The organism is Aquimarina sp. AD1 (assembly GCF_003443695.1).
In the GTDB taxonomy this organism is placed as follows: Bacteria; Bacteroidota; Bacteroidia; order Flavobacteriales; family Flavobacteriaceae; genus Aquimarina; species Aquimarina latercula.
In genome coordinates this window covers 1,927,844-1,985,514 of the sequence record NZ_CP031966.1, presented here as the reverse complement: position 1 = coordinate 1,985,514, position 57,671 = coordinate 1,927,844, and the positions used below count along the sequence as shown (strand labels likewise).

The following is a 57,671-nucleotide window of genomic DNA, read 5'->3' as shown; positions in this document are numbered from 1 at the left end:
TAGATACTCAGGTAGGAACCTTCATGTCATTATTAGGAGAGTTAAGAGGGTTAATAAATGCTGCGTGGGAAGCAATTCGTCCAGCGAACCTAACGGAAATCGCAACAAATTTAACCGCAATGTCAGGGCGCGTTACTGGTTTTTTAGAAAGAGTATGGGCATTTGCGTTAACAGTGGCAACCGAAGTGCTTAAACTGATTAAGAAAGCATTATTAAGTTGGCTTTCTTCTGTGGCAAACGAAACAAGAGGATTCTCGTTGATTAAAGTAATCATTGGTAAAGATCCTTTTACAGATGAACATGTACCGAGAACCGTTCCCAATCTTATCCGAGGATTTATGAGCCTTATGGATGGAGGAGAAGCACAGTATGCTCAGATGGTTGAGACTGGGGCGATCGCAAGAATAGTAGGAGAAATTGAGGCTGCAGTAGAAACACTGAATATGACTCCGCAATCTATTGTGCAGTTGTTTGTGGATCTCTGGAATTCTTTTTCTATTGATGATCTTCTGAATCCTATAGATGCTTTTGTCAGAATTATAGATCAATTTGGTGAACCGATTGGTAGATTGATTGCTTTTGTAGCTGAAATAGTTCGAATTGTAATCGTAGCTATTTTGGAAATTATGAATTTCCCATTCGAGTTGATCGGAAATATTATTACCCGATCACTTCAGGCTATGGAAGACATCAAGAGAGATCCAATTGGTTTCCTGAAGAATATACTAAGAGCTATCAAGGAAGGCTTTGTGAAATTCTTTGATAACATCGTAACCCATTTAATTAACGGTGTGATGGGTTGGTTAATGCGAGAATTAAGAGATGCCGGTATTCCAGAACTTACAGACTTCTCTCTGCAAGGAGTAATTAGTTGGGTCTTAGAAGTATTAGGGCTTTCTATGGAACGCATCTGGGAAAAACTGGCAGAACATCCACGAATAGGACCAGAAAGAGTTGCCAGAATACGAGGTGCTATTAATACATTAGAAGGTATCTGGACATTTATCAAAGATGTTCAAGAAAGAGGTATTGCAGCCATTTGGGATAAAATACAGGAACAGCTTAGTAACCTTTGGAATATTGTAATTGATGCTGTAAAGAATTTTGTGATGACTAGAATCATTACACAAATAACAACCAGATTATTGAGTATGTTGGATCCAACTGGTATCATGGCGGTAGTCAATGGAGCAATGGCTTTCTTCAGTGCAGTTCAGAGTTTTATCCAATATTTGCGAGAGATGCTAGAAGTGATTAACTCATTTGTGAATGGAGTAGCCGATATAGCACAAGGAAATGTAGCAACTGCAGCAGATTATCTGGAACGAACCATGGGACAATCTATGCCTGTAGTTATTGGATTCCTTGCCAATCAAGTTGGGTTGGGTGGAATAGGAGCTAGAATAGCAGAAATCATAGGTTCTGTAAGGGCATTAATAGATGAAGCCTTAACCTGGTTGGTAAATAAAGCGGTAGATACCGGTATGGCATTGCTGGATAGGGTGATGGGGAGAAATGCTCCGTCATCTGTTGAACAAACTCCTACGGGTCCAGTAGGAGTAGCTATAACAGCAATCAATTCAGAAGGAGTAAGAGAACAGGATGAAGGAGAGGTAACTGCTGAAGAAGCAGAAGGTATCAAAAATAGGGTAAATACGGATCATGCTTCAGTAATTAATATATCCTCCGTAACAGATGGTGGAGATACCTGGAATTATAATTATGTTCAGAGAGAGGTTGAAGAAATTCCAAAATCAGGAACAGCCACAACTGGTTCCATTCGACAAAGGGCTGAACAAGCGGGATTATCCGGAGCAACAGTGAATCATATAGAAACTGCTTTTTCTAATTATGGTAATCGTCTTTTTTCAAGAGAACAATTACAAGGGGTGTTAGGGTTGTCAGAAAGTGCAACCAGAGGACATCTTAACTCTTGGAAAACGAAAGACTTGATTTTTACGTTTTCCTCTGCACCTACGGATACAGAAATGCAGTATACCTTTGATCAAAGCCAGGCGGGAGAAAGAGAAGCAGTTAGAAGAGGAGGAGATACAGATTATGATCAACTTATAGAAAAGTATCGAACTATGTATAGCCGTATTCTTAATTCCAGCACCGTGTTGCAATGGAACCCGACCTGGTCAGATGCAGAAAAACAGCGTAATATTGATACATATAGAGAAAATTTCAGAAATTTAGCAGTCAATAAATATATAAATAGTCTTCATGATCTTGATGAAAATGTAATAAAATCCAGCCATATACCCTCAGAATTAAATGCAGTAAGAGGGGTGATATTTGAATTATGGCTGGAACGTAAAGGAATAATGACAAGATCTCCAAGACCTACATTCGCTAAAGATTACTTTGATAATAAAAAGCTAGAGAGAAATAGAGATGCCGATGGAATTGATGGTTCAAATCTTGTTGAAGCAAAAGCAATAAGTGAAGATAGAAACCCCAGTGGTGAAGAACAGGAGCAAATGCAAGACTATGGAAAAATACTAACACGCCCTAAAATTCCTTGGGTTATAGATAAAGATAATAAACGAACATTTAATAAAGTTGTGTATAATTTCTCCCGTGAATCAATTAGAGTCAAATGGTCACCATTTTTAAGGACATTAGTCGGTGGATCACGATGGGATACAAATGTTGAATCATAAAGAAAATATGGAAGCCATTTTAAGATTACAAGATTTTAGGTTTATAAAAACAAATAAAAACTGGTTTGATGAGACGGCTTATTTAAGTTCAATCATTAAGGTAATTGAAAATACAAATTTTAGAAGCAGATTAAAATGCTTTTATAGGTTTAAGGATGATAGGATAATAACATTAAACACTTTTGATGAATTAAAGAACCATATTATTAGGTGTAAATATGATACATATGTTATTCAGGATTCTGATTCAGAAAATAATTCTCTTAGATTATATTTTGAAATAAATGAATTTGGTTTTAGCATTATTCTATTTGAAAATATCGAGCAAACTAAAGAATTAAAGCAAATTGTTCAATCAATGATTGATTTTACTAACGATATATATTCAGTTGTTTCAGGTGAATTTTTATTTGGATACAGATTAGGGGTAGAACTTTATGAAGTTAAGGGATATATTGCAGATCAAGCTAGAATTAATGATTATTGGGAATGTAATAAGATTGCAGATTTTTTAAGTCTTAATTATCATAAAACTTCTGATGTAGGTATGCCTCAGGATTATCAAATATTTTCTGACTTTAATTTTCCTTCAAATGTAGTAAAATTGGCGAATGAGGATCTATTAATTATTAATTGGGGTAATGCAATCAATAATGAAGAGGAGATTGGCAATTCGATGAAGTATAGAGATGAGTGGATACACAATAATCTAAACTAGATAAGAAAGAACTTGTTATTGAAAACACAGGAAAACACCCCTAAAAAGAAGAGTCTTTTAGCTCATGGAAAACCAGTTAAATTGAGTTAATTTTATGTTTTTAAATAAGATAGGGTTATGAAAAAGACAGCATATCAGAAAGAACTAGTTATCAAAGCCACTCAAAAAAGAAGAGGAACCGATAATAATAAAAAAGATGTGATGAAAATTCAATCTTGGTTAACTTTATTCTCTATTCCGAACCCTAGTAGTGGAACAGCAACAGAAATTGATGGTGATTTTGGCCCTGCTACAGAAAGAGCGGTAAAGAATCTTCAGAGTTTTCATAACCTTGCAACTACGGGAATTGTAGATCAGGGACTATTTGATAAGTTATGTGTTGGACTAAAAGAAGCTTTCGAAAAACCTTTGCTTGGTAATAATCTAAGAGATTTGATGGTAGAAGTAGCTGAAAATCATTTACGTCAACACCCTTTCGAACTTAATATCCGGGGACAATCCAATAGTGGACCTTGGGTACGAAGTTATATGGACGGTCACGATGGATCTCCTTGGTTTTGGTGTATGGGATTTGCACAAGCAATATTAGATCAAGCGGCAAGCGCTTTAGGCAAAAACTTCAAAACACTAATGCCACTTACCTATAGTTGTGATACCGTTGGTAACACAGGTTTAGAAAAAAACTTACTTTCTAGATATCAAAAAATAAGAAGAGATCCGTCTGTAATAAAAAAAGGAGATATTTTCTTGATTCAAAAATCTCGTTTAGATTGGACGCATACTGGTATAATAACATCTATAGATGGTGATGTTATAGAAACTATAGAAGGAAACACCAACCATCAAGGTTCTAGGAATGGAGTAGCGGTTATGAAAAGGACTAGAAGCTTTAGAAGATCCAAAATAGATGTGTTTTCTATTGAACCTTTAGTGTGAAAAGATGAAAAATACCTTAGCTCAGAATACAATTCATTTTGATAGTAAATTATCATTTTTAAGAGAAGTGATTGAGTATCGCTTGAAGGATAATTATACTAGTGAAATACCAGTTTTTCCAAAATTTGATGATATCGTATCTGATGGATCATCGTTTTCAATATTTGTTAGAAAAAAACAATTGTCTTTAGAAGAAGTAATTACTTTATTATTGGCTATTGTTCCTCATATTTCTCCGAATTTTTTTACAACTATTTTATCTGATTTTTTACCAAATGGAGGAGAGTTACCAGAGTTTGGGGGTGTAAAAGGTAAAAACCATCGAGGGGTGATACCCACAGGAGAAACCGTACAGTTTATAATAGGAGGCAGTGATATCCAAAAAAGAATACAACTCACAGAGATGTTCTATGAAGATCATCTTTTTATGAAAGAAGGAATTATTTATTTAGATACAGTTCCAATGGGAGAACCCAAAATGAGTGGGCGTTTATTGCTGGAAGAAGAATATGTATCATTATTTACTACCGGCAAAGTATTAAAACCTACTATGAGCAAAGATTTCCCTGCGGAACGAATAGAAACACAATTGGATTGGGAGGATCTGGTGCTACAACGTAAAACCTTGCATCAAATAAAAGAAATAGAGACTTGGTTGCAGTATAATGATGTGGTATTACATGATTGGAATATGAAATCTAGAATCAAACCTGGGTATCGTATTCTTTTTTCAGGTCCTCCAGGAACTGGAAAAACATTAACTGCAACTTTATTAGGGAAGTTCACAGGAAAAGATGTGTACCGTATTGATTTATCTATGATTGTATCAAAATATATAGGTGAAACTGAAAAAAACTTATCTAAATTATTTGATAAAGCGAAAAATAAGTCTTGGATCTTATTCTTTGATGAAGCTGATGCAATTTTTGGAAAACGAACTAATGTGAGAGATGCTCATGATAAATATGCGAATCAAGAAGTGTCTTATTTGCTGCAACGAATTGAAGCGCATCCGGGATTGGTTATTTTAGCTACAAATTTTAAAAATAATATCGATACAGCATTTACGCGTAGGTTCCAATCAATTATAGAATTCGAAAATCCATCCTTTAAAGAAAGATTATTACTTTGGCAGAAAAACTTACCAGATAAAATAACATTAGGTGAAAGTGTTTCTTTAGAAGAAATCTCAAAAAAATATGCACTTACAGGCGCAAATATTATAAATGTAGTACAATATATATGTCTCAAAACGATAGCTTCTAAGCATAAGTCAATTCTTCTCGAAACTGTATTAGAAGGAATAAAAAAAGAATACCTAAAAGAAGGTAAAATGGCTACGATGTAAGAGTTTATAAACTATTCTTCTATGTTATTAACAATCATATAGATTAACACAAGGAAATCAATATTTTTAAAAAGGAATCATCTGTAAAGATGAGGAAAAATTTAAATGTATTGACACATGAATCGATTATCTATTTTGTTTTTCTCAATGATTATTGCAGCTTGCAATACTTCAGAAACTAATTCTAATAAGATAATAGAACCATCTGTAGACCAAGAAGATGTTTCTAAAGTTGTTATAGAAAAACCACTAAAATTAACCAAAGATCAAGCAAATACTTTGGTGGAATTGCCCTTAGCCTGCATTCATACCGAGTATCCAAATAAATTAGGACAAACCATAGGAAGCAAAGAAGATTTAGGAGAGCCTAAAGTTTTACATCCAGCATTTTATGGTTGTTTTGACTGGCATTCTGCGGTTCATGGACATTGGTCACTAGTAAAGTTAGTAAAGTCCTTTCCAGAAATAGAAAAAGCTACAGAGATAAAAACCAAACTAATAGAAAGTATTTCTAAAGAAAATATAGAGGCAGAGGTACTATATTTTAAAGGAAAACATAATACATCTTATGAGCGCACATATGGATGGGCATGGTTACTTAAACTTGCCGAAGAAATCCATACATGGGATGATCCTGTAGCAAAGAACCTTGAAGAAAATTTGCAACCATTAATAGATGTAATAGTACAACGATATATCGATTTTTTACCAAAACTTAAGTATCCCATCAGAGTAGGTGAACATACCAATACAGCATTCGGATTATCTTTTGCATTGGATTATGCAAATACGTTTGATAATACTAAGCTCAAAAATGTTATCGCTTCTCGTGCAAAAGATTTTTATACTAAAGACGCGAACTGTCCGATAGGTTGGGAACCTAGCGGATATGATTTTTTGTCACCTTGTTTAGAAGAGGTTGATCTTATGAGAAAGGTATTGGATAAACCGTCTTTTGACAAGTGGGTTGACGATTTTATGCCACAACTTAAAAAACCTGATTTTGCAATACCGGTTGGAGAAGTCTCTGATCGTACTGATGGTAAATTAGTACATCTAGATGGGCTTAATTTTAGTAGAGCTTGGGTATTATATGGATTAGCAAATCAATACCCAGAATATGAACATCTTATCAATATTGCTAATCAACACGTAAAGTATTCATTACCCAATCTTGTAGGCGATAGCTATGAAGGAGGACACTGGTTAGGGTCTTTTGCAATTTATTCACTTGATGATCGGTCTTAATAATTAAATCAATCCAACCTTTAAAGGTTCTTACTTAACTAATAACTAAAAATACAAGCGTGTGAAAAAATGGTTTTCTAACATAGGTCCAGGAACCTTAGTAACTGCAGCTTTTATAGGACCAGGAACAGTAACTGTATGTACATTGGCAGGGGTTCAATTTGGGTATTCTCTATTATGGGCTTTGGTATTATCAATAGTTGCCTGTATTGTATTACAAGAGATGTCAGCTCGTTTAGGAATCATTACCCAAAAAGGATTGAGTGAAGTTGTAAAATCACAATTCGATAATAAAATAGTACGATGGATATTGATAGGAGTTATTCTTTCAGCGATTTTTATAGGTAATGCTGCTTATGAAGCTGGTAATATTAGTGGGGGCGTATTAGGATTGTCTACTATTTTAGGATCACCAATAGTTCAATTTGGGACTGTTTCGGTAAACTATATGAGTATTACCATCGGGGTAATTGCTTTTATACTATTGTATATAGGTAATTATAAAGTTCTAGAACGCAGTTTAGTCGTACTCGTATTGTTTATGAGTATTGCTTTTATCATTACTGCAATGGTAACAAAACCTGACCTATCGTTGCTTTTTAAAGGTTTTGTGCCGGACTTATCAGCCGATAAGATACTCACTATTGTGGGATTAATTGGTACAACAGTAGTGCCTTACAATTTGTTCCTTCATGCGGCTATAGTAAGCGAAAAATGGAAAACTAAAGAAGATCTCCCTGCAGCTAGGAAAGATACTATGGTCGCTATTGTATTAGGTGGTTTAGTCTCTATGGCGATTATAATTACGGGTGCAGCTATTCAGCAAACTGAAGTAAATAATGCTGCTGATTTGGCAAAAGGATTGGAACCAGTTTTTGGATCTATGGCAAAATACGTACTGTCATTAGGATTATTTGCTGCTGGAATTACCTCTGCAATCACTGCCCCTTTAGCTGCAGCTTATGTCGTAAAAGGTTGTATGGGATGGCAAGATGGATTAAAAAGTAATTCCTTTAGAGCAGTCTGGATGTTTATACTTTTTTTAGGTGTTTTGTTTTCTTCTTTAGGTATAAAATCAATAGTGATTATTCGATTTGCACAGGTAGCAAATGGATTACTATTACCTATTATAGCAATCTTCTTATTATGGGTTATGAATCAAAAAAATATATTGGGGAATTTTACTAATTCTTTAAAACAAAATATACTTGGCTTTTTAATTGTCTTCATTACTTGTTTTTTAGGCTTTAGAGGTATTTGGAAAGTTATAATCAATATGTAGGAAAAATAGTTTATAAAAGTAGGAATTTTGAAAAAAATAATATTGAATGCTGACGTTGGAGAAGAGGCTGGTTTTGATGAGAAAATCATGCCGTATATCTCTTGGTGTAATATAGCTTGTGGAGTTCATGCAGGTAATGATCAAGTGATTCAAAAAACAATTGAATTAGCATTGCAGCATCAAGTAAAAATTGGAGCACATCCTTCATATCCCGATCGTAAAAATTTTGGAAGAGTAGTTTTAGATATTTCTTATGATGATCTTGTCGATACATTAACGGATCAAATCAGGAAGGTAAAATTTTATACAGAAGTGCAGGGTGGTCGATTGCACCATGTAAAGCCTCATGGTGCTTTGTATAACGAAGCAGTAAAAAATGAAGAGATAGCAGATGCAATTATTCAATCTGTTAAAAATATCGATAAAAGTTTAAATATAGTAACGTCAAAAGATTCTGTAATTTCTTATCTTTGCAGAGATGATGTTAAAGTGAAATATGAAGTTTTTGCAGATAGAAATTACAACGAGGATTTAACGTTGGTTTCCCGTTCTGAAAAAAATGCAGTGTTGGTAAATCCTGAAAATATTTTACCCCATGTGTTGCGAATGATTTCTGACAAAAAAATAAGAACAATAAAAGGAGAGGAGAAGTTAATTTTTTTTGACACGATTTGTGTTCATGGAGATAATCCAAAATCTGTTGAAATTTTGGAGTGTTTATATAAAGAGTTTTTAAAAAGAAATTTTGTTTTAAAATGAAAAAATCAAGCATTAAATTTCGGTATAAACGCTACAGTGAAAATGCAATTTTGGTTCAAGGTCCTCAAGAAGTTGATGAAATTTTGTTAGAATCGTTGATTTTTTATAAAAAATCCATTGAGAAATTTTATGGTAAACTAATTGTTGAAGTAATCTTATCATATAACTCGTTATTAATTTACTATATATTTAGTATAGAGGATGTCTATAGTGAGATTTTAACGTTAAAATCTTTATTTTTACGTGATTTTAAAAATATGTCGTTGAAAAAACGTTTGTGGCAAGTGCCTGTTTGCTATGCTCCAACGCTTGCTCCTGAGTTACCTTTTTATGCATCAAATAAGTTGATGAGTATTGATGATGTAATCGCCTTGCATACTACTCCATTATATACTGTTTACTTTATTGGGTTTTTGCCAGGTTTTTTGTACTTGGGTGGTTTGGATAAAAAGTTAAGTGCTCCAAGAAAATCTATTCCTAGTTTTAAACTAGAAAAAGGATCGGTTGCAATTGGTGGAGATCAAACGGGAGTGTATCCATGTGATAGTCCTGGTGGATGGCATGTGATAGGGCGTACTCCTTTGAATTTTTTTGATATTGATTCTAAGGAATGTTGTTTTGTTTCTCCAGGAGATAAAATTCAATTTATATCGATTAATGAAAATGAATATAACGATATAAGTTCATTTGTTTTTAGTAATAATTATACCCCAAAATTCAAACTTTTATGAAGGGAAAGGTAGAGTTGTTGTCTTCAGGGGTGTATACAACTATTCAGGATGGTGGGCGTTTTGGTTATTCTAAATATGGAGTACCAAAGAGTGGAGCTATGGATTTACGATCTTTCTTTTTGGCAAATGCAATTTTAAATAATGAGGAAAATTCTGCTGTTTTAGAATGGACATTGGTTCCGCCAGTTTTAAAATTTCATCAGAACACTATTGTTTCGATTACTGGTGCGATTTGTGATCCGTACCTAAATGATGTTCCTTGTAAAATGAATTCGCAAATTGAAATTGAAAAAAATGATATTCTGAAGTTTAAAAATGTTCTAAATGGGGTGTATGGATATGTAGGAATTTTTTCGGGTTTTTTGTCAGAATTTGTTTTGAGTAGCAGATCTCAATATAATCAAATAACCAAGTTTTCAAGGTTGTTTAAAAATGACATGATTGCTTATAATAGTGTTAGTCGATTTTCGACGTCAAATTCTTTGATTTCTAGTACTGTTTTTTGGGATGAATTAGATAGTTTAAATGTCTATAAGGGACCAGAGTTTGATATGTTGTCTGAGACGCAAAAGGATATATTGTTAAATCATGATTTTACGATTTCTGATATTAGAAATCGGATGGCTATAAGTTTAGAAGAATCATTAGAAAATGATTTATCATCGATGTTATCATCACCTGTTTTACCAGGTACGGTTCAGTTAACTCCATCGGGTCGGTTGATTGTTTTGATGAGAGATTGTCAAACTACTGGTGGATATCCTAGAATTTTACAATTAACAAAAGAATCTATTAATGCTATAGCACAGAAGCGGACTGGAGATACAATTTGTTTTGATATGATTAATTGAGTCGAAATTCTATTTAATATGTAGTTTTTTAATGTTTTGAAAAGTTAGTGGTGATATTGGTAATAGGTTGGTTTAATTGTTTTTGTAAAAATATGATAGGGGTAAAATCACCTTTTGTTGTAGGGGGAAAAGCCCCTTTTGTGGCTTTTTTTGTTTTTGCGTAATATTTATTAATTTGCTGTAAAACAATTGATTAAGTGTGTGGTTTTGCCGTAAATTAATTCTATAAAAGGGTGTTGGTATTTGTGTAAAACTTAGATTTTTAAATATATTAGCAACGATAACCCATTAAATGATATTATTATGGCAAAAAAAGTACAAAAACCCCAGAAGTGTATTAATGTGGATGAAGCTAGAGAGCTTCATGATAACTGGTGTAAGAAAAGAGGAAAACGTCTACAAAAGAAATTAGGATTTGAAGATGCACGTGAATTTCATTGGTCGGTTGCTGAGTTAGAGGAATATTTAGCTTATGTAAAACAGGAATCAGAAGAACAAGGAATTAAAGATCCGGGAATTAGAGTGTATTTAGGTGCGTATTCGGAGTCCAAATGTAAAATGAAAAAGGGGTATTCTACTTTATTCTTTGCGGCAACGGGATCACGTCCCGGTGCATCTGGTAAAGATGGTGGTGATCCAGAAAATAATTATGATATTCCTGCTTTTAATAGAGGTGGTAGTGGTAACCCTCCCTTTGACTATTAAATCGTTATTTGGATGTACGATCTGGTTGTTACTACACAAATAATTATTAATGTCTTTGAAATATTAGGTGCAGTAATAGGAATTTTTTATTTAACAAAGTATCGTGATGATCAATTATCTCGGTACTTTGTGTATTATTTATGGTTTACTGTTTCCGTGGAATTAGTTTTTGGGTGGCTACCAGCTAGTATTTTTTATTTGGATTTTTTTTCTTTCTTAAGAGGGACATTATTTGAGGATAACATTTGGATTTATAATATATATCAGGTAATAAGTTATGGTTTTTATCTTTTTTACTTTTCATCGTTAATAGAGGATAAGAAGAATGCTAGGTATGCTGGTTTTTTATTTATTATTTATCTTTTCTTAGCTATTTTAAACTTGATTTTTTCAGGAATTTTTTTCGAGGCTATTTCATCTTTTACTGATATTTTGGGTACATTGTTATTATTGTTTTCTGTTATTTACTTTTATTTTCAATTATTAAAGAGTGATAAAATACTTAATTTTTATAAAAACATACCTTTTTATGTCTCCATTGGAGCATTGGTGTTTCATTTAGTAGTTAATCCTATTTTTATCTATGACACGTATTATAGTAATTCTAAAAGTGAGGAATTTGTTGAGATTCAAAGAATAATTTTGACATTAGCTAATATTTTTATGTATACTTGTTATATTCTAGGTTTCATTGTATGCTCGAAAAAGAACAAATCTTATTATTAGTTTATTTTACTGCTATTATCTTATTCTTTGTGATATTCGGTATTATATTTTTTGTTGCTTTTCAGCGAAGAAAGAATAAGCTGCTTCTTGAGAAATTCAAAGCAGAACAACGTTTCGAAGAAGAACTACAAAACTCCAAATTAGAAATCCAAGAACAAACACTAAAAAATGTAAGTTGGGAGTTGCACGATAATATTGGTCAGTTGTTATCTACTGCTGTTATGCAGATCAATATCCTAAGCTCTAACCTAGAGCCTAAAATCAAAGAATCTGTGCAAGATATAAGAGGTTTGGTAGGAGATAGTCTACAAGAAATAAGAAACCTATCAAAAACCTTAAATCATGAGGTTATCCAGAATATAGGGTTAGAAAAATCGATCCAAGTAGAATTGGACAGATTCAAAAAACTGAATTTTTTAACTCCCGAGTTAATTGTAGATGGAGAAGAAGTGCTTATCAATCCTAAAGATGAAATCATTATATATCGTATTGTTCAGGAATTTTTCTCTAACACTATTAAGCATGCAGAAGCATCACATCTTCTTGTAAAATTAAATTATACTCCTCAGGATTTGACCATTGTTATAAAAGATGATGGTGTGGGGTATAATATGGAATCAGTACAAGCCAACTCTGGATTACTAAATATGAAAAGTAGGGCGTCTCTTGTTAATGCAAGTTTAGATTGTTTTTCTGAGCCCGGTAAAGGAGTATTGCTTACCTTGCGATATCCATTTAAAGAAGAGGACAAAGTTTAATAAAACTTAAACGGAAATGAAGAAAAAAACGGTAGTTATTGTAGATGACCATCTTCTATTTGCACAATCACTAGAAAGTCTTATTACTAATCTAGAAGGGTATGAGGTGTTAGCTATTTTAAAAAACGGAAAAGAACTAACACAATATTATCTACATAAAAGAAAGAAACCCGAATTGATATTACTAGATGTAAAAATGCCGGTTATGGATGGTATCCAGACGATGCAATGGTTAAAAGAAAATCAACCGGAGCAGAAGGTGTTGGCATTGACGATGGAAGATGATGAGGAGACTATTATAAAAATGCTAAGAGCAGGAGCGAGAGGGTATTTATTAAAAGATATTCATCCCGAGAACTTCGAGTTTGCTATGAAAATGGTCATAGAGCAAGGGTTTTATTATTCCAGTAAAATAGAAACGGCGTTAAAATACTCTGAAAAAACGGATGCAGATATTGGTCAAAATCTAGCAGATAAGTTAACTGATAGAGAGTGGACTTTTTTAAAGTATGCATGCTCAGAATTAACATATAAAAGCATTGCTGGCGAAATGAATCTTAGTCCTAAAACAATTGAAAATTATAGGGAATCGGTATTTAAAAAACTTCAAGTTAAGACTCGAGTTGGTTTGGTTATATATTGTATGAAAAATAATTTATTTAAGTTGGATTAATATCTTCGTTTATTAAATACAATTTGTTTTTCAAAAATATATTTCGTTATATTTACAGCATAAATGAAAAAGAACAACACTAATATTATTAATATCATTATCAACGTCGTGATTATTTCACTGCGATGAGAAGGGTGTTTGTAATTTACAATATATTAAAAATCCCTTCTTAATTTAGAAGGGATTTTTTTTGAACCATATTTAAAAAGGAAAATGAAAATACAAATACAAAATATCATTATTGTCAATATTATTAGTATCGTGGTGATTATTTCATCAGGATGATAGGGATATTGATCTTACGTATTAAACAAAAATCCCTTTCGTTTCTGGAAGGGATTTTTTTTGCTAGAATCTATAATAAAATAAAAATTTAACAAATAGTGATTGTAAATAAAATGAATATAAACATCTGTATATCAATTGTTAAGACATGTTTAGTGGTAGTTGGATGTTGTAAGCTTATTGAATAAAATTCAACAGTTTAGTCATTACGAAATAATTTTATGCTAAGGTTTATTTGATTAAATATGAATTTGATAAAAAACCAGTTAAAATTTTAGATAATTATCAAAAAATTCACATTCAAAAAGGATGAGTATTAATAAATATAGTAAACAGGTAACACAGGACGATACACAACCAGCAGCGCAAGCAATGCTTCATGCAATTGGTTTGACTGATGAAGATTTTAACAAGCCTCTGGTGGGGATTGCAAGTACAGGTTATGAAGGTAATCCTTGTAATATGCATCTTAATGATTTGGCAAAATTAGTAAAGCAAGGAACAAAAGAAGAAGATGTTGTTGGTCTTATATTCAATACGATTGGTGTTAGTGATGGTATTTCTATGGGAACTCCCGGAATGCGTTTTTCGTTACCTTCTAGAGATGTAATTGCTGATTCTATGGAAACAGTTGTTCAAGCAATGTCTTATGATGGTATGGTCACTGTAGTAGGATGTGATAAAAATATGCCAGGTGCGTTGATGGCTATGATTCGATTAAACCGACCATCAATTTTAGTGTATGGAGGAACTATAGCTTCTGGATGTCACGAAGGAAAGAAACTGGATATTGTTTCGGCGTTTGAAGCTTGGGGAGAGAAGGTAGCTGGAACTATGGAGAATAGTGAATATAAAAGCGTAATTAAAAAAGCCGTTCCCGGAGCAGGTGCCTGTGGAGGAATGTATACAGCAAATACAATGGCTTCTGCAATCGAAGCCTTAGGAATGTCTTTGCCTTATAATTCTTCAAATCCAGCAATTAGTAAAAATAAAGAAGAAGAAAGTATCGCAGCAGGACGTGCGATGCGAACTCTTTTAGAAAAAGATATTAAGCCATTAGATATTGTAACCAAAAAATCCTTAGAAAATGCGATTCGTTTGGTAACTGTACTTGGAGGTTCTACGAATGCGGTATTACATTTTCTGGCAATAGCTAGGGCTGCAGATGTAGAGTTTACGTTAGCGGATTTTCAAAGAATAAGTGATGAAACTCCATTCTTAGCGGATTTAAAACCAAGTGGGAAATATTTGATGGAAGATGTGCATGCAGTAGGAGGTGTTCCTGCAGTACTTAAATATTTATTAAAGAAGGGGTTATTGCATGGAGATTGCCTAACAGTAACAGGAAAAACACTAGCCGAGAATTTATTAGATGTTCCAGATCTTACAGAGGGACAAGATGTAATAAAACCATTAGAAAATCCAATCAAACCAACAGGTCATTTAAGAATTATGTTTGGTAATCTGGCTGAAGATGGTTGTGTTGCTAAAATTACAGGAAAAGAAGGACTTCGTTTTCAAGGGAAAGCAAAAGTCTTTAATAGTGAATATGATGCTAATGATGGTATAAGAGATGGATTAGTAGAAAAAGGTAATGTAGTCGTCATACGGTACGAAGGTCCTAAAGGAGGTCCCGGAATGCCAGAAATGTTAAAACCTACAGCGGCAATTATGGGAGCGGGCCTTGGTAAAGATGTTGCATTAATTACTGACGGAAGATTCTCTGGCGGAACGCATGGATTTGTAGTAGGGCATATCACTCCAGAAGCACAAGAAGGTGGTTTGATTGCATTAGTAGAAGATGAAGATGTTATTACAATCGATGCAGAAACAAATTCTATTACAGTCGCTATAAAAGAGGAAGAAATTAAAAGAAGAAAAGCTTCTTGGGTTCAACCACCATTGAAATTCAAAAAAGGAGTTTTGTATAAATATGCCAATACAGTTTCATCTGCATCACGAGGATGTGTTACAGATGAGTTCTAAAGAACGTTTCAGCTTGACTGAAATATAAAAATATATAGCGTAATGGAAACACAAACGCAGACAATAGAAAAAGAAGCAAAAGAAACCACCGGTCCTATGACAGGTGCAGAAGCAGTAATACATTGTTTACTTGCAGAAGGTGTGGATTTAATTTATGGATATCCTGGAGGAGCAATTATGCCAGTTTATGATGAACTATATAAGTTTCAAGATAAACTTCATCATGTACTTACCAGACATGAACAAGGTGCGACTCATGCCGCTCAAGGATATGCTAGAACAAGTGGAAAAGTTGGAGTGGCGATAGCTACATCTGGTCCAGGAGCAACTAATTTTGTGACTGGTATAGCAGACGCTCAAATAGATTCTACACCGATGGTTTGTATCACTGGACAAGTGGGATCTCATTTATTAGGATCTGATGCCTTTCAGGAAACGGATATTATAGGAATTTCTACGCCAATTACTAAATGGAATCATCAGGTTACTAAAGCTGAAGATATTCCTTCTGTGTTAGCCAAAGCATTTTATATTGCGCGCTCAGGTCGTCCAGGACCTGTTCTGATCGATATAACTAAAGACGCTCAGTTTGGTCAACTTGATTTTAAGTATGAAAAGTGTAAAGGAGTACGAAGCTATAAACCGATTCCTGAAACAGATCCTGAAACATTAAGACAAGCTGCGGATTTAATTAATGAAGCAAAAAAACCGATGATTGTTTTTGGTCAAGGTGTAATTCTTGGTGAAGCAGAAGAGGAACTAAGAAGTTTTGTAGAAAAAGCAGGTATTCCTGCTGCTTGGACAATTTTGGGATTATCAGCATTACCAACTTCTCACGATTTAAATGTAGGTATGGTAGGGATGCATGGTAACTATGGACCTAACAAGCTTACTAATGAATGTGATTTGTTAATAGCTATAGGAATGCGTTTTGATGATCGTGTTACTGGTAATTTAGAAACCTATGCTAAACAGGCAAAGATTATTCATTTTGAAATAGATCCTGCAGAAGTTAATAAAAATGTAGAAGTAGATGTTGCTGTTATGGGTAATGTGAAGAATACGTTGTCGGATATTCTTGATTTAGTAAAGTCTAATACTCATAAAACTTGGTTACAAGAATTTAAAGACTTTGATACTATTGAATATGATAAAGTAATCAAAGAAGAATTATATCCTTCTAAGGATGGTCTTTCTATGGGAGAAGTACTTAGAGGAATTAATGAAGAAACTAAAGGAGATGCCGTGATCGTGTCTGATGTAGGACAGCATCAAATGATTGCTTGTCGATATGCAGAATTTGTAAGAACAAAAAGTAATGTAACTTCTGGAGGTTTAGGAACCATGGGATTTGCCTTGCCAGCAGCGATCGGAGCAAAAATGGGAGCTCCAGAACGAGAAGTTGTAGCCATCATAGGTGATGGTGGGTATCAAATGACCATACAAGAATTGGGAACTATTTTTCAAACAAAGGTTCCTGTAAAGATTGTGGTATTAAATAATGACTTTTTGGGAATGGTGCGTCAATGGCAACAATTGTTTTTTGACAAAAGGTATGCTTCCACGGAAATGGTGAATCCAGATTTTGTAACGATTGCAAAAGGGTATCATATTGATGCGAAAAGAGTTACTAAAAGAGAAGAGTTAGGAGATGCTATTAAAGAGATGATAGCTTCAAAAGAACCTTACTTTTTAGAAGTATGTGTAGAAAAGGAAAATAATGTATTTCCGATGATACCAACAGGAGCATCGGTTTCAGATATAAGATTGAGTTAGTTATGGAGAGAGAATGTTATACCATATCAGTATATACTGAGAATAATATAGGATTGCTAAATAGGATTTCTGCAATCTTTCTAAAGCGTCATATCAATTTAGATAGTATGACTGCTTCAGTCTCAGAAATTAAAGATGTTTTTCGGTTTACCATTGTTGTAAAAATAACAGAAGAACAGGTTAAGAAGTTAGTAGGTCAGATAGAAAAGCAAATAGAAGTTATCAAAGCTTTTTATCATAAAGATGATGAAACAATTTATCAGGAAACTGCGCTATTCAAAGTTGCTTCTAAATTGTTGTTTGAAGAACGACAGATACAGAATGTGATTAAAGAAAGTAATGCCAATATTGTAACTGTTACACCAGAGTTTTTTGTGTTAGAAAAAACAGGAAGACGCAAGGAAGTAGAAGAGTTATATGATAAGCTAGAGCCTTATGGGTTAATGCAATTTGTACGTTCTGGTAGAATTGCCGTGACAAAAGAAAAGATGCATATATCTAAAATAATCGAAAGCTTTGGAATAGAAGTAGCTTGATATTTACAAAAAGAAAAACAACTAGAAATCAAAATTAAATAGATTTCCGCAAAAGCGGAAGTAACCACAAATTAGAAGGAAATGGCAAATTATTTTAATACGCTATCATTAAGAGATCAATTAACACAATTAGGGAAATGTAGATTTATGGACTCTTCTGAATTTACGGATGGAGTCAATGCATTAAAAGGGAAAAAAATAGTAATTGTAGGTTGTGGAGCTCAAGGACTGAATCAAGGTCTTAATATGAGAGATTCTGGATTAGATATTTCATATACGCTTCGCGAAGCTGCAATCAAAGAACAGAGACAATCTTATAAGAATGCTACAGATAATGGTTTTGCTGTAGGAACTTATGAAGAATTAGTTCCTAATGCAGATGTAGTAATTAATCTAACACCAGATAAACAACATACTCAGGTAGTAAATACTGTAATGCCTTTAATGAAAAAAGGAGCGACATTGTCGTATTCTCATGGATTTAATATCGTAGAAGAAGGAATGCAAGTACGTGATGATCTTACGGTTATTATGGTAGCGCCTAAGTGTCCAGGTTCTGAAGTTAGAGAAGAGTATAAAAGAGGATTTGGAGTACCAACATTAATAGCAGTGCATCCTGAAAACGATCCGAAAGGTTTCGGGTTATCACAAGCAAAAGCTTATGCCGTAGGTACTGGTGGTGATAGAGCAGGTGTATTAGAATCTTCATTTGTAGCAGAAGTGAAATCTGATTTAATGGGAGAACAAACAATTCTTTGTGGTCTTTTGCAGACCGGTTCGATCCTTTGTTTTGATAAGATGGTAGAAAAAGGAATAGATGCAGGATATGCTTCAAAACTGATTCAATATGGATGGGAAACTATTACTGAAGGATTAAAGTATGGTGGAATTACGAATATGATGGATAGATTGTCTAATCCTTCTAAGATAAAAGCATTTGAATTGTCTGAAGAATTAAAAGAAATAATGCGTCCATTGTTCCAAAAGCATATGGATGATATTATAGGAGGGCATTTCTCTAAAACTATGATGGAGGATTGGGCAAATGATGATAAGAATCTATTGTCTTGGAGAGCGGCTACAGGAGAAACAGCTTTTGAAAAAACACCGGCAGGAGATGTAGAAATTTCTGAGCAAGAGTTTTATGATAATGGAGTGTTAATGGTAGCTATGGTAAGAGCAGGAGTAGAGCTTGCTTTTGAAGCAATGACTTCTTCTGGTATTATTGAAGAATCTGCTTACTATGAGTCTTTACACGAAACACCACTTATCGCAAATACAATCGCTCGTAAAAAATTATTCGAAATGAATAGAGTGATTTCTGATACAGCAGAATATGGTTGTTATTTATTTGATCATGCGTGTAAGCCTTTATTAGGAAACTTTATGAAGAAAATAGATACCGATGTAATCGGAAAAGCATTTGATCAAGGTAAGAACAATGGAGTAGATAACGCAAAGTTAATTGAAGTAAACGCTGCTTTAAGAAATCATCCAATAGAGGTGGTAGGAGCTAGATTGAGAGCTTCTATGACGGCTATGAAACGAGTAATTTAACAATAGTAGGTTATCCTAAATGATTGTTTACGAGTTCAATCTGTCAACTAAAACAATAGAAATAACAGATTAAACCAATAGTATAATAATTTATTTGTCTAGCTGGGTCTGTCGAAGTTTTTTGAGATGTGTATTGTGTAATCTTTGATGGACTCAGACTGGCAGATAAAATATGAGAATATAGAAAATGAATACAGAAGTGACGACATATTTCCCTCAATTAGAAGACATCAAAAAAGCATCTTCTAATATTAAAGAGGTTGCTATGGTTACACCTCTGATGAATAGCATTCGGTATTCACGTAAATACGATGCTAATATTTTATTAAAAAGAGAGGATTTACAACGTGTTAGATCCTATAAAATAAGAGGCGCTTTTAACAAAATTAGTTCTTTAACAAAAGAACAGTTAACTAAAGGAGTTGTGTGTGCTAGCGCTGGAAACCATGCACAAGGTGTTGCGTTTGCTTGCCATCATCTAGGAATACAAGGGACTATTTATATGCCATCTGTAACTCCTAAACAAAAAGTAGAACAAACTCAAATGTTTGGCGGATCAAAGGTGAAAATTGTTTTGGAAGGTGATACTTTTGATGATGCATCAAAAGCAGCAAAGAATGCTTGTATTGCAGAAGGAAAAACGTTTGTTCATCCATTTGATGATCCTAAGACAATAGAGGGGCAAGGAACTATTGGTTTAGAAATATTTGATCAAGTGGATCACCCTATTGATTATATATTCGTAGCTGTTGGTGGTGGTGGTCTCGCTTCCGGACTAAGTGGTGCTATGAAAGCATTATCTCCTAAAACAAAAATTATTGGTGTGGAGCCGCAAGGGGCGGCTTCTATGTTAACTTCTATAAAGGAAAATAAGAACACCGAAATTTTTGATATTGATAAATTCATTGATGGAGCAGCTGTACAAAAAGTCGGAGATCTTAACTTTGATATTTGTAAATCATATTTATCGGATATGATGACAGTTCCAGAGGGATTGGTATGTCAAACTATTTTAGACTTGTATAACAGAGATGCCATTGTAGTAGAACCTGCGGGAGCATTAACTTTAGCCGCTTTGGAATTCTATAAGGAAAAAATAGTAGGAAAAAATGTAGTTTGTATTGTTAGTGGAAGTAATAACGATATTACTCGGACAGCAGAAATTAAAGAAAGAGCCTTATTGTATGCTGATTTAAAACATTATTTTATCGTTCGTTTTCCTCAAAGAGCTGGAGCCTTAAAACAATTTGTAGGAGAAGTTTTAGGACCAAACGATGATATCACTCACTTTGAATATTCAAAGAAGTCAAGTAGAGAAAATGGTCCAGCCGTTGTCGGTATAGAACTCAAAGATAAAAAAGATCTAGAGCCTTTAATTTCCAGAATGAAGCAATATAGCTTTTTTGGTGATTACCTAAATGATAAACCAGACCTGTTTCAGTTTTTGGTATAATGAATCCAATTTATTTAAATAGGATTATTGTTCTAAAAGACCATCTGCAATCCAATCCTCTACAATATCAATAGTAGCTTGCGGCATTCTTCCTCCATTATCTGAAGGAGGCATTACATTAAAAGCATTGTTTGTAGTGATAAAACTAAATAGATTTCTGTCATTTACTGCATTCACTACTTCCTGAAAAGTTTCTAATGCCATTGGAGCAGAATTTTGTAACGGAGTTCCGTGACATTCTGTGCAGTTACTGTCAATAATTGCTTTTACATGACCAACATAAGTAGAAGTCTGACCCGGAATTGGATCTGGATCTATAGGTACTTCTGGCTCTGTAGTGCCATCATCGCTACTACTGCAACTAAATAATGTAAATACGAGTAATGTAACTAATAGTATTGGGGATTTCATAGGTATTATTTTTTTCTTCAATATAGCAAATATTCCAGGAATTAATAAGATTCCTGATTTTACAAGTATAACGCTAAGATTTTGGATAAATTATAGATCGATCTGAACATTATATTCTTTTAGTAGTTCTAAGTGATCTTCTAGTTGAAATTCTGAAGCTTTAAATCGATCTCTTCGTGATTTTGCATCTTCTTTACGAATAATGCTTCTTACAAAACGTCGCACTGCTGTTTCATTTTCTAAAATTAAACCAGGAACGGGTACACTACTTCCTTGGTCATTTTTAGCAACCATTGTAAAGTAACTAGAGTTACAGTGTTTTACTTTGCCAGTCATAATGTTTTCGGATTCTACTCTTACACCAACAACCATAGAAGTCTTCCCCACATTATTTACAGAGGCTTTCATAGTTACTAATTCCCCAACTTCTATTGGTTTTAAGAAATCAACTTTATCCACACTGGCGGTAACGCAGTATGTTTCGGAATGTTTAGATCCGCAAGCAAAAGCAATTTGATCCATTAGTGATAAGATATAGCCACCATGAATTTTACCACTGAAATTAGAATGGGAGGGAAGCATTAGTTCAGAAATGACAACTCTGGATTCTCTAGCGGTTTTAAATTTTTTCATTTCTGTTTTTTAATAAAGAGTTATTTTCGAGTATTATTTTCTAAAATGAGGCGATTCTTCTTCCTCTACATCAATTACAAAATACTTAGAATCTCCTAGCCAAGAAACGGTAGCAAAACGTTCTTTGTACTTTAGCTTTACATATCTTCCTTGATATTCTTCTAGTTTTTTAATGACTTGATCATTCCTGTCTTCCACAGAAAAACTAAATATTTGAGCTCCCGAAATCCCTTGACTGATCTCACCTTCCCAGGTTTTAAAAACAATACCTTTGTTACTAAATTTTATAAGTTCACCGCTACGTACACCTTCACTATACGTGGCAAAATATACAGAAGTATACCATAAGGTAAACAAAAGTACAATTCCTAAAATTATGAAAAACAGCGTTTTTTTCATCAAAAAATATTTACTAAAATTCTGGTGTTATAATTCTGATACTATCATCTGTTGATATATAAATAATATCATTTTCTCCAACCAACAGACCTCTAGGGTTATTAAATGTAGCTATAGTTGGAACACCATCCATAAAACCAATTTCTCCGGTACCTGCAAGTGTGCTTACGATACCTTCTGGGCTAAGCTGGCGTATTTTTTTATTACCAAAATCTACAACAATAATATTTCCTTCAGAATCAATATCTAAATCAAGTAGACCATCAAATTGAGCGATATCGCTTTCTCCATCAACATCACCATCAACTCCCGTACCTGCGATTGTAGATACCACTCTTTCTGGAGTTACTTGTCGTATCCTATTACCATCACCAAATATGAGATTACCGTCATTATCAAACTCCATTCCTGTAACAAAACCAATTTGAGCTACATCGGCAGGACCATCTATAGAACCTACCTCTCCGGTTCCTATAAAGGTACTAACGACATTGTCCGGCGTAATTTTTCGGATAGTAGCAGCTGAAAAATCACTTACATATAGGTTTCCAGAACTATCAATAGCAAGCCCAATAGGGGAAGAAAATTGAGCGATACTGCCAATTCCATTAACCAATCCGAATTCTCCAGTTCCTGCAATAGTTTCAACCGTTTGATTAGTGAGGTCTATTTTTCTAACATTGTTGTTATTGAAATCAACCAATACAAGATTCCCGTCAGGATCTATGATCATACTTCTCGGATTCGAAAAAGTAGCTTCAGCTAATGTGCCGTCAACTGATCCGGTAACTCCTGTCATTCCGGCAACGGTACTTACAATATTGTTGACATCAATTTTTCTAATTTTATTATTACCATAATCCGTTATATAAATAGCACCTTCATTATCTTCTGCAATGTTCCATAGAGAAGAAAAAGATGCTTCTGCGACAGGTCCATCTACATCACCAGATACTTCACTGCGTATTAGCGTGCTTACTTGTGCTGGTGTGATTATATATGTAAACTCTGGTCCTAAGGTTTCTTCTCCTTGCGTCACTACTTTGACGATTCCAGTTTGTGCGCCTCTTGGAACAATAGCCTTAATTTCTGTAGCTGTAATAGAGTTTATAATAGCTTCTGCATCATTAAAAAAAACAGAAGTAGCATTTTGATCGGTATCAAAGGCAATACCAGTAATTGTAACTTCGGTATCTCCTGGCCCACTTTCTGGAGCGATACCTTCTATAGAAGTAATAGCGGTAAACGTAAGATTGTCTGCATCTTTAGTGCAACTTGTAATTCCCAAAATTATTAAAAAAAGAACGGCGTAAATGCTGTTTTTTTTTGATACAAGTGTGAAACATATCATAAGCTAAGTTTTAAAATTACTACAAATATAGAGGTAAAATTTTTAGAAAGAATCATAAATCTTAGTAACGAATTCATCTATTTTATTGGGTTCTAACCATCTAGTTACAATAACAATATTTTGTTTTTGATCGACTACAATAAAATTACCCCCAAATCCCGCAGCATAAAATAGATGCTCCGGAAGCCCTTCCCAATGACGAGATCCTTTTTGGTTTAACCACCACATAAATCCATAATTCGAATTGGCTTTAGAAGATTTAGTAGCTTCTGTAATCCAATTTTCTGAAATCAATTGTTTGTTATTCCACTTCCCATTATTCATAAATAGTAGTCCGAAACGAGCGTGATCTTTAGTGTTGATAAATAAACCACCGCCAGAATGACCGCCACCACTTACGGATTGCATTTGGATACCATCAATAGTAACCCAAGAATTATCATATCCATACCATCTCCAAGTAGTCGAACCTCCAATAGGGTCCATTATTTTTTCCTTAAGAATTTGTGGTAAAGGCTTTCTCCAAATGTTTAGGAGTGAATAGGATAATACGTTTACTCTAACATCATTATATTCGAAAACACTACCTGGTTCTTGTAGTTTTCTGAACTTCCAATCATCGATGTCACCTGTTTTTGGAGGACGATCTGCCCAATCATAACCACCCCATAATTGTCCGGACCAATCAGATGATTGTGTAAGTAAATGTCTCCAGGTAATTTTTTTATTATGGTTACCATCATATGTGTTATCCCAAATATAGTTGTAGGCAAAATCATCTGCAGAACTAATTAACTTATTATCTAATGCTAAACCTGCGATGGTTGATAGGTAACTTTTAGTAACACTAAAAGTCATATCTACACGATCTATATCACCCCATTTAGCAATAATATATCCGTCTTTTAGAATTAAACCCGCTGGAGCACCTCTTTTTTTGGTAGGTCCCAAAATTTTATGATAGGGTTCTCCTTCAAAACCTTTTAGTATTGCTTGTCGTAGATCACTAGATCCGGAATATTCTTGATCCTTGGCATACTCAACAGCTTCGTTAAGCTTTGCAGAATCGATATTAAATTCCGTAGGACTCTTTTCATTCCAATTTCCTCGTTCTGGGAAATAGAGCTGTTGCGCAATACTTGTTTCGGTAAAAAGCCCAATAAATACTAAAAAAATGAGTGTGTGGATCGTTTTCATGAAGTTAATGATTTTGCTTTGATCACTTTTTTCATTAAAAGAAATACCCCAACAGCAAATAGTATACTTCCAATAACGGATACGATGCTAATAGCTGTTGTTATGTAGGAATAAATAGTACCTTCCCATTTTTGATAAAAAGCAAATTGTATAAATAGTATTCGCCCAATAACGATACATAAGAATATGATCACATTACCTGCTAAAATTAGAATACCGTCAATTTGAGATCCCATTTTTAGTAAATAATAGATGCTTATTATAATAAAGAATAATGTTGGAATTGCATATGCTAATCCAATGAATAATTGTATGATAATCTGAGTAATGTCTGCTTCCATAAGTGAAAATTAAATGTCGTTATCTTCAGAGGCTCGTTTTATAATTGCTTCTGGTAGGGATTTCTTAGCTTTCGCTCCCATTTTTTTAAGTTTCTCTACACTGGTAATCAGATTACCACGGCCTTCTACTAACTTATTCATCGCAGAAGAATAGTCTTTTTTAGCATCATCGATCTTTTTTCCTACCCCAGTCAGATCTTTAACCAACCCTTCGAATTTGTCATAAAGTGCACCTGCTTGTCTCGCAATTTCTATCGCATTACGTTGTTGTTTTTCGTTATTCCACATAGTATCAATGGTGCGTAACGTTGCTAAAAGTGTAGATGGAGTTACAATAACTATATTTTTTTCAAACGCTTGATTGTACAGTTTACTGTCTTCATTAATTGCAATAGCAAAAGCGGGTTCTATAGGTACAAAAAGTAATACGAAATCAGGTGATTCGATATCGTATAAATCCTGATAATTTTTTTCTGAGAGTTGATCGATATGACGTCTTAAGGATGTGATGTGTTCTTTTAGATATGTAGTTCTTAAGTTTTCATCATCTTCATTCACATAACGTTCATAGGCAGTTAGCGTGACTTTAGAATCGATGACCATTTTCTTACTATCAGGTAAGTGAATCACTACATCTGGTAAAACACGTTGGCCATCGGTAGTAGTAAAACTTTGTTGTACAAAATATTCTCGATCTTTTTCTAGTCCAGATTTTTCGAGTACACGTTCTAGAACCAATTCGCCCCAATTACCTTGCATTTTACTATCACCTTTTAAGGCTTTGGTCAAGTTCGTAGCTTCTTTGCTCATCTGTTCATTGAGGTCTTTCAGTCCTACAATCTGTTGTCGCAATGCAGCATGATAATCGATACTTTCTTTATGAGTTTGTTCTACTTTTTTCTCAAAAGTGTTGATTTTTTCTTGCAAAGGATTCAGAATGTTTTTAATATTTTCTTTATTCTGTTCCGTAAATTTATTGGATTTTTCGTCTAAAATTTTATTCGCTAGATTTTCGAATTCTTTTGTAAATTTTTCTTGCAGTTTTCCAACTTCTTCCTTTTGTTCTTGGTTTTTGAGTTGTAAGTTCTCAAACTCGGCATTACGTCGGGTAAGTTCAGTATTGAGAAAATCTTTTTCTCTCCGAATCTCATCTCTTTCCTTAGCGGTGTTAGAAAGTTGTTTTTCTAAAGCTTCTTTTTGTACTTGCTGTTGTTGTTTTGCGAGTTCTAGCTGTTGTTCAGAAGTTTTTTTTGCTTCTTCTAACTGTAATTGTAATTGATTAGAGCGTTCGTTTAACGTACTTTGATCACTTTTGTTTTTAAGTGATGCCACGTATTTACCTATAAAAAAACCTATTATAATTGCAACGACTGCAACGACTAGCAATATGTATTCTGACATGTAATTTTTTGTTTACTCGATAATCGAGATTTTGATTTTCCGAGGCTTGCCTCAAGATAAAAAAATAAGTTTACCACAAATGCTCAAGAGCTTGCCTTAAGAGTAGTTTTTTCAAAGATAAAAATTTAGCCAGTATAAGTCGAAAAGAAGTAAGGGTAAATAATCAAATTATGATTGTTCTTCTAAATCTTTTAATGTTTTTAAAATATTAACAATATGTCTCTCAGAATGATTACGCATAATAAATTCAAAATACCACAAAGCATCTTTATCACTTGTGTTTTCGAATCTCCATTGAACCTCCATTAGATCTTTGATAATATCAGATAAATCATCATTAGCATCGCCAAGTCCGTTATCGGGTTTTGTCATTTCAAAAGGATCTAAAATCATTTGATAAAATCCTAATTTTGGAAAATTAGATCTAATAGTATTAGAGATCTTTTCGAAATTAAATTCTGGAGCTTCTGGATATTCTTGTTCGTCTTCTGGAGTATGTCCTGCAATCGCTAGATATTCTTGATATAAAGATATCATAGTTTGTTTTAAAACAAGTTCTTTATTTTCAATGGTTAGTTTTGGAGTAGTTCCCCATTGTACAATTTGAATGATAATTTCTTTGAGGTTTTTCAAATCAATAGTTTATTACAAAATTAAGTAAGAATCTGGATACAACCATTTCTTTTTAGTTATAAAAATAAATGGCTACCCGAAAAACGAATAGCCATTTAAAATATATATAAGTGTTATGGTTATATCTGAACTTTGATGTCAAGAGTGATCGATCCGTCGTTACCATCAGTTCCGGTAATGTTTGTAACTTTGATCATACCCTTTTTTCCATATTGATCTGTAAATTCTAAAACATCTCCCATTGATAGACCTGTAACTCTTTCTGTCGTTGCCTGAGTTATTACATCTAGATCAGAGGCACTAGTAATAGCATCAAAATCAATAGTCGAAGTAGCAATATAGAATTTATTTAATTCATCTTGCGCTACACCGGTAAGACCAGATACCGCAGCGTCAGCAACATTGTCATTATCAGTGTCAAAAAGCTCAGGATAGTTTGAAGTTGAAGCAAGGGATGCATTTTGGGTAAATCCATAATAATATCCAAAATCCCATAAAGCAGCTGTTTCTTCACCTTCACTTATTTTGTAAACTTTATTGTTAAATACAGACATAAAAGTATCAGAAGAACCATCACCAAGAGGTGCAGCTAATAGTGTACTTGTAAATGTTTTTATACCATTAGCAGTACTTGTTCCACTACCAGTAATAGTAATAGTTCCTATAGCAGTATCACTAATAGCATTTCTTTTAGAGATATCTCTAAAGTCACCACGACCAGTTGTGGCCCATATAGTATATACAATGTTACTATCCGCACTAGTAGGCACTGGGAATGGAATTGCAAATTCGAATGCATCACCATTATCAGATGATAGATCTAAAGAACCGTCTTTTTTATCATCTACAGTTACACCTGCAACCGCAAAATCGTAAGGTGCCGCTCCAAAACCAGAGACATTTTGAGTTACATATAATCGTCTCATTGTATTACTAGAGGATTGAAAAGAAACTTTTACAGTTGCATTAGTTCCAGATACATTAGCTCCGTCGATAGTTACTGTGCGATTGTCATTTCCTGTTTCGAAAACAGAAAGTTCGCCATCAAAAGTAGTAGGGTCAGTAGGATCAATAAAAATATCATCATTACTATCAGAACTACAACTTGTAATAAATAGTGTTACAGCAGATAATAATGCGATTGATTTGAGTCTAAAAATTTTGTTCATTTTGTTAAGGTTTTATTTGAGCGGCGAAGGTATTGGTTTTAGGTATAAAATGGCCGAGTAAACCACACAGAAATTATACGTTTTTTCTATAAAAGGGTTGTTTATTCGATGAATGTCTTTGTGATTTGTACTAGGAAAGTTAGTGCCTAACTTTATAACTTCCGGTTTCCGGATCAAATAAAATAAGGTCTTCTGGAAATAGAGCGGAAAATGCTCGACATTGGATTAGTTCTTTAGGTCGGCCAAATTCGAAACCTTCTGAATTCATGACTATCATTTTATCACATAACTGAATTGCAAAATCAATCTCATGTGTGGAAAATAAAATCGTCTTTTGAGTTTCAAAGGCTAAACGTTTTAATAGCTTTAATATATATGCTTTATGATAAACGTCTAAATGTGTTGTCGGTTCATCTAACATAATAAATGGTGTGTCTTGCGCAATCGCTCGAGCTATAAGAACTTTTTGTAGTTGTCCATCACTTAATTCGAAGCATCTTTTGTCTACGAGTTCTTCTATATGAGTAACTTCTATAGCTTTTCTTATTTTTTCGATATCTTCCTCTAGTAGTTTACCTACCCAGTTGGTATAAGGTTGTCTTCCTAGTGCAACCAATTCTTTTACAGTTAGGTTTTTTGAAGCAATCTGTTCTGTTAATACGATACTTAATTGCGAGGCTAATTCTGAAGTTTTATATTTTCTAATTTCTTTATCAGATAAAAATATGTCACCACGTAATGCTGGCTGTACCTTAGATAGTGTTCTAAGCAAAGTAGATTTTCCTATTCCATTTGCACCAACTAACCCAACAAGTTCTCCTTCGTATAATTTAAGATTGATATCTGCTGCTACAACTTCTAGATTATTTTTTTGACTATAACCAATAGAGAGATCTTCCGTTTTTAGAACGATATTTTGATTTTCAGTATCTAATGACTCTATTTCCATAGTAATGTACTCATCTAATATAGTATCGAATCTTTTTAGGTACTCTATACTATCTTGATTTTCTTAAATTAAAACAACATTTTTCGTTTTCTTACTAATAACCAGATGACTACTGGAGCTCCAATCAATGATGTAATAGCATTTATTGGTAATGTATATTCAGTTCCGGGCAATTGCGAGATAATATCACAAACCAACATGATTAAACTACCTATTAGCATTACTGCAGGAATCAATGTTTTATGGTCCGAAGTATGAAATAATTGTCTTGTTAAATGCGGTACCGCTAGCCCTATAAAAGCTATTGGTCCAGCAAATGCTGTAACACTTCCTGCTAATAATCCAGTCGCTAAAATAATCAAGAAACGACTTTTTTTAATGTTTAGTCCAAGACTACGGGCATAATTTTCTCCTAGTAATAATGTGTTTAAAGGTTTTATTGCAAAAACCGCTAATACAATTCCTAATAAAGCAATACAAGAAAAAATTAATACATCGATCCAAGATAAATTTCCTAAACTTCCAAATCCCCAAAAAATGTAACGCTGTAATTGCTCTGCCGGCGCAAAATAAGAAAGTACACTTACGATTGCTCCAGTGATGCTACCAAACATTAATCCTATAATTAGAATTGCCATTGTATCTCTAACTCTAATTGACACCAACATCACCATGAATAAAACTAATATACTACCTAGACTAGCGGCAACTACTAAGCCCCAATTAGATACTAAAAATAGTGCCGTGGTTCCACCTATTAATGCACTTCCTAAAATCAATAAGGCTACGCCAAGACTTGCACCAGAGCTGATACCAAGAACAAAAGGTCCAGCTAAGGGATTTCTAAATAATGTTTGCATTAATAGTCCAGATATCCCTAATCCACTTCCTACAATTACGGCAGTAATAGCTTTCGGTAATCTATAATCTATAATAATATGTCTCCAAGATTCTTTTTCGACCGAAATGCCTACTAAACTTTTTAGGGTATCCAGCCAAGGAATTAATACTGATCCAAGACTTATATTAGCTACAAAACATAGTAAGAGTACTATGATGATGATGATGAAAACACTTTTATATGATTTATTTGGGGTCAACTAGTTCAGTTTTTCGAAAAAATAAGGTTCGTAATCTGTTAATAGTTCGGGATGTGCTATTTGGATTATATCTTTAAGAATTAAATCCGGACGCATTGGACCTAATTCATAATATATCAACCCACCTTTTGCACCGGTTTTTAACGTAGAAGAATATACGGTTTTATTTTTAAATGCTTCAAAAAAAGTATAGCGATTGTTTTTTTCTTTTAGTTCTGAAAGAGATTTAGAAGATCCAGAACCAATCCAAAGATCAGCATTTTGAGCTTTCTCAAGTACACTTTCAAAATTTAACGCAATGCTTCCTGTTTTTGGTGTTTCCTCCCATAAATATTTTGTGTTAGCATCTTTTAAAAATTGTGCAACGTAACTATCTCCTCCAGGGACATACCATACATCTTTAAACATATTTCCGGATAAGATGGTTGGAGATGTTGGAGAATTTTTGGCTAAAGTAGCTGCTTTATTATAATCTTTTTCAATCATTTTAAAAATGCTGTCAGCTTCTTTTTCTTTGTTATAAAAAGCTGCTACAAACTTTATCCATTCTGCACGACCCAATGGATGTTGTTCCATCCAAGATCCGTTCATAACAACAGGAATCCCTGTTTTTTCTAATAAATCATACGTTTTGGTATCACCGGTAGCAGAATATCCAATAATAAGTTCTGGTGCTAGCTCTAGCGTGAGTTCGGTGTTTAGATGACCATTGTTACCTAATTCAGTAATAGAACCATTATCAATTAAATCCCTCGTTTTTTCTGAGGAGATATAATCACAATGAGGAAAACCAATTAATTTATTCTCTAATTTCAGATATTCTAACATTGGTATATCTGTGGTAGAAGTAACTACAGTTTTATCTACTGGAATTTGGATATACGAAACTTTTCCGTTTACTGTTGGTTTTTCAGTTCCTTTAGGATGCAGTATATATGTAAATGAACTTTTGGCATCTGGCCACGGAGAGGTAATCTTTATTTCTTTATAGGTCTCTTTGTTTTGAATAGTAAATCCTATTGCGTACTGGACTTTTTGTTCTACAAGTTTTTGTGTTGCTATTGACACCTTTTCTTTATTTTCCTTTTTACATGATTGAAAAGAAAGAAATAATGCAAATAGGATATAGAAATGCTTCATGTGATTTAGAATATTTTTCAAACTTCGATATATTTTTTGAAAACGTATAATGATTTACCGTTAATTTGTACAGATAAATAATATGACATGTCATTTTTGTGTTCTTGGAGTGGAGGGAAAGATAGCTGTTATGCAATGCATATTGCTATTGAACAAGGCCATGAGCCTGCGGTTTTATTAAATGTACTCAATGAATATGGCGATCGGTCTAGATCACATGGAATTCCAAAAGAAATATTGGGAGCGCAGGCAAGTGCTATGAAGTTACCTATCCATTTTTTTGAAAGTACATGGACTGATTATGAACGATTGTATATCGAAAACTTAAAAGAGCTAACCGATTTATATGATTTAAAATCTGCTGTTTTTGGAGATATTGATATTCAATCTCATAGGGACTGGGAGGAGAAAGTGTCCAAAGCTGCAGGTTTAAAAGCGATGTTGCCTATCTGGCAACAATCGAGAAAGCAGTTGGTGCTAAATATGATTGATCATGGAATTGAAGCCCTAATTGTTTCTTGTAATCATACGTTAGGACCGGATTTTTTAGGAAGAAGTATAGATAGACAACTTATCAAAGATTTAGAAAATTTAGGGGTGGATGCTTGTGGAGAAAATGGAGAGTATCATACATTAGTGGTAAATGCTCCGCTGTTTAGAGAACGACTTGATGTTCATGTAGTGGGAAAAGAAACTTCTTCTAACTATAATTTTGCGACACTACGGTTAGGTTAGATTTTAATTACATCTCCATAATTTATTTTTATTTTAAAAGAATCTTTGAGGTCTATTTGTCTAATATGAGCAAGTAAAGCTCTTATGGCTCCTGCGTGAGCTACAATTATTACTTTATTATTTAAAGAATGATCTAGAGATTTGTAAAACTGGATCATACGATGCTGTAACATAACATAAGATTCTCCATTGGGGACCTTAACATTTACAAAATCTTCCATCCATGGATTTAGTTCTTCTTGCGGAATATCATTCCAGTTTTTTAATTCCCAATCACCAAAATCTAATTCCTGTAATCTGTTATCAAAAATAGTTTCGATACAGAATGTTTCTGCTAATATTTTACACCGTTTTAGTGGGCTGCTATAAATCTTAGATATTTCTTTGGTTGGTATTTGATTATGAATTTTAATAACCTCAGATTTAAAAGTATCTGTGATGTCTAGGTCACTTTGTCCATAACATATTCCCTTTTGAATATCAGGAGTCGTATGTCTTACTAGATATATTTCCACAACGCTAATATACTAAGGTAAAATACTACTTCACTAAGCTGTTGAACCGCACCAGCACAATCACCAGTTTGGCCACCTATCCATTTTTTAAATTTAGCTGCTAGAAACATTTTAGAAAGATACATAGGGATCAATGTAAGAAAGACTAAGGGATTTAGAAAAAACACTAACGGAACAATCCCAAAAAAAGCACTAATCATAAGCATGGAAATACTCATGCTCTTTGCTGCGGGTTTAGCTTTGCTATCTTCGGTATCACGAACATATGGATGTGTAAAAATAAGTGTGGTCGCTATAAACCTACTAAGACTATGACCAGAGATTATAATTAACGGAATATATACGGGAGCTATTTCTCTTAAAGCAGAAAATTTAATCGCCAGTAATAACAAAATTCCAATAGTTCCATAGGTTCCTAATCGGGAATCTTTCATGATCAAAAGAATTTTTTCTTTAGTCCAACCACCACCAAAACCATCGCAAACATCTGCAAATCCATCTTCATGAAATGCTCCTGTGGCATAAATAGTACTAAACATAGAAAGAAGTAAAGAGATTTCTAGTGAGAACAAGAAAGAGAATCCATAGAATATTGAAGCTCCAATTCCTCCAATTAAAATACCCACTAAAGGAAAGTACTTAGAACTCTTACGTAAATACCCTGGATCGTGATTGACCCATTTAGGACAAGGGATTCTTGTGAAAAACATAAGAGCAGTAAAAAATATATGGATCTCTTTTTTCATAAATATTAACTCTTAGATTTTGGTGTATATTAATGTTTTTAAAATAGTTTTAAATAAAATACTTCCAGAAATTTATAAAGACGGAGATGAATAATATACTAGCTAGTATTATACCTACTATTCCAATTTTACTTTTCTTTAAAACACTCATAATTCCTAAATAAAAACTTAATAATGAGACGATTATGACAACTATTTTAAATAATTTTCTAAATGATGCTAGATCATTAATAAAAAGGAAATTTATTTCCTTTCCAGTGATAAGACTATTTTGTATTTCATACATTAACGTATGATATTTATATGTAAAGAAAAAACCAATTGTAGCGATCAATATGGATAAGACTCCTTTTTTCATTTAGAAGTAGGTTTTATTCGTTTGTAGTAACTTCTGCTTCTTCAAAACTAGCCATATTATTTAGGAATGATACCGCAGATTCTAAAATGGGGTATGCAACCGCTGCACCAGTACCTTCGCCTAATCGCATTCCTAGATTTAATAAAGGTGTTTTTTCTAGAAAGTTTAATATTTTTTGATGCCCTTGTTCCTCGGATGAATGTGCAAAAATACAATAGTCCAATACGTTTTTATTAATTGCATTAGCGGCCAATAGGGAAGCAGTTACGATAAAACCATCTATAAGAATGGTCATTTTCAATTCTGCAGCTTTAAGTATTGCTCCAGTAATCATGGCAATTTCGAAACCTCCAAAAGTAGTGAGTGTTTCTATAGGAGAATTGGGATTGTGCTTTTCAAAAACAGTTTTTAAAATCCTTTTTTTTGTTTTAATAGCGTCTCCTTGAACTCCAGTCCCTGCACCGACACACTCCATAATTGGGATCTTTGTAAAATGAGACATCAATAATGCAGCTGCAGAAGAATTACCAATTCCCATCTCACCAAAACCTATTACATTACACCCGTTTTGAAATGTGTCCAAAACGATACGAGACGCTTTAGCAATAGCATTATTACATTGATCTATTGTCATTGCTGGTTCTATTTCATAGTTTTTAGTTCCATACGCTATTTTGGCATCAATTAGCCCCGGAACATTATCAAAATCATGATTTACTCCTGCATCAATAATTTCTAGATGTATCTTATTTTGGATGCAAAATGAATTGATCGCTGCACCACCATTAAGAAAATTATACACCATTTGCTTCGTAACTATTTGCGGGTAAGGATTTACCTCACCTTTTTCTGCGATTCCGTGATCTCCAACAAAAACAAGAATTGTTGGATGTTTTAATTGTGGATTTGTTTTATGCTGTATTAATCCTATTTGCAATGCTATTTTTTCAAGCTTGCCTAAGGACCCAACAGGTTTAGTTTTTAGATTAATTTTATGTTGTATTGCGTTTTCTAAAGACTTATCTAATGGAGAAATTTCGAAATTCATTTATTTTATTTTTACAGGTATTCCTGATACCATTAGTATTGCTTGATCAGCGTGTTTTGCTATATGTTGATTCATCCAACCTTGTAACTCTGTAAATTTTCTACCAATCTCTGTCGAGGCGTGGACTCCCATTCCAATTTCATTGGATATTATGATAATAGTAGCGTTAATTTTTAAGAGTTTATCAAACTCTGCTTTTGCTTGTAATAAAGAAAGTTCAATGTCATTTTTGGTATCTACAAAGAAATTAGTAAGCCATAGAGTTACGCAATCAATAACCACTGTTGTATCATCATCGACAACTTTAGATAGCTCTTTTTCTTCCTCAATGGAGACCCATCTATTGTCTCGATCAGCAATATGTCTATCAATACGTGCTCTATGGTTTCCATCCCAAATTCTAGAAGTCGCTAAATATGTGGGATTATCCGAGAGTTCTAATGCGAGATTTTGGGCATAACTACTTTTGCCTGAGCGTTCTCCTCCTGTTACGTAATACAACATTTGTGGTTTTTAAGAGTGTAAATATACTAGTATTACTAATTTATTTATTAAAGAGAACACATTTTCGAAGAAATATGATACATTCGCGCAGAATTTTGGTTTTAAGACACTTTCAAGTGTTAAGAATTAAAAGGGAATCAGGTGAATAAATTATAAATCTATAATGAATGAATCCTGAGCTGTTCCCGCAACTGTAAACTTTGCCAAATCGAGACTGATTGTTATTTCAGTAACGTAGTAGGCGCTTATTGTTATTTCTTTATAACCACTGTTTCGACATTTTCGGAATGGGAAGGTAAACAATAAGACGTAAGCCAGGAGACCTGCCTAAATTCGATATGTCAAACTTTCGGGATAGAAGTTTAGGTATGGGTAAACTGCATACTTTTTTCCGGTAATTGTAAAATTAAGTCATTTAGGAAATGAACAAAAAAGTGTTTTTTGGGGCTACGCTAATTATGTTAGGAGCTCAGGTTATTTCAGCGCAAGAAGTAAACCAAGAAGAAAAGGTAAACGAATTAGATGAAGTGGTAATTTCTGATTCGAAATTTAAATTAAAGAGAGAACAAAGCGGTAAGGTAATTACTAAAATTAGCTCAGAGGAACTTGAGCGCAGCCAAGGACAATCTCTTGCTACTGTATTAAACAGGGTAGCCGGAATTGAAATTAATGGTAGTAATAGTGGAGCCGGTAAGAATTTAAATTATAATATCAGAGGAGGTTCTAATCGTCAAGTGGTTATTAGAATTGATGGTGTTACGGTTAATGATCCATCTACAATATCAGGAGAATTTGACCTTCGGTTATTAGCTTTAAATCAAATAGAATCTATTGAGATTCTAAAAGGTGCTTCAAGTACACTATTTGGCTCTGGAGCGGCTACAGGAGTTATAAATATAATAACGAAAAAAGAGAGCAAAAAAGCTATTTCTGCACAATTTTCTTCTAGTCTTGGAACGAATCAATCCCAGGAAGATCAGGAGTATGATGTGAATGAATTTGTAAATTCAGCGTCTATAAATGGAACTATTGGAAAAGTTAACTATTTGGCCAGTTTTAGTAACCAATTTACAGATGGATTGTCTGAAGCAGAAAAACTGGATGAAGATACATCATCACAAGAATTCGAAAGTGATTCATATTCTAAATATAATGTATATGCTAAGCTAGGATATCAATGGAATAAAAACTTTAGGTTTCACTTTTTTGGTAATATAGATGATTACAAGAATGAATTTGATGTTGGAAACGGGATTGATGGAAACAATAATGGAACCAGTAGACAAGTAAGAGGAGGAAGTTTTTGGGAAGCTAAATATCCTAACGGAAGTTTTACTTTTGTGGATAGTTATGCATTGTTAGAAAGAGAATTCTTGACGGATTTTCCTTCGAGAAGTGAGAGTAGAGTATATACGTTTGATGCATATAATAAGTATAAATTTGGTAACTGGTTGTATACTGTAATTGGTGCTAATGGATCATATAATGATTATAATGGATTTAGTGCGTCTGGCAGAGGAGAAGAGTTTATTCAGACCATTAATGACCATCAGGCAGATTTTGATATTATTGATCCTTATGTGAATTTGGTATACGTATCTGATTTTGGTTTTCAAGTCAATGCAGGAGCAAGATTGAATATTCATAGCGCATATGGTAATCATATGGTGTACAATGTTAATCCATCATTTACATATACTTTTGGAGGAAATTATATTAAAGGATTGGCATCGTATAGTACCGCCTATATCACACCATCATTGTTTCAGTTGTTCTCACCGAGTTTTGGGAATTCTGATTTAGAACCGGAAGAGAATAGTACTATTGAGGTTGGTGCTGAGTTATCCTTAGATAAGAAAACTACAATGAGCGCAGTGTATTTTACACGTAATCAGGAGAACGCGGTTGATTTTATTGATACAGGGAATTTTGTTTTTCAATACCAGAATATATCAGAAGAGTTTACAACCGATGGATTAGAGTTTGAGGTTAGTTCTAAGTTAATGAATGATAAAATGGTATTAAGAGGTAATTTTACCTATACTAATGTGGATGAAGAACTTTCCAGAATTGGTATTCCAGAAATTAAATTTAATGCTAGTATTGGGTATAATATGTCATCCAAATCTTTTGTGTCACTAAGTTATCAGTATAACGATGAAAGAGAAGGGCGTTTTACGGATTTTACAACTTTTGCATCAGAATCAAGAACATTGAATAGTTATGGGATATTAGATTTTTACATTAGTCATCAATTAATGGATAACCTTAGCATTTATGCAGCTATGAATAATATAACGAATGAAGACTATCAAGAGGTTTTTGGTTTTAGCACCAGAGGGAGAAATGCTCGAATAGGATTTAATTTGAAGTTTTAAAACTTGCATTTTTAAATATAAAAAAGTTCCCAGACATAAACGCCTGGGAACTTTTTTGTTAGTATTTGGTTTGTTTTAATCTTTACTTATCAAAGGTTTTATACATTCTTTCGTAGTCAGGTTGATGCATATTACTGTCTCCCAATTCGCTAAACTTAATATTTTTGTTCTGTATGTTGCTTCGATTACCCAAGATAGCGTTAATAGCAGCATTAAGAAGTGGTTCATCAGGATCTCCAAGTACTCCCAGGTTACTATAGTCCTCTGGATTACTTATTTCGGGAGTAAATCCATTAAAATAATCCGTAAAACCAACGGAGTTGATAGTTTTTAAAATCAAAGGTTGCATCGCATAAGTATGACCAAGATTCAGATTTGTTCCGGATCTAAAATAATTATCAGAATCATAAATGGTAGTTGATGCTTGGAACTTACCTCTAGTTACATCTCCTATTTGAGTTACTGTAATATAAGGGTCTAAACCATTTATTATTAATTCACTCGCAGAAGCCGATCTATTCGTGGTTAGGATGTATACTCTACTAAGGTTAAGACTATTGATTCCATCTCCATTTCTTATCTGATTGTCAAAACGATTGGTGTCCCCAAATTGTGGTTGTCTATCAGAATTCCACTCTTCTGTAGTAAAAACTTCGCCATTAAATTGTCCTGTAATCATACTAGCTAAGTCCTTAGTGGTTTCTGTATCACCTCCACCATTATATCGTAGATCTAATATAAAATCAGTAACACCATCAGATTTAAATTGACCAAAAGCATTATTAAGTTCTGCTTCAAAATTAGATCTAAACCCATTATACATTAGATATCCAACAGGGTTTCCTCCCACATTTAAAGTTTTAGCTAAAAAAACTGGGTTTTCTGTATACTGCGTTTTTGTTAGAGAAACAGATTCTCCTGTTGGTGTAATGTTAGTTCCATCAAAAGTTGCTAAACCAATAGTGTATGACTCAGGAGATAGTAAGGTGGTTGTATTTGAATCTGTGATTTGAGTTCCATCGATAGTATTAAAGATATCTCCTCTTTTTATTCCTTTAGCTTCAGCATCTGTTCCGGGTAATACATAACGAACGTATCCAAAAACTTGTGTTGGTTCATTTGGGTATCGAACTAATCCGAATTCCATTCCATTGTTTAATGTAATGCCATCTAACAATTGTTCTAATGCAATATAATCACTAACAATCCAACTAAATTCATCTTGATCTGCAACTAAGTGATCGAAAAATGATTCTGGAGAATTAAAAGAGTTTAAGAAATCGGTGTATTCTCCATTAGAAGAAAAGCGATCATCTGCTAAATCTGGGACATCTTCCTTATATAGATACCATACATTCATTCCTCTTCTTATAAAATCTTTAATGTCGAGATCAGAAGAAGGTTGTATTACATCATCATTATCATCAAAACAACCGGTAACTATACTTCCTAAGAAAAGAAGCGCAGTAAAATATTTTAGCAATTTCATAAACTTTTTTTGTTTTATATAACCCTAAAAATAGGGACTTTATTATAATTTTAAAAAAATGTGTAACAAATTATATGTATAGTCGTCTCCCTTATATAAAGCTAACAAGTTAGTTTTGTAACAACCAACCAACACAATATGAAGGAAAGAGCATTTATATCGCTTACCAATGGTTTTAAAGACAAGCTGTACAGGTTGGCTAAAAGATTGTTGGTGAGTAATGAAGAAGCAGAAGATGCTACGCAAGAAATATTACTAAAGCTATGGAGGAATAAAACAAAAATGGCTGAGTATAAAAATGTAGAAGCATTTGCGATGACAATGACTAAGAACTATTGCTATGATAAGTTGAAGGCAAAAGAAAGTGGAAACTTAAAAATTGTACATAGTAATTATAAAGATGAACGTCCCTCATTACAACGACAAGTAGAGGCTAAGGATAGTCTAGATTGGGTAGGTAAAATTATGGATGGATTACCAGAACAACAACGTATGATAATCCAGCTAAGAGATATAGAACAATACAATAATGCAGAAATTGCCGAAATGTTAGAGATGAATGAAACAGCGGTTAGAGTAGCATTATCGAGAGGAAGAAAAATAATAAGAGAAGAATTATTAAAAAAACACAATTATGGAGTTGGCTAAACTAGAAAAACTACTGGATAAGTATTTTGAAGGAGAAACGACACTTTCTGAAGAAAAAGAATTAAAGGTTTATTTTACCGGAGAAAGCGTGCCGTCACATTTGGAGAAATATAAAGATTTGTTTCAGTTTTTTTCTGAAGAAAGTCAAGTAACTGCTAGTTCTGAAATTAGTTTAAATACTAGTACAAGTAGAGTACCCTGGTATACCTGGATAGGTGTAGCTGCATCAATAGCCTTGATTGTGGGGCTGTTTATAAAAGATATTCCTGCAGGAGTTGATCCAGAAGGTGTATATGGTACCTATGATGATCCTGAATTAGCATTGCAAAAAACCAAAGAAGCCCTTGATTTGGTAGCTAGTTTAATGAATGAGGGCAAAAAGGATTTGGTCTACCTGAACGAGTTCGATACAGCTAAAAAAGAATTAGTGTATTTAAACGAGTTCGAAACAGCCAAAAATAAATTAATAAAATAAAAACGAATATTATTCCTATAACAAAGGAATATCTTAAAATGAATTAATTATGAAAAAGTTTGTAATCATACTATTAGTAGCATTTGTACCATATATTTCTATTGCACAAAGCAATTTTGATAAATACGAAGACATGAACGATGTGTCATCTATTGTAGTAACTAGTAAAATGTTTAAGTTATTAAGTAAGATGGATCTAGAAAGTAATGATCCTGAAATCAAAGATTATGTAAACCTAGTAGAAAATATTGAAAACATTAAAATCTTTGTTACCGAAAAAAATGAAATAGGTCAGAAGATGAAAGCAGATGTGCAAAAGTATCTTAAGAGTACCTCATTAGATGAATTAATGCGTTTTAAAAGCGATGGAAAAAACGTAAAGTTTTACTCTAAGCCTGGTAAAAATGATAATTACGTTACTGAATTATTTATGTTTTTAGAAGGAATGGAAAATGATGGAGGCCCTAATACAGTAGTAATGACTATTACTGGAGATATTGACCTAAGGCAAGTTTCTAAAATTGCAGATCACTTAAATGTTCCTGGAGGAGAAGAACTTAAGAAAGTGAATAAGAAAAATTAAGCTTATATTTTAGTTTAAGTTACACCCAAGCTTCTTTAGGTAGGAATACCTGAGGAAGCTTATCATCAATCAAATCAACCTGTTCGGCTAGTACGAATAAAAACCAATTAAAATGAAAAATATAATAAAACTAACGTTAGTAGTCTTCGGGATGCTATTTATAAGTTGTAACAGTGAAACATCACTCCAAAGGTATTTTGTGGATCATCAAGGTGATGCAGATTTTGTTGCAGTAGACCTAGCAACAAGTCTACTAGATGCTAGAACTAAAAAAGTAAATCTTTCTGATGACGAGAGAGAAGCGCTAGAAAGTATCAAAAAAGTTAATTTTTTAGCACTACCTCTTAAGGAAGGAACAAAAACAAGATACGAAGAAGAAAAAGCAAAAATCAATACAATACTAGAAGCTAATAAATATGAAACCTTAATGCGGTTTGGTTCTAATGGAACCAAAGCAGTGTTAAAGTTTCAGGGAGAAGAAGATAATATTGATGAGATGATTGTGTTTGCATCTAATGGAGATCGAGGTTTGGCTTTAGTGAGAGTGTTAGGTGATGATATGAAACCAGGAAACGTAGCAAAACTGATGAATGCTATTGATAAAGGAGATGTAGATATCGGTGCTATAAAAGATATTTTAGGAGATGTAAAAATCGATTAATAGTTGTCTATATATAACAAAAAAAGCTTCGACTTACAGGGTCGAAGCTTTTTTGTTTGACTTTATTTGATAATTCTAATCAACTATATTCCTGTATAATTAGATGGAGTGATGGCTTTTAGTTCTGTTTTTATAGTATCAGAAACCTCAAGCGTCTCTATAAATTCTGAAATAGAATTTTGATTTATTGCAGCATTCGTTCTTGTAAGTCCTTTTAATGCTTCGTACGGATTTGGATATCCTTCTCTTCTTAGGATTGTCTGAATAGCCTCTGCAACTACAGCCCAATTATTCTCAAGATCCTGAGCAAACTTTTCTTTGTTAAGCAATAACTTGTTTAACCCTTTTAGAGTAGCCTGAAAAGCAATTAATGTATGCCCAAAAGGAACACCTACATTTCTTAGTACAGTACTGTCTGTTAGATCTCGTTGTAATCTACTAACTGGTAGTTTGGCAGATAAATGCTCGAATAATGCATTAGCAATACCAATGTTTCCTTCGCTATTTTCAAAATCAATAGGGTTTACTTTATGTGGCATAGCAGAAGATCCAACTTCGCCTTTCTTGATTTTTTGTTTAAAATAATCCATAGACACGTACGTCCATATATCACGATCCAAATCTAGTATAATAGTATTAATACGTTTTAATCCATCAAATAAAGCTGCCATATGATCATAATGCTCAATCTGAGTTGTTGGGAAAGAGTGATATAATCCTAGTTTTTCTTGTACAAAACGAGTTCCAAAATCTTTCCAATCAATTGAAGGATATGCAACTTTGTGAGCATTGTAGTTACCTGTAGCTCCACCAAATTTAGCAGCGCTAGGAATATCATTTAATAAATCAAATTGAGCTTCTAATCTTGTTACGTATACCTGAAACTCTTTTCCTAATCGAGTAGGAGAGGCAGGTTGCCCATGTGTACGCGCTAACATAGAGACATCAGACCATTCTTCTACTAATGATTTTAGTTTAGCTAATAATTCTAAATATTGAGGGATATACACATCGCCGATTGATTCTTTAATGCTTAATGGTATGGCAGTGTTATTAATATCCTGAGATGTTAAACCAAAATGTATAAACTCTTTATATTCCTGTAAACCTAGAATGTCAAACTTTTCTTTTATAAAATATTCAACCGCTTTTACATCGTGGTTGGTAACTTTTTCTATGTCCTTTATTGCTTGAGCATCTTCAGTAGAAAATTCTGTGTAGATTTTTCTTAGTTTTTCAAAAATTGCTGCATCAATATCTTTTAATTGCGGTAATGGAATCTCACATAAAGCAATAAAGTATTCTATTTCTACCAATACACGATACTTTATTAAGGCTTCTTCGCTAAAATATGTGCTTAATGATTGTGTTTTAGAAGCATAACGACCATCAATTGGCGAAATAGCTTGCAGAGGAGATAATGACATAACGTTGATTTTTTGAAAGGTGCAAAGATAATTTATTTAATAAGGAATAACGAAGTACAAAGAACGATTTTTTGATTGTCTACATATCAAAGATTAAAATTGAAGATTTATATGAATTTCATAATTATATAGATAGAAATTATGATTTATATTAATTCTCTATATCTTTTTTAAAATCATTCGGGATCGAGCTTTATAAGCAGCACTGCCACTATGGTAGTTGTTTTCTAATGTAATCTTTAGTTCTGGGTGTATCCAATCGAACTCCGTTCCGAGAAGGTATAAACTGGTCATGGAATAAGCCTTAGGAGCTACTTTTTGATCAGAAATGAGCCAATCAAAACAGGTTTCTGTTATTTTTTCTAAATGTAATGTTGAGAGCATTTCACGAACTACAGGTAGTTTCTCTTTATAGTAGGCGAGTATTAGGTATTCACATATTTTTGCCATGGGGCGTACTGCAGGATCTTGATGAACTTTAGGGATGAGTTCTACAAAGGCATCTATATAAGGTAAAATAGCTTCTAACTTTTTTTTACATAAAAACTCTAACCCCCACGATGCTCTACATGAGATCTCATCATCCACTTGATTGCAGATTTCTATAAGTTGAGGTAATAACTCAGGGTTTTGCAAGATTAAGTTTGCAAAATGGCTTCGTTTTTCTCTAGAGTGGTTGGTGTTTTTAATTTCCTCTTCTAGATTAATCATTAGTTTTTAGTTATTATATGTTTACTATCCAGCTAATTCTTGTACCACTTTTGGGACACCAATTGTAGCTTTTTCTGCTAATATGGTTAGATTTTCTTTTGGAGAAATAGCAGGTTTAGGGTCTATAAAATATATAGGTGTATTTACAGGAGCAAATTGAACCAAACTAGCGGCCGGGTACACTTGCATAGAAGTTCCTATAATAATCAGAATATCTGCTTGTTCTGTAATTTTTATAGCCTTATCCAGCATAGGTACCTCTTCTCCAAACCATACAATGTGTGGTCGTAACTGAGAATTATGTTCACATAAGTCACCAAGATTAAGATCTGTTTTCCAATCTAAAACTAGATTCTCATCAAATTGACTTCGGACTTTTAAGAGTTCTCCGTGTAAGTGCACCACATTACTACTTCCTGCACGTTCATGGAGATCATCAACATTTTGGGTGATAACTGTTACGTTATGAGTTTTTTCTAATTCTACCAGCGCTAAATGGCCTTTGTTGGGGGCTACGGTATGTAACTGACTTCGTCTTTTGTTATAGAAGTCTAATACTAATTTGGGGTTGTTATTCCATCCGATTGGGGAGGCGACTTCCATAATATCATGACCTTCCCATAATCCATTAGCATCTCTAAAGGTATTAATACCACTTTCTGCACTAATTCCTGCGCCCGTGAACACAACTACGTTTTTCATTAGAATTTGTTTTTCTAAAACTATTTAAAATATTTTAATTAGTAGATCTGTTTCTAAATAAAATAATAGAATTCATGGATAGCATGATTTATAAAAATTAGATGTGAACTGTAAATGTTTGATTACTAGTAATTGTGCAAAACATTCGTTTATCCTGTGTTTTCTAGGTAAATTTCACTTTTTTTAAGTCATATATACTAATTCTTTTCTTTTTTCGTTTAGAGAATCTAAACCCCATAAACCGATAACATGCAATATATTTCGATCAAAGAAATCCTCTTAAACCCCGTTAATAGTACGGCTCCGTATTAATATTGTGGTTTTACCGTAACCTTGATATTATTAAAAAACATAACTTGTAGTCAGTAAATGTGTACAATTTTTTTTTGAATACTGACAGTATTTAATAACCAACGCTAACCTTTAATTGTTTACCTCATGAAATACCCTTACATCATTATTGATAATGATCAGAATTCTGCACGCACAATTCAGATCGCATTAGAAGATCACAATGATTATATCTGTACCGGAATTGCTAAAAATGAGCAAGAAGCGTTGGACTTAATTTTAGAAAGAAAACCTAGATTGGTTTTTCTTGAACCGGAAGTTCCGGGAGTTCAATCGTCCAAAACACAGTATAATTTATTGTCAGAACTAACTAAGTATATGACAAACTTGCCTGAGTTTATCATTATGACTAAAACTACCGAGTATGCTATAGAAGGTATACGTAATAGTGTGCTGGATTATATCCTAAAACCTCTAAGCAAAAGTGATCTTATTAAAACCTTATTAAGGTTCGAGAAGGACTTTGATGAAGTGTTGGATAATACGCTGTGCTTTAAGTCTTATGGAGATTATCGCTTTGTTAATATTGACGAAGTATTATATCTAAAAGCGGATAATAATACTACGGATTTTATGATGAGCAGTGGTAATAAGGTAGAAGCTTTTAAGACGCTTAAGCACTTTCAGAATCTATTACCAGATCATTTTGTTCGCATCCATAATAGTTATATAATCAATACTAAATATGTATCTAGGATACATTTTGGTAAAGCAAAATGTGCTATTAAGAACACCAGTGATATGATTCCTTTTTCTAAATCATATAAGACAAATGTAGAAGAGATCAAGGATACACTGGCAAAAAATAGTTTCTTATATGTGTAATAAAAAACACTATGGGACTGATAATGATTAGGATGTTACTTATAAGTATCTAGTAAATGTGTATGATGACATCTAAATTGTTTTATTTGATAATATATCACACAATATCATTTGTATAATAGAACGCAGGTATATAAAACCTCCCAATTTAGGGAGGTTTTTTGTTTTTAATAGAATTTGAGAATATTAAAGGAGGAATTTTCTGTCTGGATTATTTTTGTTTTGATAGCTAAATTTTCTTGTTGATTGGAAGCAAGTGAATTTTGTGGTTGTATAATTCCCTTATTTTCCTAGGTGCAATTTGTGTTACTTTATCTTTTTGGTTTCATATTTCTGTAATGTTGTTACGTATGTATAAGTTTGTTTTTTGAATAAAAAAATTCCCGGTGCTATCTGGTGTTTGTTTGTTGTTAGATGGTTTTTGAGACATGGGGATTTTTTCTATTTATTCTGAAGCTAAATACCTACAGTTAATAAAGGGAATTTTTTTGTAAAATTTTGGGGAATATCTATAATCCATTCTTTTTCAGGGGTCCAGGTGATTTAGTTCATGAAAAGAACAAAAGATTCTTTTTACTTGATTTTTGTTTTTTTTAAGCTTTTTTTATGGTTTTTTTATCTAAACTAGAAGAGTAATCTATTTCCTACACTTTTTGCTGTTTTTTAAAATCGGGTCATCTACTCGTATGATCTACCCATCTACTTCTTAGAGGTACCCATCCACTAAACACACCTTAATATATTAGGCGCGAGGGGGCAATCTCCCTACATTTGTAGTGTACAATTAAGGTTATCAACCTATTACACATTTACTAAAAAGGATATACAAAGAGAAATCTAAGTATTAGCTGGCCAGCGAAATCCTTAACAACAAAAATTAGAATAGATGAAAGTCTATTCGAGCAGGGCAAAAAAAGTCTTGAAAAGGAAAAATTTTAAAAACAAATAATTACAAACCAGAATAAAATATAATTATAAAAGATAAACCGTTATGAAAGCTATAAAAACTATATTCGCAGTATTATTCGTAAGTTCAATGTTCATCGCTTGTGAGTCAGACAGTATCAATGAAGAAGTAGGGATTGATGAAATAGAAGTTGAAACTTTAGCAGGTGAAGATGAATCTGAAGAAGTACAGGATTAATTTTTGACGATATTGATAGATTTACTATCATTTTGATAAAAAATAAAGGGAACATGTATTGTGTTCCCTTTATTTTTTAATTAATTTTAAAATAAATTAAACTTGAGATGAATTTTTTTTTAAAACTTGTATTGCTTTTTCTTTCCTTTAGTTCTTTTCTTTCGTGCACTAATGAAACAGATGAAATTCATGGCTCAGAAGTGAAAAAAAAATTAATTAATGAGAATATAAAAAAGGCAATTGATTTAACTAAAAATGACAAAGAAAGAATTGAAAGTTTAGATATAGCTTATGGTCATGTATCTACTATTGATGATAGTTCATTTAAAGTAGAGAAGCTTCAACAAATAGTTATTGAATATAACAAATTGGGTCAATATGAAAAGTTTAAAAATATAAATGATAAAACTTTAAAATTAGCTGTTTACCTTAAAGATTCAATTGCAATTGCCAAATCTTATGGTTATAAAGGAATGTATTTTCGAAGAAACCAGTTGGATAGTGCATATAGTAACTTTTATAAAGCAGATGAAATATATAGAGCTTTTGTTGATAATAAAAATAGGGATCCATTGGGTTATTCTTATGATCATGGGAGAACTTTGATTGATTTAGCTAAATTGTCTTTAAAAGTAAAGGATTATAGTGAAAGTGAACATCTCGTTATTCAAGCAATAGAAAAATTTGAATTATCTGGTAACCTTAAATATCTTCCATTGTGTTATTCGACCTTAGGTATCGTTGCAAAGTATTTGGAGCGTTATGGCGACGCAATTGAATATCACGAAAAAGCTATTGAAGTAGCTAGAAATACTCCAAAAGATGTTTTGTATGCGACTCTTTCTTATAATAATATTGGGACTGTTTATAAATCTTTAGAAAATTATGAAGAAGCTGAAAAATTCTATAATAAAGGTCTGTCTTATGAAGAATTTTTAACAAAGAGACCTAAAAGAAAAGCAAGGCTGCTTGATAATTTGGCTTACGTAAGATTTTTGGAAAATAAAGATGATCCAAGTGTTTTAAGTTTATTTGATAAGTCCTATAAGATGAGGGATAGTGTAAATGATATAGTAGGTCTTTCTACTATTAATTTACACTATTCGGAATACTATAAAGCTCAAGTAAATGATAGTTTAGCTAAACTATATGCTTTAAAAGTTAAAGAAGCTGCTCCAATAGTTAATAATAATGTTGAATTATTAAAAGCATATCAATTATTAACGGAGGTTTCGGGTAGTGATGAAGGGTTGATGTATGCACAAAAGCATATTAAACTTAATGATAGCTTAATTAAAGAGGAGAGAGCATATGTTAACAAATTTGCTCGTATTCAATTTGAAACTGAGGAGAAAGTAGAAGAAATAGCTCAGATAAGCCGAGAAAATCAATATTTAGTTTTTGCAATTCTTGGGTTATCTGTATTATCCTTATTGGGATATGTAATTTTTAAACAGCAGCAGAGTAATAAAGAATTACTATTCGAGCAGAATCAGCAACAATCCAATCAAGAGATTTATCGTTTACTACTTAGTCAGCAATTAAAATTAGAAGAAGGGCGTAAACTAGAACAACATCGTATGTCCGAGGAGTTGCATGATGGTGTGTTGGGTAGATTGTTTGGTGTACGATTAAGTCTGGATGGGATCAATCAGCGAGCTAATGATGGATTTACAGATGCCAGAAATAAATATATAGACGAGTTAAAATCCATAGAACGAGAAATTAGATTGATCTCCCATGATCTTGGTACAGAAACCTTATCACCCGATATTGCTTATGTGGATGTAGTAGAGAGTTTGGTGAGTGATTTATGTACGGTACATAAAATGGATTTTGCATTTGCTAATGATGAAAACATAGATTGGGAGACGGTAGATGATCAGAAAAAAGTAAATCTGTTCCGTATTATACAAGAGTCTTTGCAGAATATATTTAAGCACGCTCGTGCAAAAAGCGTAAAAATAAACTTCGATTATGTGGATGATAAAATAAATCTTACTATTTTAGATGATGGAATAGGATTCAAAAGCAGTAAGGTCAAAAGGGGAATTGGTTTAAAAAATATTACATCTAGAGTTACTCAAATGGATGGTGTAGTAGATTTTATAAGTAATCAGGATTCAGGTACAAAAGTATCTGTTGGTATACCAATTTAATTAATGTAAAAAGTTGTCTGATCCGGTTTTCCATATAATAATAGGTGATAACTATAGTTACTACTATATAGAACCGATAGGATAACAACTGACACACAAAATTTTAAAGATGAAGAAAAAGTTAAAAGTTCTTATGATTGATGATCATCCAATGATTATTGAGGGATACAAGAACACCTTATTAGGAGAAAATCAAAAAGAATATCAGATTAAAATAGATATCGCATCCAATTGTGATGATGCATATGATAATATTCTAAAATCTTCTAAGACGACTCCTTATGATATGCTTTTTGTGGACATTAAATTACCACCTTCTTCTGATGGGAAAATTACATCCGGAGAGGATTTAGCAAAACATGCAAAAGAATTATTACCTAAGGCTAAGATTATTATTCTTACCATGCATAGAGAAGATCATAGGATTCATAATATATTAAAGAATATAAATCCATCAGGATTTTTAATAAAAAGTGATCTTACTTCTAGTGAGTTATTATTGGCTTTTAATAATATAGTAAGTGGTACTCCTTATTATAGCGCTACGGTGAATAATCATTTTAGAAAAATGATGACTAATAACTTCTCGTTAGATGAGAAAAACCTAAAGATTTTATATCATTTGTCTAGAGGTGTAAAAACAAAGAATTTACCTAATTACGTAAGTTTGTCATTGAGTGCAATTGAGAAGCGTAAGAATCAGATAAAAGAAATGTTTTCTATTGCAAAGGCAGATGATCAAAAATTATTAGAAGAAGCACGTAAAAGAGGTTTTGTATAGGATATAAAACACTTTTTTAAACTAATATGATAAGAAGGATAGCTATTTGCTATCCTTTTTTTATTTGGTAATATATTGATAGAGAGTAAAATATTGTAATACCACCAAGTTAAACATAAAAAAAATGGAATAATCTAATTTTTATACAGGGGATTTTTCCCTTAATTTTGAATAAAATTAACTTTTTTTTATGATCTGTAATCTATTTTTCTTGATTAGCGTTAATTCTGTTGTTAATTGAGGCAAAGCCGTAATGGATACAATGTATTTATATTTGATTTTCAGTAGATTAGCAACGTATTAATAATGTGCTTTAATACTTCACACAAACTTTCTTTTTATAGTTCCTTTTTCTGAAATCATAAGATATATGATGTTTTTTAGAAGAATATCATAATATGGATTTTCGACATAATCTGTAAGTGTCGTAAAATGTTTACAGAAAAATCAAATTTATTTTAATTATGAAAAAGTTATCAAGTTTACAGGGTGTGAGTGTTTTAAGTAAAAAAGCACAAAAAACTGTTCATGGAGGGGATTATGTTATGGCTAGCTGTAGCGACTATTGCCCAGGAACAGTGCAGGGTAATATTTTTACCGGACAGTGCACTTGTATTACAGGAGAGTAATCAATATACCCCATATCCTTTAATATAAACCTAAAATTATTTAATTATGAAAAATCTAAAAAGTGTTATCGGTGTAACTGTATTAAGTAAAAATGCACAAAAAACAGTTCACGGTGGTGATTATGTTATGAGTAGTTGTAGTGATTATTGTCCAGGAACTGTTCAAGGAAACATCTTTACAGGTCAATGCACATGTATTACCGGAGAATAATGACTTAGACAACATTATGACATATAAACAATAGTAAAACCTTCCTTGATCGGAGGGTTTTTTTATTGAAAGTAATGGTTAAAACTAATACTATGTGAGGTTAATTGCTATTTGAATTTAATTGTTAACTGGTATTGTTTGTTCATTAATTAGACTTTTGTTACAAATTGTTTTTAAGATGTAATATTCCCCATATTTTTTAAAATTAAATTTTTGATTATTTTTTTATTTTGTGGGGAATTTTTGTGAATAATTTATGTATTTTTTAAAGGGAAATATCTCTTTAATATGTTTTGCTATTTTGTTTTCGAGCTTAATCTTGTTTTTATTGTTACGGTTTTTGAGTAAATATTTTGAGGTTATTATTTGTTGATAATCAGATTAATATAAGTAAATTTAAAATATTAAAAATTACACTGATGTTTTTTTGTTGTTTGACATCAATGTTTTTGAGTTTTATGTTAATTTTTAACACGTTGATTTGTGACAATTTTTAACATTTTAACATGTGTCTTTTTTTTTGAATACTTGTAAAATGTTTTTATAGTTATATTCTCAAACAATCGTTGTCTTTTTTTTGTGCATTTTTAATTAAAATTCGATCTGTATTATTTAATGTTAATATGGCTTTATCAGTTGATTAATTAAAAGAAGTAAACTAATAATAATAGCTGTGTATGAAAATAATTACTTTAAGGAATAAACTATCATTACATGTATATGTAACTATGATTTTCTGGTTAAGTGACTTTTACTCTTTTTTTATAAAAAGATTTTTGAAACTGGTTAGATTTCTAAAAAAAAGAAATACTAAGAATCTACTGAATATATGTTGGGAATTCTTTTTTCAAAACAAATTACTAAATAAAGTATTTTATTTTTTTCAATTACTTCCTAATACTATTCTACCTCGTATTTGGAATTCTCAAGTAAACCTACTCTGTACCCATATTTATATAATAAACTTTAAAGTACTTGATCTGTACAAAAATGCTTTTCGACTAAGGATAACCACTGTTTTATCGATAAACAAAAATTTTCTAAAGTGGTTTTTTCTAAGTTTAAAAAAAGGAAAAGCAATTAAATGGTTAAGTACTCCTCTAGGACTATATATGTAAGTAGGTACTTCATATATAAATCCTAAGCTTATTAATAGTAAAGAATAATCAACTGTTTGTATTTACTATTAACTGAAATTGTTTTAAGAAAATATTAAAATCTAAGGTGTACTGATGCAAAAAATCAATAATAAAACTATTATTAATCGATTAATCTTTTTAGATAAGGATAATACAAAGGTTAAATTGGGATATAAAAAATCCAAAAAACTCAAATTCTTTTTATCTCTTTTATATTTTGTTTGTTTTATCAATCCTACGGGTCTTTTTTCTCAGAAGGAATTATCAATCACAAAAGTTGAAGCATATCAGAATTTTTATCCGCAGGACCAAGAAAATAGATTGAAGGGTAATGATTTATTGCTAAGAAGACCAAAAGTAGAGTTTAAGACAGAATCATTACCAGTATTTTCAAGTAGGTCATTTTCTTCGAGATCACCATCGGATCCTCCTACATTGGATTTAGATGAGTTTACTGCTGGTAACAATTATGAATATAATTTAGAGCCAACAACAGGTAATGTTTTTGCTATTTCTAGAGGAAATGTTGCAATTACTTCGGATACAGGTACTTTATCTAGTGCTACGATAACCGTTAGTGGAACTGTAGATCCAGCTGAATTACTGGCAATAAATAATGGAGCAGGTTTTGATTTGTATTTTTTTGCAAATCCTCCTAATACCTTCACTTATGATAGAGGAGGAGGTATTGTTTTACAGGTATCCCGAACGGGGACTACATTTACCATTACAGAAACTACCAATGATCCTATTCCTAATAACGTTTTTGAAGATTTTATTCAAGTTATATTTTACGGAGATTTAACAGATCCTTACACTGAAGGAACAAGAACATTAGATATTACATTAAATGATTCAACAGGAGGTTCTTCTTCTTCTCAGACTATAATTAATGTAACAAGATTACCAGAAGCTTTTGATGATAATAACAGCATTGCAGCTAATTCTATGACAGCCGTTACAGGAAATGTGTTAACGAATGATGTAGATAATACACCAGGAGAGGTGTTATCAGTATCAGAGGTAAATGTATTTCCATCAGAAGTTGGCACGAGTTATAATACCCTTTATGGAACTTTTATAATTCAGTCCAACGGATCGTATTCTTATACAGTAAATACAGCCAATCCGGCAGTCGCTGGATTAGTGAATGGGACTAGTTTAGATGATATTGTTGCATATACCGTAGAAGATCTAGAAGGAAATTTTGATTATGGTATTTTAACGATTACCATTAATGGTGTTGATGATCCTCCAACAGCAGTCGATGATACTAATAGTGTGACTGTTTGCGTTTCTAATACGGCAACTAGTAACCTTATTGAGGGGGATGGTGTAAATGGTCAAGACTTATTAGATAGACCATTATCTATGTTAGTTTGGGAAAGTCAATTTACAAATGGACAAGAAGTAAATGGTTTATCAAGAACAATTGATGGTATTACACTAAATTTCACAGAGGCGGATCCAGATAATATAGGAACTATTAGTAATCTTACTTCTCAGAATACAGCTACTAATGGAGGTCATACAGGATATTTATTGTTTAATATAGATCCTGCCACAAACCCAAATACAGATACCTCTATAACTATTGATTTTGATCAAGAAGTTTTTAACCTTGGATTTTTAGTGGTGGATATAGATTATTCTCAGGGTACAACTTGGCAAGATCAAATTACCATTCACGGTTTTTTAAATGGTACACCTGTAAATTTTACGAATACGATAACTGGTGGAATTGTGGATGCAGGAGGTGATACATATTATGGTACAGGTACTGCAATAGAGGCTGATGCTACAGGTAATATCAATGTAGCATTTGATGGCCCTATAGATCAATTAGTGTTATCATATAATTACGGCCCAGATGCAACCGCTGCAGATCCAGGTGCACAAATAGCAGGTATTTCGGATATTTTTTGGCAAGGAGATAATGGGGTAACTGTAATAACAATTAATGGAACTCCAGTAGTAGGGCCAACGACAGTTGCTACGACTTATGGTTTTATTACTGTTAATCCCGATGGTACGTATGTTTATACGGTAGATAAAACAAATCCAGCAGTAGCAAACTTATTGGTAGGACAAACACTAACTGATACGATTCCGTACACTTTAAGGGATGCTTTATCGAATACTGATGGAGCTAATCTTATAATTACCATTAATGGATCCGCAGTAGATACGGATATGGATGGAGAACCGGATTGGACAGATTTGGATGATGATAATGATGGAATACTAGATGAGAATGAATGTTATGTCAGTACTGTTCTTATAGGAAGTCCGGATGGAGTAGAGGATGGTAATTTTGGTATGGGGTATTGGGATACAGAGTATTATAGTGGGCATTTTGCAATTGTAGGTTCTACTTTTGGAAATAGTAATCAGAACAGTACACTTAATGGTTCTGTGGGTACACCTACTTTTGTTGGAGAGGCTTTTTTAGGTGGAAATTCTTTAAGCTTTAATGAATCAGGATCTTATGCTGAGACTTCGCCAGGAGTTTTTGATACAAATACGAGTACAGGTCTAGTTCCTCCAAGTTATGTAGGAACAAATATAAATGATGTAGGTTTTCAGCCTTATTACCAAACGATATTCAAACGTGAAGCTGATATAGATGGAGTGCTAACCTTTGGAAGCACTGGATTTAGTGTTGATGATGTATTCGAGCTTTTTATTAATGGAACCAGAGAAGTTTTTGCTTCTTTTTGTTGTGGAGCTTCAGATTCTCCAAACGATTCTTTTAGTTTTAATGTTACTAAAGGAGATGATTTAGAAATTAGGTATACTAATTTAGGTTTTGTAGGTAGTTTTCAATTTAATTTAGAATTAACGCCTTCTTGTAATATGGATGTTGATGGAGATGGCGATCCTAATGGACAGGACTTGGATAGTGATAATGATGGTTGTGATGATGTCATAGAATCAGGTGGAGTTGATACAACTCCAGAAGATGGTGTTTTAGATGGTACAGGTTTTGATGGAAATGGTCTAGTAACCGGTGGTACCGGTGGTTATAATGGAGTGACTGGTAATGAGGTTGTTGCGACACAATTGACGGTGACAACTACTCCTGGAAATGAAACGGTAAATGCTGGAGAAACGGCTACATTTAGTGTAACTGCAACTGCCGAATCTACAACTACTTTTGTTACAGGGACACCAAATTATACAATTCCTCCTGCTACAAACGTTTCTGGAGCTATAATTTATCAATGGCAAAGAAATGGAACTAATATTGATGGTACTACAGATGGTGGAGTTTATACAGGATTTAATGGTGCTACTTTAACAGTTACAAATCCAACCACAAGCCTTAATGGGAATATATACAATGTAATTGTAACGCACCCTGATAATGTATGTATTAATGAACAGAATAGTGCAACGTTAACGGTTAATCCAACTAGTGATTTATCGCTTAGTAAAGGCGTTGTATTAACAACAGATGCAGATGGTAGTACGACTGCTACTGCAGGAGATACGGTTACCTTTACCGTTACAGTAAGTAATGGCGGTTCGGCAAATGCTACTGGCGTTGAAGTAACGGATCAGGTTCCAAATGGGTATACGATTGTAGGTACTCCAACGGTAAGTCAAGGTACGTATACCGTAGGTACTGGCGTTTGGGATATTGGTACGATCAATACGAGTGGTACAGCTACCTTAACGATTATAGCGACTGTGAATGCTACGGGTACGTATGTAAATGTAGCCGAAGTAACGGCTAGTGATAACTTTGATCCTGACAGTACACCAGACAATGATGTATTGGCCGAGGATGATCAAGATGATGCAGATCCAGGCGTTGCACCCGTAAGTGATTTATCGCTTAGTAAAGGCGTTGTATTAACAACAGATGCAGATGGTAGTACGACTGCTACTGCAGGAGATACGGTTACCTTTACCGTTACAGTAAGTAATGGCGGTTCGGCGAATGCTACTGGCGTTGAAGTAACGGATCAGGTTCCAAATGGGTATACGATTGTAGGTACTCCAACGGTAAGTCAAGGTACGTATACCGTAGGTACTGGCGTTTGGGATATTGGTACGATCAATACGAGTGGTACAGCTACCTTAACGATTATAGCGACTGTGAATGCTACGGGTACGTATGTAAATGTAGCCGAAGTAACGGCTAGTGATAACTTTGATCCTGACAGTACACCAGACAATGATGTATTGGCCGAGGATGATCAAGATGATGCAGATCCAGGCGTTTCTCCCGTAAGTGATTTATCGCTTAGTAAAGGCGTTGTATTAACAACAGATGCAGATGGTAGTACGACTGCTACTGCAGGAGATACAGTTACCTTTACCGTTACAGTAAGTAATGGCGGTTCGGCAAATGCTACTGGCGTTGAAGTAACGGATCAGGTTCCAAATGGGTATACGATTGTAGGTACTCCAACGGTAAGTCAAGGTACGTATACTGTAGGTACTGGCGTTTGGGATATTGGTACGATCAATACGAGTGGTACAGCTACCTTAACGATTATAGCAACCGTGAATGCTACGGGTACGTATGTAAATGTAGCCGAAGTAACGGCTAGTGATAACTTTGATCCTGACAGTACACCAGACAATGATGTATTGGCCGAGGATGACCAAGATGATGCAGATCCAGGCGTTTCTCCCGTAAGTGATTTATCGCTTAGTAAAGGCGTTGTATTAACAACAGATGCAGATGGTAGTACGACTGCTACTGCAGGTGATACGGTTACCTTTACCGTTACAGTAAGTAATGGCGGTTCGGCGAATGCTACTGGCGTTGAAGTAACGGATCAGGTTCCAAATGGGTATACGATTGTAGGTACTCCAACGGTAAGTCAAGGTACGTATACTGTAGGTACTGGCGTTTGGGATATTGGTACGATCAATACGAGTGGTACAGCTACCTTAACGATTATAGCGACTGTGAATGCTACGGGTACGTATGTAAATGTAGCCGAAGTAACGGCTAGTGATAACTTTGATCCTGACAGTACACCAGACAATGATGTATTGGCCGAGGATGATCAAGATGATGCAGATCCAGGCGTTGCACCCGTAAGTGATTTATCGCTTAGTAAAGGCGTTGTATTAACAACAGATGCAGATGGTAGTACGACTGCTACTGCAGGAGATACGGTTACCTTTACCGTTACAGTAAGTAATGGCGGTTCGGCAAATGCTACTGGCGTTGAAGTAACGGATCAGGTTCCAAATGGGTATACGATTGTAGGTACTCCAACGGTAAGTCAAGGTACGTATACCGTAGGTACTGGCGTTTGGGATATTGGTACGATCAATACGAGTGGTACAGCTACCTTAACGATTATAGCAACCGTGAATGCTACGGGTACGTATGTAAATGTAGCCGAAGTAACGGCTAGTGATAACTTTGATCCTGACAGTACACCAGACAATGATGTATTGGCCGAGGATGATCAAGATGATGCAGATCCAGGCGTTGCACCCGTAAGTGATTTATCGCTTAGTAAAGGCGTTGTATTAACAACAGATGCAGATGGTAGTACGACTGCTACTGCAGGTGATACAGTTACCTTTACCGTTACAGTAAGTAATGGCGGTTCGGCGAATGCTACTGGCGTTGAAGTAACGGATCAGGTTCCAACTGGGTATACGATTGTAGGTACTCCAACGGTAAGTCAAGGTACGTATACTGTAGGTACTGGCGTTTGGGATATTGGTACGATCAATACGAGTGGTACAGCTACCTTAA

Annotated in this window: 51 protein-coding genes and 1 riboswitch (2 of these 52 running past the window's edge); of the genes, 30 read left to right on the top strand and 21 right to left on the bottom strand. The window is 33.5% G+C overall.

What is annotated here, in order from left to right:
- From D1815_RS08895 to ilvA, 18 genes are all read left to right on the top strand, one after another.
- Positions 1–2,666, top strand: partial view of a DUF4157 domain-containing protein gene (locus D1815_RS08895; protein ID WP_118386665.1) — the 3' portion only. The gene continues 1,483 nt to the left of window position 1, outside the view; only the last 2,666 of its 4,149 coding nucleotides appear in the window; the start codon falls outside the window, past its left edge; its stop codon occupies positions 2,664–2,666.
- Positions 2,667–2,673: 7 nt separating this feature from the next.
- Complete coding sequence (locus D1815_RS08890; RefSeq protein WP_162897353.1) at positions 2,674–3,384, top strand: hypothetical protein; 711 nt, start codon at positions 2,674–2,676, stop codon at positions 3,382–3,384.
- A 117-nt stretch (positions 3,385–3,501) separates the two neighbouring features.
- On the top strand, positions 3,502–4,320 hold the full coding sequence (locus D1815_RS08885; RefSeq protein WP_118386663.1) for a peptidoglycan-binding protein: 819 nt from the start codon (positions 3,502–3,504) through the stop codon (positions 4,318–4,320).
- Between the two features lie 4 nt (positions 4,321–4,324).
- The gene (locus D1815_RS08880) at positions 4,325–5,668 is read left to right on the top strand and encodes an ATP-binding protein (protein ID WP_118386662.1); all 1,344 of its coding nucleotides are present in this window, start codon (positions 4,325–4,327) and stop codon (positions 5,666–5,668) included.
- A gap of 117 nt (positions 5,669–5,785) precedes the next feature.
- Entirely contained in the window at positions 5,786–6,916 is a 1,131-nt protein-coding gene (locus D1815_RS08875; RefSeq protein WP_118386661.1) for a DUF2891 domain-containing protein, read from the top strand.
- 61 nt (positions 6,917–6,977) lie between these two features.
- Positions 6,978–8,198, top strand: a complete 1,221-nt coding sequence (locus D1815_RS08870) for an Nramp family divalent metal transporter (RefSeq protein WP_118386660.1) — start codon at positions 6,978–6,980, stop codon at positions 8,196–8,198.
- A gap of 27 nt (positions 8,199–8,225) precedes the next feature.
- Complete coding sequence (gene pxpA / locus D1815_RS08865) at positions 8,226–8,957, top strand: 5-oxoprolinase subunit PxpA (protein WP_162897352.1); 732 nt, start codon at positions 8,226–8,228, stop codon at positions 8,955–8,957.
- Positions 8,954–9,688, top strand: coding sequence for a 5-oxoprolinase subunit PxpB (gene pxpB, locus D1815_RS08860; RefSeq protein WP_118386658.1), 735 nt, complete (start codon positions 8,954–8,956; stop codon positions 9,686–9,688). The genes pxpA and pxpB overlap by 4 nt, the downstream gene beginning before the upstream one ends.
- Complete coding sequence (locus D1815_RS08855; RefSeq protein WP_118386657.1) at positions 9,685–10,539, top strand: biotin-dependent carboxyltransferase family protein; 855 nt, start codon at positions 9,685–9,687, stop codon at positions 10,537–10,539. Before pxpB ends, D1815_RS08855 begins: the two co-directional genes overlap by 4 nt.
- Positions 10,540–10,842: 303 nt before the next feature.
- On the top strand, positions 10,843–11,244 hold the full coding sequence (locus D1815_RS08850) for a hypothetical protein (RefSeq protein WP_118386656.1): 402 nt from the start codon (positions 10,843–10,845) through the stop codon (positions 11,242–11,244).
- 12 nt (positions 11,245–11,256) lie between these two features.
- Positions 11,257–11,970, top strand: coding sequence for a hypothetical protein (locus tag D1815_RS08845; protein WP_027393844.1), 714 nt, complete (start codon positions 11,257–11,259; stop codon positions 11,968–11,970).
- The gene (locus D1815_RS08840; protein WP_118386655.1) at positions 11,940–12,728 is read left to right on the top strand and encodes a sensor histidine kinase; all 789 of its coding nucleotides are present in this window, start codon (positions 11,940–11,942) and stop codon (positions 12,726–12,728) included. Before D1815_RS08845 ends, D1815_RS08840 begins: the two co-directional genes overlap by 31 nt.
- 16 nt (positions 12,729–12,744) lie before the next feature.
- The gene (locus D1815_RS08835; protein WP_027393842.1) at positions 12,745–13,401 is read left to right on the top strand and encodes a response regulator transcription factor; all 657 of its coding nucleotides are present in this window, start codon (positions 12,745–12,747) and stop codon (positions 13,399–13,401) included.
- A 594-nt stretch (positions 13,402–13,995) separates the two neighbouring features.
- Positions 13,996–15,672 (top strand): dihydroxy-acid dehydratase, encoded by a 1,677-nt coding sequence (gene ilvD, locus D1815_RS08830; RefSeq protein WP_118386654.1) that lies wholly within the window; start codon positions 13,996–13,998, stop codon positions 15,670–15,672.
- Between the two features lie 42 nt (positions 15,673–15,714).
- Positions 15,715–17,448 carry a biosynthetic-type acetolactate synthase large subunit gene (ilvB, locus tag D1815_RS08825; protein ID WP_118386653.1) on the top strand — a complete coding sequence of 578 codons (1,734 nt, stop codon included), beginning with the start codon at positions 15,715–15,717 and terminating at the stop codon, positions 17,446–17,448.
- Between the two features lie 2 nt (positions 17,449–17,450).
- Positions 17,451–17,984 carry an acetolactate synthase small subunit gene (gene ilvN / locus D1815_RS08820; RefSeq protein WP_027393839.1) on the top strand — a complete coding sequence of 178 codons (534 nt, stop codon included), beginning with the start codon at positions 17,451–17,453 and terminating at the stop codon, positions 17,982–17,984.
- Positions 17,985–18,065: 81 nt separating this feature from the next.
- Complete coding sequence (gene ilvC / locus D1815_RS08815; RefSeq protein ID WP_118386652.1) at positions 18,066–19,541, top strand: ketol-acid reductoisomerase; 1,476 nt, start codon at positions 18,066–18,068, stop codon at positions 19,539–19,541.
- Positions 19,542–19,728: 187 nt separating this feature from the next.
- Entirely contained in the window at positions 19,729–20,994 is a 1,266-nt protein-coding gene (gene ilvA, locus D1815_RS08810; protein ID WP_118386651.1) for a threonine ammonia-lyase IlvA, read from the top strand.
- Positions 20,995–21,018: 24 nt separating this feature from the next.
- Here ilvA and D1815_RS08805 read toward each other — a convergent pair whose 3' ends face one another.
- The 12 genes from D1815_RS08805 to D1815_RS08750 form a co-directional block, all read right to left on the bottom strand.
- Positions 21,019–21,405: a hypothetical protein gene (locus D1815_RS08805; RefSeq protein ID WP_027393836.1), complete on the bottom strand. Its 387-nt coding sequence runs from the start codon at positions 21,403–21,405 to the stop codon at positions 21,019–21,021.
- Positions 21,406–21,495: 90 nt separating this feature from the next.
- A complete protein-coding gene (locus D1815_RS08800) occupies positions 21,496–22,038 on the bottom strand; it encodes an acyl-CoA thioesterase (RefSeq protein WP_118386650.1) in 543 nt (180 codons plus the stop codon).
- 33 nt (positions 22,039–22,071) lie between these two features.
- Complete coding sequence (locus D1815_RS08795; protein WP_027393834.1) at positions 22,072–22,437, bottom strand: hypothetical protein; 366 nt, start codon at positions 22,435–22,437, stop codon at positions 22,072–22,074.
- Between the two features lie 13 nt (positions 22,438–22,450).
- The gene (locus D1815_RS08790; protein ID WP_035085736.1) at positions 22,451–23,788 is read right to left on the bottom strand and encodes an IPT/TIG domain-containing protein; all 1,338 of its coding nucleotides are present in this window, start codon (positions 23,786–23,788) and stop codon (positions 22,451–22,453) included.
- A 42-nt stretch (positions 23,789–23,830) separates the two neighbouring features.
- Positions 23,831–24,985, bottom strand: coding sequence for a serine hydrolase (locus D1815_RS08785; RefSeq protein ID WP_118386649.1), 1,155 nt, complete (start codon positions 24,983–24,985; stop codon positions 23,831–23,833).
- A complete protein-coding gene (locus tag D1815_RS08780) occupies positions 24,982–25,326 on the bottom strand; it encodes a hypothetical protein (RefSeq protein ID WP_027393831.1) in 345 nt (114 codons plus the stop codon). Before D1815_RS08780 ends, D1815_RS08785 begins: the two co-directional genes overlap by 4 nt.
- A gap of 9 nt (positions 25,327–25,335) precedes the next feature.
- On the bottom strand, positions 25,336–26,727 hold the full coding sequence (gene rmuC, locus D1815_RS08775; protein WP_027393830.1) for a DNA recombination protein RmuC: 1,392 nt from the start codon (positions 26,725–26,727) through the stop codon (positions 25,336–25,338).
- 168 nt (positions 26,728–26,895) lie between these two features.
- Positions 26,896–27,360, bottom strand: coding sequence for a DUF5063 domain-containing protein (locus D1815_RS08770; protein WP_118386648.1), 465 nt, complete (start codon positions 27,358–27,360; stop codon positions 26,896–26,898).
- Positions 27,361–27,479: 119 nt separating this feature from the next.
- A complete protein-coding gene (locus D1815_RS08765) occupies positions 27,480–28,529 on the bottom strand; it encodes a hypothetical protein (RefSeq protein WP_118386647.1) in 1,050 nt (349 codons plus the stop codon).
- Positions 28,530–28,668: 139 nt separating this feature from the next.
- A complete protein-coding gene (locus D1815_RS08760; RefSeq protein ID WP_118386646.1) occupies positions 28,669–29,478 on the bottom strand; it encodes an ABC transporter ATP-binding protein in 810 nt (269 codons plus the stop codon).
- Between the two features lie 68 nt (positions 29,479–29,546).
- Positions 29,547–30,578: an iron ABC transporter permease gene (locus tag D1815_RS08755; RefSeq protein ID WP_027393826.1), complete on the bottom strand. Its 1,032-nt coding sequence runs from the start codon at positions 30,576–30,578 to the stop codon at positions 29,547–29,549.
- Positions 30,579–31,718, bottom strand: coding sequence for an ABC transporter substrate-binding protein (locus D1815_RS08750; RefSeq protein WP_027393825.1), 1,140 nt, complete (start codon positions 31,716–31,718; stop codon positions 30,579–30,581). It lies immediately after the preceding gene.
- Positions 31,719–31,805: 87 nt separating this feature from the next.
- On the opposite strand from D1815_RS08750, the gene D1815_RS08745 reads away from it, so the two are divergent.
- A complete protein-coding gene (locus D1815_RS08745; RefSeq protein ID WP_118386645.1) occupies positions 31,806–32,453 on the top strand; it encodes a diphthine--ammonia ligase in 648 nt (215 codons plus the stop codon).
- Here the strand turns inward: D1815_RS08745 and cobC are convergent.
- The 5 genes from cobC to D1815_RS08720 are packed head-to-tail and all read right to left on the bottom strand — an operon-like array spanning position 32,450 to position 35,624.
- The gene (cobC, locus tag D1815_RS08740) at positions 32,450–32,968 is read right to left on the bottom strand and encodes an alpha-ribazole phosphatase (protein ID WP_118386644.1); all 519 of its coding nucleotides are present in this window, start codon (positions 32,966–32,968) and stop codon (positions 32,450–32,452) included. The genes D1815_RS08745 and cobC overlap by 4 nt on opposite strands.
- Positions 32,953–33,714 carry an adenosylcobinamide-GDP ribazoletransferase gene (locus D1815_RS08735; protein WP_118386643.1) on the bottom strand — a complete coding sequence of 254 codons (762 nt, stop codon included), beginning with the start codon at positions 33,712–33,714 and terminating at the stop codon, positions 32,953–32,955. The genes cobC and D1815_RS08735 overlap by 16 nt, the downstream gene beginning before the upstream one ends.
- Positions 33,715–33,763: 49 nt before the next feature.
- Positions 33,764–34,072 (bottom strand): hypothetical protein, encoded by a 309-nt coding sequence (locus D1815_RS08730; protein ID WP_118386642.1) that lies wholly within the window; start codon positions 34,070–34,072, stop codon positions 33,764–33,766.
- Positions 34,073–34,085: 13 nt separating this feature from the next.
- Positions 34,086–35,120, bottom strand: a complete 1,035-nt coding sequence (gene cobT, locus D1815_RS08725; protein ID WP_118386641.1) for a nicotinate-nucleotide--dimethylbenzimidazole phosphoribosyltransferase — start codon at positions 35,118–35,120, stop codon at positions 34,086–34,088.
- Complete coding sequence (locus tag D1815_RS08720) at positions 35,121–35,624, bottom strand: bifunctional adenosylcobinamide kinase/adenosylcobinamide-phosphate guanylyltransferase (RefSeq protein WP_027393819.1); 504 nt, start codon at positions 35,622–35,624, stop codon at positions 35,121–35,123.
- A gap of 79 nt (positions 35,625–35,703) precedes the next feature.
- A riboswitch (cobalamin riboswitch) is annotated at positions 35,704–35,970 on the top strand.
- Positions 35,971–36,046: 76 nt separating this feature from the next.
- On the opposite strand from D1815_RS08720, the gene D1815_RS08715 reads away from it, so the two are divergent.
- Positions 36,047–38,002, top strand: a complete 1,956-nt coding sequence (locus D1815_RS08715) for a TonB-dependent siderophore receptor (protein ID WP_027393818.1) — start codon at positions 36,047–36,049, stop codon at positions 38,000–38,002.
- Between the two features lie 82 nt (positions 38,003–38,084).
- On the opposite strand, the gene D1815_RS08710 is transcribed toward D1815_RS08715, so the two are convergent.
- A complete protein-coding gene (locus D1815_RS08710; RefSeq protein ID WP_118386640.1) occupies positions 38,085–39,491 on the bottom strand; it encodes a S41 family peptidase in 1,407 nt (468 codons plus the stop codon).
- 138 nt (positions 39,492–39,629) lie between these two features.
- On the opposite strand from D1815_RS08710, the gene D1815_RS08705 reads away from it, so the two are divergent.
- From D1815_RS08705 to D1815_RS08690, 4 genes are all read left to right on the top strand, one after another.
- Positions 39,630–40,139, top strand: coding sequence for an RNA polymerase sigma factor (locus D1815_RS08705; RefSeq protein ID WP_027393816.1), 510 nt, complete (start codon positions 39,630–39,632; stop codon positions 40,137–40,139).
- Complete coding sequence (locus tag D1815_RS08700) at positions 40,126–40,614, top strand: hypothetical protein (protein WP_118386639.1); 489 nt, start codon at positions 40,126–40,128, stop codon at positions 40,612–40,614. Before D1815_RS08705 ends, D1815_RS08700 begins: the two co-directional genes overlap by 14 nt.
- Before the next feature lie 49 nt (positions 40,615–40,663).
- Complete coding sequence (locus tag D1815_RS08695; protein WP_027393815.1) at positions 40,664–41,197, top strand: DUF4252 domain-containing protein; 534 nt, start codon at positions 40,664–40,666, stop codon at positions 41,195–41,197.
- A gap of 112 nt (positions 41,198–41,309) precedes the next feature.
- The gene (locus tag D1815_RS08690; RefSeq protein ID WP_027393814.1) at positions 41,310–41,858 is read left to right on the top strand and encodes a DUF4252 domain-containing protein; all 549 of its coding nucleotides are present in this window, start codon (positions 41,310–41,312) and stop codon (positions 41,856–41,858) included.
- Between the two features lie 83 nt (positions 41,859–41,941).
- On the opposite strand, the gene purB is transcribed toward D1815_RS08690, so the two are convergent.
- From purB to D1815_RS08675, 3 genes are all read right to left on the bottom strand, one after another.
- Complete coding sequence (gene purB, locus D1815_RS08685; RefSeq protein ID WP_118386638.1) at positions 41,942–43,285, bottom strand: adenylosuccinate lyase; 1,344 nt, start codon at positions 43,283–43,285, stop codon at positions 41,942–41,944.
- 159 nt (positions 43,286–43,444) lie between these two features.
- Positions 43,445–43,996: an adenylosuccinate lyase gene (locus D1815_RS08680; protein ID WP_118386637.1), complete on the bottom strand. Its 552-nt coding sequence runs from the start codon at positions 43,994–43,996 to the stop codon at positions 43,445–43,447.
- Positions 43,997–44,020: 24 nt separating this feature from the next.
- The gene (locus D1815_RS08675) at positions 44,021–44,698 is read right to left on the bottom strand and encodes an NAD-dependent deacylase (protein WP_118386636.1); all 678 of its coding nucleotides are present in this window, start codon (positions 44,696–44,698) and stop codon (positions 44,021–44,023) included.
- A 438-nt stretch (positions 44,699–45,136) separates the two neighbouring features.
- Here D1815_RS08675 and D1815_RS08670 point away from each other — a divergent pair, with 438 nt between their 5' ends.
- The 6 genes from D1815_RS08670 to D1815_RS08650 all read left to right on the top strand — a co-directional run.
- Positions 45,137–45,874, top strand: a complete 738-nt coding sequence (locus D1815_RS08670) for a LytTR family DNA-binding domain-containing protein (RefSeq protein ID WP_027393810.1) — start codon at positions 45,137–45,139, stop codon at positions 45,872–45,874.
- A gap of 1,251 nt (positions 45,875–47,125) precedes the next feature.
- On the top strand, positions 47,126–49,177 hold the full coding sequence (locus tag D1815_RS08665) for a tetratricopeptide repeat-containing sensor histidine kinase (RefSeq protein WP_118386635.1): 2,052 nt from the start codon (positions 47,126–47,128) through the stop codon (positions 49,175–49,177).
- A gap of 109 nt (positions 49,178–49,286) precedes the next feature.
- Positions 49,287–49,958 carry a response regulator gene (locus D1815_RS08660; RefSeq protein ID WP_027393808.1) on the top strand — a complete coding sequence of 224 codons (672 nt, stop codon included), beginning with the start codon at positions 49,287–49,289 and terminating at the stop codon, positions 49,956–49,958.
- Positions 49,959–50,449: 491 nt separating this feature from the next.
- Positions 50,450–50,587, top strand: coding sequence for a hypothetical protein (locus tag D1815_RS23600; RefSeq protein WP_162897351.1), 138 nt, complete (start codon positions 50,450–50,452; stop codon positions 50,585–50,587).
- Positions 50,588–50,633: 46 nt separating this feature from the next.
- Entirely contained in the window at positions 50,634–50,798 is a 165-nt protein-coding gene (locus D1815_RS23595; protein ID WP_155839703.1) for a hypothetical protein, read from the top strand.
- Between the two features lie 1,232 nt (positions 50,799–52,030).
- On the top strand, positions 52,031–57,671 hold the 5' end (the start) of the coding sequence (locus tag D1815_RS08650; RefSeq protein ID WP_118386633.1) for a gliding motility-associated C-terminal domain-containing protein. The gene runs 16,451 nt beyond the window's last position; the window shows 5,641 of its 22,092 coding nt (coding positions 1–5,641); its start codon is at positions 52,031–52,033; its stop codon lies off the right edge, out of view.

Excerpts from the sequence above, each read along its gene's own strand:
- D1815_RS08890 (WP_162897353.1), top strand. The coding sequence starts at position 2,674 with ATGGAAGCCATTTTAAGATTACAAGATTTTAGGTTTATAAAAACAAAT.
- D1815_RS08885 (WP_118386663.1), top strand. The coding sequence starts at position 3,502 with ATGAAAAAGACAGCATATCAGAAAGAACTAGTTATCAAAGCCACTCAA.
- D1815_RS08880 (WP_118386662.1), top strand. The coding sequence starts at position 4,325 with ATGAAAAATACCTTAGCTCAGAATACAATTCATTTTGATAGTAAATTA.
- D1815_RS08875 (WP_118386661.1), top strand. The coding sequence starts at position 5,786 with ATGAATCGATTATCTATTTTGTTTTTCTCAATGATTATTGCAGCTTGC.
- pxpB (WP_118386658.1), top strand. The coding sequence starts at position 8,954 with ATGAAAAAATCAAGCATTAAATTTCGGTATAAACGCTACAGTGAAAAT.
- D1815_RS08855 (WP_118386657.1), top strand. The coding sequence starts at position 9,685 with ATGAAGGGAAAGGTAGAGTTGTTGTCTTCAGGGGTGTATACAACTATT.
- D1815_RS08850 (WP_118386656.1), top strand. The coding sequence starts at position 10,843 with ATGGCAAAAAAAGTACAAAAACCCCAGAAGTGTATTAATGTGGATGAA.
- D1815_RS08845 (WP_027393844.1), top strand. The coding sequence starts at position 11,257 with ATGTACGATCTGGTTGTTACTACACAAATAATTATTAATGTCTTTGAA.
- D1815_RS08840 (WP_118386655.1), top strand. The coding sequence starts at position 11,940 with ATGCTCGAAAAAGAACAAATCTTATTATTAGTTTATTTTACTGCTATT.
- D1815_RS08835 (WP_027393842.1), top strand. The coding sequence starts at position 12,745 with ATGAAGAAAAAAACGGTAGTTATTGTAGATGACCATCTTCTATTTGCA.
- ilvD (WP_118386654.1), top strand. The coding sequence starts at position 13,996 with ATGAGTATTAATAAATATAGTAAACAGGTAACACAGGACGATACACAA.
- ilvB (WP_118386653.1), top strand. The coding sequence starts at position 15,715 with ATGGAAACACAAACGCAGACAATAGAAAAAGAAGCAAAAGAAACCACC.
- ilvN (WP_027393839.1), top strand. The coding sequence starts at position 17,451 with ATGGAGAGAGAATGTTATACCATATCAGTATATACTGAGAATAATATA.
- ilvC (WP_118386652.1), top strand. The coding sequence starts at position 18,066 with ATGGCAAATTATTTTAATACGCTATCATTAAGAGATCAATTAACACAA.
- ilvA (WP_118386651.1), top strand. The coding sequence starts at position 19,729 with ATGAATACAGAAGTGACGACATATTTCCCTCAATTAGAAGACATCAAA.
- D1815_RS08805 (WP_027393836.1), bottom strand. The coding sequence starts at position 21,405 with ATGAAATCCCCAATACTATTAGTTACATTACTCGTATTTACATTATTT.
- D1815_RS08800 (WP_118386650.1), bottom strand. The coding sequence starts at position 22,038 with ATGAAAAAATTTAAAACCGCTAGAGAATCCAGAGTTGTCATTTCTGAA.
- D1815_RS08795 (WP_027393834.1), bottom strand. The coding sequence starts at position 22,437 with ATGAAAAAAACGCTGTTTTTCATAATTTTAGGAATTGTACTTTTGTTT.
- D1815_RS08790 (WP_035085736.1), bottom strand. The coding sequence starts at position 23,788 with ATGATATGTTTCACACTTGTATCAAAAAAAAACAGCATTTACGCCGTT.
- D1815_RS08785 (WP_118386649.1), bottom strand. The coding sequence starts at position 24,985 with ATGAAAACGATCCACACACTCATTTTTTTAGTATTTATTGGGCTTTTT.
- D1815_RS08780 (WP_027393831.1), bottom strand. The coding sequence starts at position 25,326 with ATGGAAGCAGACATTACTCAGATTATCATACAATTATTCATTGGATTA.
- rmuC (WP_027393830.1), bottom strand. The coding sequence starts at position 26,727 with ATGTCAGAATACATATTGCTAGTCGTTGCAGTCGTTGCAATTATAATA.
- D1815_RS08765 (WP_118386647.1), bottom strand. The coding sequence starts at position 28,529 with ATGAACAAAATTTTTAGACTCAAATCAATCGCATTATTATCTGCTGTA.
- D1815_RS08760 (WP_118386646.1), bottom strand. The coding sequence starts at position 29,478 with ATGGAAATAGAGTCATTAGATACTGAAAATCAAAATATCGTTCTAAAA.
- D1815_RS08750 (WP_027393825.1), bottom strand. The coding sequence starts at position 31,718 with ATGAAGCATTTCTATATCCTATTTGCATTATTTCTTTCTTTTCAATCA.
- D1815_RS08745 (WP_118386645.1), top strand. The coding sequence starts at position 31,806 with ATGTCATTTTTGTGTTCTTGGAGTGGAGGGAAAGATAGCTGTTATGCA.
- D1815_RS08735 (WP_118386643.1), bottom strand. The coding sequence starts at position 33,714 with ATGAAAAAAGAGATCCATATATTTTTTACTGCTCTTATGTTTTTCACA.
- D1815_RS08730 (WP_118386642.1), bottom strand. The coding sequence starts at position 34,072 with ATGAAAAAAGGAGTCTTATCCATATTGATCGCTACAATTGGTTTTTTC.
- cobT (WP_118386641.1), bottom strand. The coding sequence starts at position 35,120 with ATGAATTTCGAAATTTCTCCATTAGATAAGTCTTTAGAAAACGCAATA.
- D1815_RS08720 (WP_027393819.1), bottom strand. The coding sequence starts at position 35,624 with ATGTTGTATTACGTAACAGGAGGAGAACGCTCAGGCAAAAGTAGTTAT.
- D1815_RS08715 (WP_027393818.1), top strand. The coding sequence starts at position 36,047 with ATGAACAAAAAAGTGTTTTTTGGGGCTACGCTAATTATGTTAGGAGCT.
- D1815_RS08710 (WP_118386640.1), bottom strand. The coding sequence starts at position 39,491 with ATGAAATTGCTAAAATATTTTACTGCGCTTCTTTTCTTAGGAAGTATA.
- D1815_RS08705 (WP_027393816.1), top strand. The coding sequence starts at position 39,630 with ATGAAGGAAAGAGCATTTATATCGCTTACCAATGGTTTTAAAGACAAG.
- D1815_RS08700 (WP_118386639.1), top strand. The coding sequence starts at position 40,126 with ATGGAGTTGGCTAAACTAGAAAAACTACTGGATAAGTATTTTGAAGGA.
- D1815_RS08695 (WP_027393815.1), top strand. The coding sequence starts at position 40,664 with ATGAAAAAGTTTGTAATCATACTATTAGTAGCATTTGTACCATATATT.
- D1815_RS08690 (WP_027393814.1), top strand. The coding sequence starts at position 41,310 with ATGAAAAATATAATAAAACTAACGTTAGTAGTCTTCGGGATGCTATTT.
- purB (WP_118386638.1), bottom strand. The coding sequence starts at position 43,285 with ATGTCATTATCTCCTCTGCAAGCTATTTCGCCAATTGATGGTCGTTAT.
- D1815_RS08680 (WP_118386637.1), bottom strand. The coding sequence starts at position 43,996 with ATGATTAATCTAGAAGAGGAAATTAAAAACACCAACCACTCTAGAGAA.
- D1815_RS08675 (WP_118386636.1), bottom strand. The coding sequence starts at position 44,698 with ATGAAAAACGTAGTTGTGTTCACGGGCGCAGGAATTAGTGCAGAAAGT.
- D1815_RS08670 (WP_027393810.1), top strand. The coding sequence starts at position 45,137 with ATGAAATACCCTTACATCATTATTGATAATGATCAGAATTCTGCACGC.
- D1815_RS08665 (WP_118386635.1), top strand. The coding sequence starts at position 47,126 with ATGAATTTTTTTTTAAAACTTGTATTGCTTTTTCTTTCCTTTAGTTCT.
- D1815_RS08660 (WP_027393808.1), top strand. The coding sequence starts at position 49,287 with ATGAAGAAAAAGTTAAAAGTTCTTATGATTGATGATCATCCAATGATT.
- D1815_RS23595 (WP_155839703.1), top strand. The coding sequence starts at position 50,634 with ATGAAAAATCTAAAAAGTGTTATCGGTGTAACTGTATTAAGTAAAAAT.